Raw genomic sequence first — 57302 nt, forward strand, 5'->3', positions numbered from 1 at the left:
TACGACAGCGCCGGCACGCCGATCGGCACCGGCCGCTTGCTGCCGGACGGCCACATCGGCCGCATGGCCGTGCGCCACGGCGCGCGCGGCCCCGGCACCGGCGGCGCCGCGCGTTTGTCGCGCGCCGCCGCCCCCAGCAGGAAGTGCTCGAACAGCAGCGGGATATCCTCGCGCCGTTCGCGCAGCGGGGGCAGGTTCAGCACGATCAGGTTCAGGCGGTAGTACAGATCGCTGCGGAATTTCTGCTGGTCCGACCACTCCTTCAGATCGACCTTGGCGGCGGCGATCACGCGCACGTCCACCGGCACCGGGCTGTTGGAGCCGAGCCGCTCGACGTAGCGCTCCTGCAGCACGCGCAGCAGCTTGACCTGCAGCGCCATCGGCAGGCTCTCGATCTCGTCGAGGAACAGCGAGCCGCCGTCGGCATGCTCGATCTTGCCGATCTGGCGCTTGCCGGCGCCGGTGAAGGCGCCCGGCTCGTGGCCGAACACTTCGCTCTCGAAGATGGTCTCCGGGATGGCGCCGCAATTCAGGGCAACGAAATGGCGCTTGTGGCGGCGGCTGAACTGGTGCAGGCAGCGCGCCACCATTTCCTTGCCGGTGCCCGTTTCGCCGTAGATCAGCACATCGGCCGGTTCGTCGGCCAGGTCGAGGATCAGGCGGCGCAGGTCGCGCATCGCGGCCGAATCGCCCAGCAGCGTGGCCTCGATGCCGACGCCGTGCTCGATGCGGTGGCGCAGCGCGGCCACCTCCAGCATCAGCCGGCGCGTTTCCACGGCGCGCTGCACCACCTCCGCCAGCTGCTCGGATGAATACGGCTTGGCGATGAAGTCGTAGGCGCCGTCGCGCATGGCGCCGACCGCCATCGTGATGTCGCCGTGGCCGGTCACCAGCACCACCGGCAGTTGGGCGTCGATGGCGCGCGCCGCCGCCATGAATTCCAGCCCGCTCATGCCGGGCAGGCGCACGTCGCTGACCACCACGCCGGCGAAACCGGGCGTGATGCGGGCCAGCGCCGGTTCGGCGGCGTGGAAGGCTTCCACCTCGAACCCGGCCAGGTCCAGCGCCTGCGCGCTGCCGGCGCGCACGGTGGCGTCGTCTTCAATCAATAATACTTTCATGCTGTCTCCTGTGCCGCGAGCGGCAATTCTATGATGAACCGGGCGCCGCCGGCGGCGGTGGTTTCCACGCGCAGCACGCCGCCCGATTCGCGCACGATCTGCTCGGAGATCGCCAGTCCCAGTCCCAGGCCCTTGCCCTGCGCCTTGGTGGTGAAAAACGGTTCGAACAAATGGGCGCGGATGTCTTCCGGTATCCCCGGTCCGGTATCGGCCACCGCGATCAGCGTCCGGGTGAAGGTGGCGTCGACAGTGACGGTCAGCTGGCGCGTCTCGCTGTCGGCCATGGCGTCCAGCGCGTTGTTGAACAGGTTGACCAGCACCTGCTCCAGCCGGTTGCTGTCGCACAGCGCCCGCACGTCCGGGCTCAGCATCGACATGCGGAAATTGACCCGCTCCTGCTCCACCCGCCGCTCGACCAGGAACAGCGCGGCGGTGACGGCGGCGGCCACCGGCGCCGGCGTCGGACTGGCGTCGGCCTTGCGGGCGAACTGGCGCAGCTGGCCAGTCAGCGCGCCCATGCGGCCGACCAGCTGCGAAATGGTCACCAGGTTGGACCTGGCCTCGTCCAGCCGGCCGCGCTCGATCAGCACCTGCGCGTTGTCGGACATGGTGCGCAGCGCCGTCAGCGGCTGGTTCAGCTCATGCGTGATGCCGGCCGACATCTGGCCCAGCACCGCCATCTTGCCGGCCTGTACCAGCTCGCTCTGCGCCTGCCGCAGTTTTTGCTCGGCCTGGCGGCGCACGGCGTTTTCCTCGCTGAGGTTGTGCGTCATTTTCTGCAGGCTGGAGGTGCGCTCGGCCACCATGGTTTCCAGGTGATCGTAGGCACGCTGCAAATCCTCGCGCGCGCGCAGCCGCTGGCGACCGAGGCGGCGCCGCTGCCGCAGATACAGCACCAGCAGCAGCACCAGCGCCTGCACCAGCAAGGCGACCACGAAGGCATTGCGGGCGCTGGCCTGCGCCGGCCCCAGGTCGGACAGGTAGACGAAATGCCAGTTGCGCGGCGCCAGCGAACGGCCTTGGCTCAGCATGCGGGCGGACCCGGACGGCGTCGGCGGAGGCGCGGCCACGATGGCGGCGCCGCCGTCGAGCGGGCGCAGTTCGCGCATGCCCAGCGGCGTCAGCGCGTGCGAAAAATACTGGCGCGAGGTTTCCAGCTCCCGCAGCACCTCCGGCGTCAGCGGCGCCAGCGTGCGGTACTTCCATTCCGGCACCGAGCTGAGAAACACCACGCCATGCGCATCGGCCAGCAGCACCTTGTCGGCGCCCTGCTCCCAGCCCTTTTCCAGCGACTCGATATTGACCTTGACGGTGGCCACGCCCAGCATGCGGCCGTTGTGATAAATCCCGTGGGCGAAAAAATAGCCCGGTTCGCCGCGCGTGGTGCCGACGCCGTAAAAGCCGCCGGGGGCGCGCCGCAGCGCGTCGCGCACGTAGGGCCGGAACGCGACGTTGTCGCCGACAAAGCTGTCCGCCTCGCGCCAGTTGCTGGCCGCCTGCGTCACGCCCTGCAGGTTGACGATGTAGATGGTGGTCGATTTGGACCGGCGGTTGAGCTGCTCAAGGTAGGCGTTGACCTCGGCCCGCAAGGCCTCGTCGCCGGGCTCGCGCAGCAGCGCGATCACGTCCTTGCTGAGCTCCAGCGTGCCGGGCAGGAAATCGTACTTCGACAGCAGGTTCTCCAGGCTGACCGCGTAGCCGTCGAGCCGCTGGGCGCCGGCCACGCGCAGCTTGTCGATGGCCACGTTCTCCATCCAGCGCCACGCCAGCCCTGCCAGCGCCAGGCCGCAGGCCAGCAGCACCGCCCACCGCGCCAGGCGCAGCAGCCGGCGGCCTGGCCGCGACGGCGCGGCGGTGTGCGATGCTGCCATAGTCTTCCTTGCATTCTCTGTCATCCGAAGTTGACATTAAAACACATGACGTACACCCAGGTTCATTCCGGTGGTACCGGAACCGGTGTCGATGGCGGTGCCGACCCGGAAAGCGGCGCCGTTGCGGTTGATGATGTGACCGTAGGCCGCATACAGGTCGGTGCGGCGCGACAGCGGGTGGCTGTAGCCCAGCGCCGCCTGCCGCGCGTGCTGGCGCAGCCCCGAGCCGTCGTGATGATCGATCAGCGAGGCGATCACTTTGTCGCCGCCCAGCGCCGCGGTGAAACCCAGCAGCGTATCGCGGCTGTCGTTGCCCAGCAGGTCGCGGTTGCGCGCGTGCGCCACGTGGCCGGTCACTTCGCCGAAGCGGTAGCGCCCCACCAGCATGGTGTTGCGGCTGTGCGCGGTGGCGCCGCTGTTGTCGCGCCGCTGGTGCGCGATCACCACGCTCAGCTGGCCGTTTTCGTAGCTGCCGCTGGCGCCGAGGTAGCGGTTGCCGGCGCTGTCGCCGGCCGTCTCGCCGAAGCCGTACTGCACGTCGGCCGCGAAGCCGCCGGTGCGCGGCGTGATGTACTCGACCGTGTTGTCGGCCCGCGAATTATTGGCGAACAGGTTTTGCGCATTGCCCGCCATGCCGGTGACGAAGGGGTCGGCCACATTGTTGAGCGCTTTGTAGAACGGCGTGTACTGGCGGCCGATGCTCAGCGCCCCGGCCCGGCCGGTCAGGCACAGCAAGGCCTGGCGGCCGAACAGCAGGCCGCCCTGCCCGGCGGCGCCGGTATCGAGGGCGTAGCCGTTTTCCAGGATGAAGGTCAGCGTCAGGCCGTCGCCCAGGTCTTCCTTGCCCCGGAAGCCGATGCGCGAGCCGGAGGCCACGCCGCTGCTGACCTTCTCCACCGAACCGGCGCTGCCGCCCCGTTCCAGCACCAGGCCGGCGTCGGCCACGCCATACACGGTGACCGACGATTGCGCCTGCGCGCCCAGCGTAACCAGCCCCAGCGCCATGGCGCTCAAGATGTACTTTTGAATCAATTCAATCTCCTCTTTTATATTTTTATTCAAGCCGCGCGCATTTCGGCGACGGTCGATGCCTGAGGCTCCGGGTCCAGCGCGCCTTCCCACTTGGCGACGACGGCGGTGGCGACCGCGTTGCCGACCGCATTGGTGGCCGAGCGGCCCATGTCGAGGAACTGGTCGATGCCCATCAACAGCAGCAGGCCGGCTTCCGGAATATGGAACTGGTTCAGCGTGGCGGCGATCACCACCAGCGACGCGCGCGGCACGCCGGCGATGCCTTTCGAGGTCACCATCAGCAACAGCAGCATGGTGATCTGGGTGCCGAGCGAGAGCTCGATGCCGTAGGCCTGGGTGATGAACAGCACGGCGAAGGTGCAGTACATCATCGAGCCGTCCAGGTTGAAGGAATAGCCCATCGGCAGCACGAAGCTGGAGATCTTGCGCTGCACGCCGAAGCGGTCCAGCGCCAGCAGCAGCTTGGGATAGGCCGCCTCGGAACTGGCGGTGGAAAACGCCAGCAGGAAGGGTTCGCGTATCAGCCCGATCAGGCGGAACACGCGCTTGCCGAGGAACAGGAAGCCGCCCAGCACCAGCAAGGCCCACAGGCACGCCAGGCCGAGGTAGAAGCCGCCCATGAATTTGGCGAAGGTGGCCAGGATGCCGAGGCCGTTGGTGGTGATGACCGAGGCCATCGCCGCGAACACCGCCAGCGGCGCCAGGTTCATGATGGCGCCGGTAATGCGCAGCATCACTTGCGCCAGCTGGTCGATCACGGCGGTCAGTTTGGCGCCCGCCTCGCCCAGCGCGCCCAGCGCGCTGCCGAAGAAGACGGCGAACACCAGCACCTGCAGGATTTCATTGTTGGCCATCGCCTCGATCGGCGACTTCGGCACCATGTGGGCGACAAATTCCTTGAGCGTGAAGGCCGAGGTTTTAAGACCCGTGGCGGCGTCGATCGGCGGCAGCGGCAGGCCCAGATGGGCGCCCAGCTGCATCAGGTTAGACAGCAGCATGCCCAGGGTCAGCGACGCCAGCGAGGCGATCACGAACCAGCCCATGGCCTTGATGCCGACGCGGCCGGCAGCCTTGGCGTCGCCCATGTGGGCGATGCCGACCGCCAGGGTCGAGAACACCAGCAGCGAGATGATCATCTTGATCAGACGCAGGAACACGTCGGTGACGATGGAGATGTGGCTGGCGATGTCGGCGCTGAGCTTCTTGTCGGGGAAGGTTTCGTGGCAGGCGTAGCCGACCAGCACACCTAGGATCATCGCGACCAGGATGTAGAGCGTTAATGGGCGTTTCTTTTTCACTTGGCTTCTCCAGTTTCTTGTTGTCGTGGGCCCCGGCGGCTGCCGCGGGTGCGACATAGATAGCAATGGCTGTGCCAGCCGCTTGCGCACCAAAAATCCGCAGCAAGCTCTTGATTACTAAAGAAATTCTTTGTGGAAATAGCAATGCGGGATCAGCCGCCATCCAGGAATCTGGATGGCCGGCGGGTCGTTTGTATGGAAAGTTGGAAAGTGCCCGGCGGAGCTCAGCAACGCTGGCCGGAGGCGGAAGCGTCGCTGGCCAGGCCGTGGTGGTGGCTCCATTCGAACCAGCCGCCGTCGTAGACGCTGATTTGCGGCCAGTCCATCAGCCAGGCATAGAAGAACGCCATCGACGCGCGCCAGCCGGTGCCGCAGTAGAAGGCGATCGGCCGGCCGGGCACGATGCCGCTGGCGGCCCATTGCGCGGCGATGGCGGCCGCCGGTTTCATGCTGCCGTCGGCCAGCTGGTAGGCGCTCATGCTGTTGACGTCGCCGTCCTCGCCGGCCCGGCCCCAGCGCGCGCCCGGGATGTCGCCCCGCGCCACGATGTAGCTGTAGCCGGAGACCTTGCCGGTGAACTCGGCCTCGGTGCGGATGCTGGCCAGCACGCCGTCTTGCCGGCGCAGCAAGGCCTGCACCTGCGCGGTGTCCACCATGTATTCGGGATGGGCCGGGAACGCGGCGCCGAAATCGGCCGCCGGGACCACGCCGCCCGGCGCGCCCGGCCCCCGCTCGCACGGATGGCCGCCGGCCAGCCACAGCGCGTAGCCGCCGTCCAGCAGGCGCACGTCGGCCACGCCCGCGTATAGCAGCAGGTGGGCGGCGCGGGCGGCGGCGAGGTTGTTGCGGCCGTACAGTATCACCGTGGTGTCGTGGCGCAGGCCGCGCGCCAGCAGCAGCGCCAGCAAGGCGTCGTCCGCCACCTTGTTCCACAGCGGCTGCTGTTCGATGTCGCAGGTGTCGAGGTAGCCGGCGCCGGGAATGTGGCCCTGCTCGAACAGCGCGGCGCCGCCGCAGCCGACTTCGATCAGCCGCCAGCCGGCCGCCGGCGCCCCGTGCACCCGCGCGCCGGACGCCAGCGCCGCCAGCCACGCGGACGTGACCAGCTGGCGCCCACGGATCAGGTCCGGGCGAAAGTCGGCGGCGGCAATATTGTCGGGATGGTCAAGGCTCATGGGCAAACGGCGGACAGGGCACGGTATTTTACGCGATGGCGCGGTGCGGTCCCGCTGTTGCTCCTCGACTACATGGGTTTTATTTCCCAGCAGAAATTTCTCCAAGGTCTATAATGAATGGGTAAGCGGCCCCTTCCCAAGTCTCGAGGCGACCGCGTATCCGGCCCCTACCATCGGCCGGACATAATTGATGCGCGACACGATCGCGCGTACGGGGGAGACATCGTGGGGCCATTTCTCCGCGTGCTGCACAGCTTCAAATTCAAGGTGACCGCCACGGTCACGTTGATGGTGTTGATCGCCGCCACAGGCGTGGGCGGCGTGTCGCTGCTGATTTCCGAGGCCGAGATGCGGCCGGTGCTGGCGGCGCAGGAACTGTCGCTGCTGAACAGTGCCGCCGCCTACATCGACAACGACCTGCAAAACAAGCAGAAGCTGCTCAAGTCGGCCATCGAAACGCGCCGCGGCCACGATCTGAAACTCGACGACATCCAGGAAATGCTGGAAGCGCACAACACGCTGCGCGACGAGTTCTTCAACGTCTCCGCGTTCGACATGGACGGCACCATCATCGCCAACCTGAACGACCGCCGCCGCAAGGGCTCGATCAACGCCTCGACGCGCAAGTACTTCCAGGACACCGTGCGGCTCAGGGAAGGCCTGGTCTCCGAACCGTTCCGCAGCGCCATGACCAACAAGGCGGTGGTGGTCGTCACCCAGCCGCTGGAAAATGAACAGGGCGAGATCATCGCGGTGCTGGTCGGCTCGGTCGACCTGCTGCGGCCATCGTTTTCGGGCCAGATGGACGCCCTCAGCCAGGCCGGCGGCGGCTATCTGTTCATCGTCACCGCCGACGGCGTCGTGGTGCACCATCCGAACAAGGACTTCCTGCTGCGCCAGCAACCGGGCGGCACCGAAGTGCTGATCGACGCGGTGCTGAGCTCGCCCGAGGGCTGGCAGGACGATCTGCTGGACGAAGGCGTGCCGACGCTGCTGGTGCACAAACGCCTGAGCCGCGTCGACTGGACGGTGGCGCTGGCGCGGCCGCTGCGCAGCGTGTTTGCGCCGCTGCTCAGCATCCGCCTGCGGGCGCTGGCCGCCATTTCAATGATCACGCTGTGCGCGGCGTTCTTCGGCTGGGTCATCATCAAGGGGCTGCTGCGGCCGCTCGGCACGCTGCGCCTGCATGTCGAGCGGATCGACAGCGATCCCACCGACGTGGTCGCGCTGGAGACCGACCGGCTGGACGAGTTCGGCCTGCTGAGCCGCGCCTTCCAGAACCTGACGCGGCGCCGCGAGCAGGTGGAAAAGGACTTGCAGCTGCTGGCCACCACCGACGCCCTGACCGGTGTGCACAACCGGCGCATGTTCGACGCCTTCCTGCCGACCGCGCTGGCGCGGGGCGACCGCGCCGGCCAGCCGGTGGGCCTGGCCATGCTGGACATCGACAAGTTCAAGCTGATCAACGACACCCACGGCCATGCCGCCGGCGACGCCGTGCTGATCGAGTTCGCGCGCCGCCTGTCGGGGGCCGTGCGCGCCACCGATACCGTGGCGCGGCTGGCCGGCGATGAATTCGTCGTGGTGTTCGAGCAGCTGTCGTCGCCGTCGGAGATCAACGTGCTGGGCCAGCGCATCATCAGCGCGATGGCCGAGCCGTTCGATATCGGCGGGCTGAAGCTGTCGGTGACCGCCAGCGTCGGCATCGCCGTCACCAGCGCGCCCCACACCCAGCCGGACGAGGTGCTGAAGTCGGCCGACGAGGCGCTGTACGGCGTCAAGGCGGCCGGCCGCAACGGCTACGCCGTCAACATGGTCGGCGCCGAGCGGGTGCTGCGCGTGCGGACCGCCGGCAAGGTCGGCTGAACCCGGCCTTCGGTACTTCAGTCGTGGAAGGCGTCGACGACGCTGCGCTTGCCCAGCATGAAGGCGTCGGCCACGTGGCGCAGCGGCGACACATCGACGTCCGAGCGCCCTGCCCGGACCAGTTCGGCGAAGCGGTGGTACAGCGATGGATATTCCGCCTCCTTGTCCAGCGGCTGCTCGACGCCGCCGATCCACAGGCGCGCACCGCCGTCACTGAGCTTGAGCTCACCCGCCGCCGTGCCGACGATGATGTCCCAGCTTTGCTTGCCGGTCTGGCGCCAGTCGAACTCGGCGTGCACCGGCATGCCGGCGGCATCCTGGAAGTGCAGCTGCGCGGCGATGGGCGCGTCGCGGTTTTCCGGGAATTCCAGCGTGGCCCGGTTGAGGAAGATCAGCGATGGCAGGATTTCGGTGACGATGGACAGCGCGTTGATGCCCGGATCGAACACGCCCAGGCCGCCGGCCTGCCAGATCCATTCCTGGTTCGGATGCCAGTGGCGCACGTCTTCCTTCCACACCACGTGCATGCTGGTCGGCGCATGCTGGGCCAGATACGCCTTGGCCGGCTGGACCGCCGGCGCGTAGCGCGAATGCCAGCTGGTGAACAAGGTCAATCCCTTGGATGCCGCCAGCGCCTCGAGGTCGGCCACTTCCGACAGCGTGGCGCCGGGCGGTTTTTCCAGGAACACGTGCTTGCCGGCCGACAGCGCCGCATGCGCGGCCTGATAACGGTACTGCGGCGGCATGCACAGCGACACCGCTTCGATATCGGGCACGGCGGCCAGCATGTCTTCGATCGAGCGGAAGCCCGGCAGGCCCTCGACCGTGTTGTTGCGGCTGGCCGAGGCGATCAGCTGGAAATCGGCATTGGCGGCGACGGCCGGCAGGTGCTGGTCGTGGACGATCTTGCCGACGCCGACGATCGCGAGCTTGATAGCTGAATTAGTAGCTGACATCATGGTTCTTTCATAAGCTGAGGGGTAGCATGGCCGCCATGCTACGGCGCCGCTTGCAGCTTAACCAATGATTTTTATGCAGGCAAATATACTAATTTGACATGGAAGCAAGGTGGGAGGCGAAGTTGCAGGGTTTATGGCGGCTGTCCAGCTGTTCGGCCAGGATGCCGTCCCAGGCCAGCGCGCAGGCGCCGGTCGATCCCGGCAGGCAGAAGATCAGCTTGCCGTTGGCGAAGCCGGCCAGTGTCCTGGCCTGCATGGCGGACGTGCCGACGTCGGCATACGACAGCTGCCGCATCAGTTCGCCGAAGCCGGGCACTTCGCGGTCCAGCAGCGGCAGCACCGCTTCCGGCACCACGTTGTTGGCGGCGTAGCCGGTGCCGCCGTTCATCAGCACCACCTGCACCTCGCTGTCGGCGATGCAGTCGCTCAACACGCGCCGGAGCTGGTAGAGGTTGTCGGTGACGATGGCGCGCCGCAGCAGCCGGTGGCCGGCGGCCTGCAGGCGTTGCGCCAGCAGGTCGCCGGACGTGTCGTCGGCGGCGGTGCGGCTGCCGCTGACGGTGAACACGACGCAGCGCAGGGAAATGCGGTCGGCCATGGCGCGATCTAGGTCAGCGTCGAAGCCGGAGCCGCCGCCGCTTCCAGCTGCGCCAGACGGACGCGCAACTGGCGCTCCTCGGCCCAGCGCACGGTTTCGTCGCGGACCACGGCCACGATGGCCGTCACCTTGCGGGCGTCGTCGTACAGCATCGCCACCGTGAACGCGATCGACAAGGTGCGGCCATCCTTGTGCAGCGCCGGCACGCGCAGCACGTCGCTGCCGTAGCGGGTCTGGCCGGTGGCCATGGACTTGTTGTAGCCGTCCCAGTGGCGCCCCCGCTGGCGTTCCGGAATGATCAGGTCGAGCGACTTGCCCAGCGCGTCGTCGCGCGTGAAACCGAACATGCGCACCGCGGCATCGTTCCACACGATGATCGCGCCGGCGGCGTCGCACACCACCACCGCGTCGCCGACGGCCTCGACCAGCTGCTGGTAATCTGTTGTCTGCATGGCTGTCTCCAAAAATGAACGAGGGCGGAACCAGGTCCGCCCTTCTCGGTCTGCTAGTTGCCTATCATACCGCCGACGCGGCGTGCAGCGCGGCGATTTCCTTGGAACTGTAGCCCAGCGTTTCCAGCACTTCGTTGGTGTGCTCGCCCAGCAGCGGCGAGCCGGTGATTTCCACCTTCAGGTCGGAGAACTTGATCGGGCTGCCGACGGTCAGGTACTTGCCGCGTTCCTTGTGGTCGACCTCGGTGATCGTGCCGCTCTCGCGCAGCGACGGGTCGTTGGCCAGCTCCTTCATCGTCATCACCGGCGCGCAAGGAATGTCGAACTTGCGCAGCACGTTGACCGCCTCGAACTTGGTCTTGTCGGCCAGCCAGGCTTCGATGGTGCCGAAGATGTCGAAGATCTTGTCCTGGCGCGCCGCGGCGGTCATGTAGGCGGGATCCTCGATCCACTCCGGCTTGCCGATGGCGCGGCAGATCGGCGCCCAGGCGTGGCCCTGGATGGTGAAGTAGATGTAGGCGTTCTTGTCGGTCTCCCAGCCCTTGCACTTGAGCACCCAGCCCGGCTGGCCGCCACCGCCGGCGTTGCCGCCGCGCGGCACCACGTCGGTGAAGCTGCCGTGCGGGTACTGTGGATATTCTTCCAGGTAGCCGATGCGGTCCAGGCGCTGCTGGTCGCGCAGCTTGACGCGGCACAGGTTCAACACGCTGTCCTGCATCGACACGGCCACCTTCTGGCCCTTGCCGCCGTTGCGGTTGCGGGCGTGCAGCGCGGTCAGGATGCCGATCGCCAGGTGCATGCCGGTGTTGCTGTCGCCCAGCGCGGCGGCGCTGACGGTCGGCGGGCCGTCGTCGAAGCCGGTGGTCGAGGCGGCGCCGCCGGCGCACTGCGCCACGTTTTCATACACCTTCAAGTCTTCGTAGTGGTGGCCGTCGCTGAAGCCCTTGACCGACGCAACGATCATGCCCGGGTTCAGTTCGCGGATGTGTTCCCAGGTGAAGCCCATGCGGTCCAGCGCGCCGGGGCCGAAGTTTTCCACCAGCACGTCGGACTGCTTGATCAAGCGGGTCAGCACTTCCTTGCCTTCCGGGGTCTTGGTGTCCAGGGTCAGCGACTTCTTATTGCTGTTCAACATGGTGAAGTACAGGGCGTCGACGCCGGGAATGTCGCGCAATTGCGAGCGGGTGACGTCACCTGCGCCCGGGCGCTCGACCTTGATCACATCGGCGCCATACCAGGCCAGCAGCTGGGTGCAGGCCGGACCGGCTTGCACGTGGGTGAAATCGATGATCTTGATGCCTTCTAACGGTTTAGTCATGATGTCTAGTCTCCTGGTGTAATTAGACTTACTTCTTGCCTGCAGTGCTGGGATTCAGGTTGGTCAGGCGGCCGCTCTCGGTGCCCGCGGTTTCGTCGATGACGGCGTTGATCAGCGTCGGCTTGCCTGATGCAATCGCTTCCGTCAGCGCCTTGGTCATTTCCTCCGGGTTGGTGACGTGGTAGCCGACGCCGCCGAAGGCCTCGATCATCTTGTCGTAGCGGGCGTTCTTGACGAACACGGTCGGCGCCACATCCTTGCCGCCGGTCGGGTTGACGTCGGTGCCGCGGTAGACGCCGTTGTTGTTGAAGACGATGGTGACCACCGGCAGTTCATAGCGGCAGATGGTTTCCAGCTCCATGCCGGAGAAGCCGAACGCGCTGTCGCCCTCGATCGCCACCACCGGCTTGCCGCTGGTGACGGCGGCGCCGATCGCGTAGCCCATGCCGATGCCCATGATGCCCCAGGTGCCGGAGTCGAAACGCTTGCGCGGCTCGTACATGTCGATGATGCTGCGGGCGAAGTCCAGCGTGTTGGCGCCTTCGTTGACGACGTTGATGTCGGGCCGCGTCTTGAGCACGTCGCGGATGGCCCGCAGCGCGCTGTGGAAGTTCATCGGCGACGGATTCTGGTTCAACAGCGAAGCCATCTTGGTCAGGTTCTTGTCCTTGCGCTCGGCGATGGCGCCGGTCCAGGCCGCGTCAGGCTTGCCGTGGCCGCCGCTGCGGATACCGGTCAGCAGCGCCGACACGCAGGAACCGATGTCGCCGATCAGCGGCGCGGCGATCGCCACGTTGCTGTCGATTTCGGTCGGCGAGATGTCGATCTGGATGAACTGCTTGGGCACGCCCCAGGTCTTGCCCTTGCCGTGCGCCAGCAGCCAGTTCAGGCGGGCGCCGACCAGCACCACCACGTCGGCTTCGGCCAGCACGTAGGAACGGGCGGCCGAGGCCGACTGCTCGTGGGTGTCGGGCAGCAGGCCCTTGGCCATCGACATCGGCAGGTAGGGAATGCCGGACTCTTCAACCAGCGCGCGGATGTCGGCGTCGGCCTGGGCGTAGGCGGCGCCCTTGCCCAGCAGGATCAGCGGCTTTTTCGCGCCCTTCAGCAGGTCCAGCGCGCGCTGCACCGAGTCCGGCGCAGGAATCTGGCGCGGCACCGGATCGACCACCTTGACCAGCGACTTGCGGCCGTGCTCGGCATCGATGACTTGCGCCAGCAGCTGCGCCGGCAAGTCCAGGTAGACGCCGCCGGGACGGCCCGAGACGGCGGCGCGGATCGCGCGCGCCACGCCGATGCCGATGTCCTCGGCCTTGTTGATGCGGTACGAGGCCTTGGCGTACGGCTTGGCGGCGTTCAGCTGGTCCATCTCTTCGTAGTCGCCCTGCTGCAGGTCGACGATTTCACGCTCGCTCGAACCGCTGATCAGTATCATCGGGAAGCAGTTGGTGGTGGCGTTGGCCAGCGCGGTCAGGCCGTTGAGGAAGCCAGGCGCCGACACGGTCAGGCAGATGCCGGGCTTCTGCGTCATGTAGCCGGCGATGGCGGCGGCGTTGCCCGCGTGCTGCTCATGACGGAAGCCGATGAAGCGCATGCCTTCAGCCTGCGCCAGGCGCGCCAGGTCGGTGATCGGAATGCCCACCAGGCCGAAGATGGTGTCGATGTCGTTGTGTTTCAGTGCATCGATTACCAGGTGAAAACCGTCGGTCTGTTCGGATGACTGTGTGTTATTTGTCATGATGAGTGTCTCTTATATTGGTTTAATGAAGGTCCTGCCACGCGACTCCCCGGTTACACGGTCCGGGCTAGTTGTTGGGGCCATCATAGCGAGCGCACTTGTTTTCTCTCATTGACCGCGGTCAATTTTCATCGGAAGATGTCCAACATTTCAAAATAAGTATCGAACAATCTATGACGCTGTTGGCTAGCCATCCTGAACGCAACATCATCCGTGTCCAACTTCGGCAGAACCTGGTCCTGAAGGAGCTGCGCGACAGCGAGATGGCGTCGCTCGAACCCTTCCTCACCATCGTCGACTACCAGAAAGGCGACCTGCTGCTGAACCAGGGCGTGCACGAGATGGAGCAGTACTTCATCCTCGACGGCGTGCTCAAGCGCGTGGTGACCAACCAGGAAGCCAAGGAAATGATCTTGCGCTTTGCGGCCGAGCGCGACATCGAGACCAGCTACGCGGCCTGGCGCCTGAAAACGCCGACGCCGTACAGCATCGTCGGCGTGACCAAGGTGCGCGTGGCCAAGCTGCCGATGCCGCAGTGGGTGGCGTTTTTGGAAAGCCACACGCAGATCAAGCACAATTTCGAGTTCGAGGTGATGCGGCTGATGAGCGAGATCATGGGCCATACCATCACCCTGCATCTGCTCGACGCGCCCGGGCGGGTGCACCGTTTCGTGCGCAAGCACCCGGAATTGTTCGAGCGCTTGCCGAAGAAACAACTGGCGTCGTACCTGAACCTGTCGCCGGAGACGCTCAGCCGTTTGAAAAATCAAGGTAAAATCTGACGGAACGCCAGTGAAAACTTGACCGCGGTCAAGTTTCCCGAAATTAGAAATATCAGGCTAAAGCGCATTTCTCATAGATATTATTCAGAAATTGCATATCTGATATAGGGGCTCGCAATTAGCGGCGGGCGGCCGGCCTGCCTATACTCGTTTCATACCCAACGCGTTGGCACCGATTTTTATCTTAAAGGAAACTACCATGACCACCATTACCAACAAACAAACCATTCCAGGCACCGCACCGGCGGCCCCGTTCAGCCTGATCGGCTTCATCGAGACCCTGCTGGCCGTGCGCCTGCGCGAGCAGCTGGACGCCGACACCAAGGGCGACAAGTCGGACGCCGCCTTCCACTGGGGCATGTAATATTCGATAAAAAGCCGCCTGCCCGCGCGACGCGGACAGGCGGCTTTTTTTCGTTCAAGCCACCTTCAGCAGCCGCACCTGGCCGCTTTCCTCGGCCATGGTGCGCTCCAGCAGCTTGACCAGCGCGTAGACCGAATCGATATGCGGCGTCGGCGTGCCGGTCAGCCTACCCAGCTCCACCACCGAGCCCACCAGCGCGTCGATCTCCGGCCCCCTGCCCGCCTCGATATCCATCAGCATCGAGGTCTTGTGCTGGCCCACCTTTTCCGCGCCGGCGATGCGTTTTTCCAGGGTCACGCGGAAGCTGATGCCCAGCTTGGCCGCGATGGCCTGCGCCTCGCGCATCATGTCGGCCGCCAGCTCGCGCGCCAGCGGGAACTGGCAGATGTCGACCAAGGTCGAGTGCGACAGCGCGCTGATCGGGTTGAAGGTCAGGTTGCCCCACAGCTTGAGCCAGATCTCGGCGCGGATGTCCTCCAGCACCGGCGCCTTGAAGCCGGCGCGCGTCAGGCACTCCGACACCATGTGCACCCGCTCGCTGTTCGAGCCGTCCAGCTCGCCCACCGGGAAGCGCTCGCCCTCGACGTGCCGCACCACGCCCGGCGCCACCAGTTCCGACGCCGGGTAGACCACGCAGCCGATCACCCGTTCCGGCGGGATCAGCGTGCTCAGGTCGCCGTCCGGATCGACGCTGCGCACATGGCGTCCCGCCAGCTCGCCGCCGTGGCGGTGGAAATACCAGTACGGGATGCCGTTCTGCATGGTCACCACGCAGGTGTCCGGGCCGAACAGCTTGTGCAGCTGTCCCGCCACCGCCGCCACCTGGTGCGCCTTCAGCGCCAGGATGACGATGTCCTGCGGCCCGGCGGCCGCATAGTCGTCGGTGGCCTTCACGTTGGTGGCAACCCGCTCCACGCCGTCATGGGCGATCAGCTTGATGCCGTTGCCGCGTATCGCCGCCAGGTTGGCGCCGCGGACCAGGAACGTCACATCCTCCCCCGCCAGCGCCAGCATCGCTCCCACATACCCCCCTATCGCTCCCGCGCCTACTATTGCGATCTTCATGTTGCTGCTCCTTGGTTTTACTCGAAACGGTTGCTGAGCTTGCCAATGCCGTCGATCTCAACCTCGATGATGCTGCCCGGCCGCATCGAACCGACGCCGACCGAGGTGCCGCACAGCAGGATGTCGCCCGGATCCAGCGTCATGTCGCGTGAAATCCGGCTGACCAGCTGGGCCACCGAAAACACCATGTCGTTGATCGGGTAGTCCTGCCGCACTTCGCTGTTGAGGAAGGTGCGCACCACCAGCATGGCCGGGTCCAGCCCGGTGGCGATCACCGGGCCGAACGGGCAGAAGGTATCGAAGCCCTTGGCCCGCACCCACTGCGGGAAGGTCGGATCGCGCTTGATGATGTCGTTGACGGTCACATCATTGGCACAGGTATAGCCAAATACGTATTGCATCGCGTCTTCTTCGGCGACGTTGAAGCAGGTCTGGCCGATGACGATGGCCAGCTCGCCTTCGAACGCCACCTTGGCGTCGCACAGCGGCTGGCGGATCGTGCCACCGGGCGCCAGGTAGGAATTCGGGGTCTTCAGCAGGTACAGCGGCTCGGGCGGCGGTTCCAGCCCCAGCTTTTGGCCCAGCGCGTGGAAGTTGTTCCACATCGCCAGCACCTTGCCCGGCACCACGGGCGTCAGCAGCGTCACATCGTCGATGTGCAGGCAGTACGGGGTCATGGTCGGATAGTCGAACATGTCGCCCTGGTAGACCCGGATCTTGTTGCCTTCCAGGGTACCGAAGCGCACCGTGTCAAGGTGCTGGAAACGCAGCCAGCGTTGTATCATTTTGGATTCTCCTTGGAGCGCTACGGGAGCGCGGCGACAGGCCGCGCGAGGGAGGGACGGCGGGCGGCGAGGTTCGCGGCGCGCCTTCCGGCACCGGACCGGCGTGGGCGGATGGCCCGGCCGGTCGGTGTTATGGCAGCCGGGTCAGCTTGCCTGCTTGCTGGCCAGCGGAACGCCGTCCATGTTGCGGCCGTGATAGCCGGTCGTGACCACCTTGTTCTCGTCGTCGTGGATGGCGTTGGCGTTTTCGATGAAGCGCTTGCGGGCCGGTGCCAGGATGAACTTGGCGGCGCAGGCGGCCAGTATCGTGATGCTGGCCGCGGCGATGAACACCCGGTCCCAGTTGCCGCCGGCCGACAGCACCGAGGCCAGCGGCACCAGCAGCGAAGCCGTGCCCTTGGCGGTGTACAGCGTACCGGCGTTGCCTGCGGCGAACTTGACGCCGTAGGTGTCGGCGCAGATGGCCGGGAAGATCGAGAAGATCTCGCCCCAGAACAGGAACAACAGCGCGGCGAACACCATGAAGGCGACCGGATCGTGGCCGAACTTCATCAGCCCGAGGATCGACAGGCCTTCACCCAGGAACACCACGAACATGGTGTTCTCGCGGCCCAGGCGGTCGGAGATGAAGCCGCACAGCGGACGGGTGAAGCCGTTGCACAGGTTGTCGATCGACAGCGTCATCGTCAGCAGCGGCAGCGTGATGCCGAACAGCGTGATCGGCAACTTGGCCAGCCCGTAGTCCTTGGCGATCGGGCCGATCTGCGCGGTGGCCATCAGGCCGCCGGCGGCGACGGCGACGAACATCGCATAGATCAGCCAGAACAGCGGCTGGCGTATCATCTTGCCGGTCGGGTAGTCGACCTTGGTGGTGACGATGCGCGGCGCCACCTGCACGCCACGCGGCGCCTTCGGCCGCACCATGAACATCGCCAGGATCAGGATCAGCACGCCCTGCAGGATGCCGAAGAACATGAACGCATGCTGGTAGCCCGAGTCCTGGATCATGTTACCGATGGGGATGACGGTGACCGCGGCGCCGGCGCCGAAGCCGGCGGCCGTCAAGCCGGCGGCCAAGCCGCGCTTGTCCGGGAACCACTTGAGCGCGTTGCCGACGCAGGTGCCGTAGACGCAGCCGGCGCCGATGCCGGCGATGACTGCCGCGATATACAGCTCGGTCAGCGTGGTGGCGCGGGAATCGATGATCCAGCCGGCCGCCGCGAACACGGCGCCGATGGCGACCACCGGACGCGGACCGAACTTGTCGACCAGCCAGCCTTCGACCGGCACCAGCCAGGTTTCAACCAGGATAAAAATGGAAAACGATAATTGAATGGCCGACAGGCCCCAGTGGTTCTGGGCCTCCATCGGCGTGACGAACAAAGTCCATGCGTACTGCAGGTTGGCGACCAACCCCATGCAAATGATGCCGAATACCAGCTGGACCCAGCGGTTGCTGGTTTTCCTGCTGTAGGCATCATGGTCAGTCAGATGCACTTGACTTGGATGGCTCATGACTTGTCTCCTTCTGGATCGCTGTGCGAATCTCTTGGTGTTATTGAATTACGTTATACAGGCTGGCCAGCATTGCCGCCAGACATGTTCCCTTTTTACCGAATCGTGGAAGCTCAACTCTGTCGGCCCCGCCTGTTTCGCTTCAAGGCCGCCGGAGAATGAGCCGATTGTGGAAGATGCGTCCCGCGAAATCCTTGACCGCGGTTAAGAATCAGAAACTTGTATTTATTTCAAATTGGCAACTGACTTTTGATTGGCTTTGGAATGACTTCGGGCCGGACTCAAAAGCCGATGTCGCCGTGCTGGAACACCGCCCAGTTGGTCATTGCGGCGGACGGGTCGGCGCCGGCGCCGGTGCTTTTTTCCAGGCAGCGCGCCATCGTCACCTGGATCGCGTTGACCAGGAAGTCGGCGTCGTACACGCGCAGCATGTGCGGGTGGCGGCTCTCCAGGTAGCGGCGCAGGTGCGCGCGCTGGCTCTCCACGCACATCTGGCAATCGTAGTCGGCGCTGTCCCAATGCCAGCGCAGGCCCAGTTCGTAAAAGGCCGCGTTGTAGGCCTGGCGCTGCGCGTCGGCCAGGTCGGTGATATCGGCTTGCAAATAGCTCAGTGTGCTCATGTCTGCTCCTCCGTGTTTTTGAATTTGTCTGTTGACCAATGCATCGTAGGGCGTAACAATGATTAGGTATAGTTAAAGCTTTTTGGCATTTCCATTCACGATCCTGTATACATAGGCAGAACCATGAAACACGCGACGCTGCGCCAGTTGAAAGTGTTTGAAGCGGTGGCGCGCCACCTGAGTTTTTCGCGCGCGGCGGCCGAGCTGCACCTGACGCAGCCGGCGGTGTCGACCCAGATCAAGACGCTGGAAGGCCATGCCGGCCTGGTGCTGTTCGAACAACTGGGCAAGAAGGTGTACCTGACGCCGGGCGGCGCCGAGCTGCTGTACCACAGCCGCGCCATCATCCAGCAGTTCCAGGAGGCGGAGGACGCGCTGACGCAGTTCCGCGGCATCGCCGGCGGCAGGCTGAACGTGGCCGTCATCAGCGCCGGCGACTATTTCTTCCCGCGCCTGATGGTGGAGTTCGCGCGGCGCCATCCGGGCGTCAAGCTGAACCTGACGGTGCACAACCGCGCCGAACTGCTGGAGCAGCTGGTCAGCAACCAGACCGACCTGGCGGTGATGGTGCGCCCGCCGCAGCAGGCCGACGCCGCGCACGCGGCCTTCGCGCCCCACCCGTACGTGATCGTGGCGCCGACCCAGCACCCGCTGGCGGGCCAGCGCCGCATCGCCATCGAGCGCATCGTCAGCGAGCCGTTCGTGGTGCGCGAGCGCGGCTCGGATACGTGGAATTCAATGGAGGACGGCTTCGGCGCGCACCTGGAGCGGCTGAACGTGGCGATGGAGATCCGCAGCACGGAGACCATCAAGCAGGCCGTCATCGCCGGCATGGGCGTGGCCTTCCTGTCGGCGCACACCATCAGCCAGGAGCTGAAGGCCGGCAGCCTGGTGGTGCTGGAGGTCGAGGGTTTTCCGGTGATGCTGAACTGGTACGTGGTGCACCGCAAGAACAAGCGCCTGCCGCCGGTCGCGCTGGCGTTCAAGCAGTTCCTGCTCAGCGACGGCGCGGCGCTGATCGAGCAGTACCTGGCGCCGGCCTAGCCCATCAGGGCGCGCACGTGGGCGGCGGCGCCGCCGGCCAGCCCGCCGACGCTGTAGCCGCCTTCGAGGATGGAGACGATGCGGCCCTGCGCGGTGTCGGCGGCGATCGCCATCAGCTCTTGCGTGATCCAGTGGAAGTCGGCGTCCACCAGCTGCAGGCCGGCCAGCGGATCGTCGCGGTGGGCGTCGAAGCCGGCCGAGATCACCAGCAACTGCGGCGCCCAGGCGCGCAGCGCCGGCAGCATGTCGAGCCGCACGCGGTCGCGGAACATGGCCGAATTGCAGCCCGGCGGCAGCGGCACGTTGAGGATGTTGTTGCGGCTGCCGGTCTCGCTGCGCAGGCCGGTGCCCGGATACAGCGGCGACTGGTGGCACGACGCGTAGAACAGTCCCGGCAGCGGCGCGAACGCCGCCTGCGTGCCGTTGCCGTGGTGGACATCGAAATCTATCACCGCCACCCGCTCCAGCTGGTAGCTGCGGCTGGCGTGGGCGGCGGCGATGGCGGCCTGGTTGAAGATGCAGAAGCCCATCGCCCGGTCCGGCTCGGCATGGTGGCCGCACGGCCGGGTCGCGCAGAACACGTTGGCCGCCTCGCCCAGCATGACGTCGTCGATGCCGGCGCAGGCCGCGCCGATGCAGCGCATGACCGCCTGCCAGGAGCCGGGCGACAGCATGGTGTCGCCGCCGTCCAGCGGCACCGTGCCCCGCAGCGGCACCGCCTCGGAGACGGCGTCGTAATAATCGGCGTCGTGTATCAGTTCGGTCTGGGCGCGGGTGCCCAGCGGCGCCTCCTGCCAGTCCAGCGCGGCGAACTCGGGCGTCTTGAGCGCCTCCAGCACCACCGCCAGCCGCTGCGGCGATTCCGGGTGGCCCTCGCCCGGCTGGTGGTCGTAGCAATCGACGTGGGTGTAGATGCGGGTGTGCGGTTTCATGGATGGTCGCCCTGGTCGGGCAGGAACAGGTTGTCCGAGCCGGTGTCGCGGATGATGTCTAGCGCCTGGCCGCCGCCGGTGATGAAATAGCCCGGCTCGTTGGCCACGCCGAGCGCGTCGCGCAGCGCGATCTGCAGCGCGATGCCGTGCGGCTTGAGCAGCCCGGCGGCGTAGCGCAGATTGTCCACCAGGGTCAGCCGCGCCAGTTCCGGCGTGACGTCCGCCGGCTGCAGCCCGGCCAGGCAGCGCAGCTGGCGCACGCCCAGCGGCCGGGCGTAGCGGATCGCCTCTTCGACGCCGTAGCGGAACTCGCCGGTGCGCGAAGGATGGCAGGCGATGCCGCGCTCGCCGCCGCCCCAGTCGCCGGCCGGCAGGCAGTAGCGCACCAGCTGCAGGCCGTGGCTGCACAGCCGGTGCGCGATCTGCTCGACCGGATACGAGTACGGGAACAGGAATTCCACGCCCTCGAAGCCGGCCTGCGCGGCCGCTTCGAACCGGTCCAGGAAACCCAGCTCGCCGAACAGGATGTTCAGGTTGGCCGCGTGACCGGGCATGGCGCGCAGCTGCCTAGATGACACGTTCTTCACGCAGCGCGGCGATCTGCTGGGCGTTGTAGCCGAGTTCACGCAAGACCTCTTCGGTGTGCTCGCCCAGCAGCGGCGAGCGGGTGACCTCGGTGGCGCTGTCGGACAGCTTGATCGGATTGCCCACCGTCAGGTACTTGCCGCGCTCCGGATGATCGACCTCGACGATGGTGCCGCTGGCGCGCAGCGACGGTTCCTCGGCGATTTCCTTCATCGACAGGATGGGGCCGCAGGGAATGTCGAACTTGTTGAGGATGTCCATCACCTCGAACTTGGTGTGCTCGCGCGTCCACTCCTCGACCGTGGCGAAGATAGCCATCAGCCGCGGCAGGCGCGCGCGCGCGGTGGCGTAGTCGGGGTCGGTGATCCAGCCTTCGCGCCCGATCACCTGGCAGATCGCCGGCCACACCGGCGCCTGGGCGATGAAGTAGATGTAGGCGTTGGGATCGGTCTCCCAGCCCTTGCACTTGAGGATCCAGCCCGGCTGGCCGCCGCCGGAAGCGTTGCCGGCGCGCGGCACCGAGTCGCCGAAGGTGCCGTTGGCGAACTGCGGATATTCCTCCATCGTGCCGGTGCGTTCCAGCCGCTGCTGGTCGCGCAGCTTGACGCGACACAGGTTCAGCACCGCGTCCTGCATGGCGGTGTCGACCTTCTGCCCGCGGCCGCTGGCGTTGCGCTGGTACAGCGCGGTGACGATGCCGAGCGCCAGGTGCAGGCCGCTGCCGCTGTCGCCGATCTGCGCGCCGCTGACCACCGGCGGGCCGTCGTCGAAACCGGTGGTGGCCGCCGCGCCGCCGGCGCACTGGGCGACGTTCTCGTAGACCTTGCAATTCTGGTAGGGGCCGGGACCGAAGCCCTTGACCGAGGCCACGATCATGCGCGGGTTCAGTTCCTGGATGCGTTCCCAGCTGAAGCCCATGCGGTCCAGCGCGCCCGGGGCGAAGTTCTCGACCAGCACGTCGCAGTCCTTGATCAGGGTCTCCAGCACCTGCTTGCCCATGGCCTTCTTGGTGTCGAGCGTGATCGAGCGCTTGTTGTGGTTCAGCATGGTGAAATACAGGCTGTCGACGCCGGGAATGTCGCGCAGCTGGCCGCGCGTGGCGTCGCCCTCCCCGGCCCGTTCCACCTTGATCACGTCGGCGCCGAACCAGGCGAGTAATTGGGTGCAGGTCGGCCCCGACTGCACATGGGTGAAGTCCAGGACGCGCACCCCGTCTAATGCTTTGCTCATGTTACTGTCTCCAAACATTTATAATTTTTTCGTTAGTATGCGCCGCGCGGGCGCACACTTGGCTAACTTAATTTTGCTGCGGCGCGGGATGGAGCGAATACGGGAATGCGCCAGATTTGAACCCATCATAGGCAAGGCATGTGTAAATGCTCATTGACCGCGGTCAAGATTCGCCAGATGGCCGCAACGCCGTCCGTCTTGCGGAAAATTGACTGCGGTCATGGTGATTTTTCCGGGCCCGCGCCTACCATCGGCTATCCACAAAAACACAAGAGGAAGCCATGCGTGCCATCGAAATCACCCACCCGGGAGAACCCGAAGTCCTGCAACTGTGCGAGCGCCAGCGCCCGTCGCTGCTGCCGGGACAGGTGCTGATCAAAGTCCACGCGGCCGGCATCAACCGGCCCGACCTGCTGCAGCGCGCCGGCAAATATCCGGTGCCGCCCGGCGCCTCCGATTTGCCGGGCCTGGAAGTGGCGGGCGAGATCGTCGCCGGCCATGTCGGCGACAGCGGCTTTCATATCGGCGACATGGTCTGCGCGCTGGTCCAGGGCGGCGGCTATGCGCAGTACTGCCCGGCGCAGATCGAGCTGTGTTTGCCGATCCCCAGGGGCTTGTCCCTGCTGGAGGCGGCGTCGCTGCCGGAGACCTTCTTCACCGTGTGGAGCAATGTGTTCGACCGCGCCGCGCTGGCGCCGGCCGAGACCTTGCTGGTGCAAGGCGGCACCTCGGGCATCGGCGTGACGGCGATCCAATTGGCCAAGGCCATGGGCCACCGCGTGTTCGCCACCGCCGGCTCGGATGAAAAATGCCGCGCCTGCGTCGAGCTGGGCGCCGACCGGGCGATCAATTACCGGACCGAGGATTTCGTCGAAGTGGTCAAGGCGGCCACCGGCGGCAGGGGCGCCGACGTGATCCTGGACATGGTGGGCGGCTCCTATGTGCCGCGCGAGATCAACTGCCTGGCCGACGACGGGCGGCTGGTGTTCATCGCGCTGCTGGGCGGGTCGCGCGCCGAGGTGCCGCTCGGGCAGATCCTGCTGCGGCGATTGAGCGTGACCGGTTCCACGCTGCGTCCGCGCCCGGTCGCTTTCAAGGCCGCCATCGCCCGCCAGCTGCGCGCGCGGGCGTGGCCGCTGATCGAGGACGGCTTGATCAAGCCGGTGATCTACCGCACCTACCCGCTGGAGCAGGCCGCCGAAGCGCACGCGCTGATGGAAACCAGCGCGCACATCGGCAAGGTGATGCTGCAGGTGATCAAGGAGTAACCTCCACGATCATTTGCCGGCCTCCTCCGCCAGGCGCAGATTGAGCTTGTCGCGCGATTGCTTGACGTAGGCCTTGCAACCTTCGCCACCGTCCAGCAAGGGGTGCGGCTTGCCGCTTTTGAGTTTGTCCCACATGCCCGTGAAGTCCGGATGTCCGGAAACGACGATGTCGCACGACACTTGCTCCAGCGCGGCGTAGCTTTGTTCATATTGCTTCTGCACGAGCGGGTGACCATTGAATTTGTAACCGTCGCTGGCCACCGGGTTGATGCTGTCGGCAAACACGATGCTGGCACAGCTGCCCTGCTCGCAGGAGCGCCACGTCCAGCTGGTGCCGCCCGCCGTATGGCCCGGCGTGTACAGCGCCGTCATGGCCAGCGGCCCAAGTTTAACCACTTCGCCGTCGCGCACCGTGCGCACCTTGCTCACCTTCGGATATGGGGTGTTCCCTTCGAACTGGGGATCGTCCTCGTCCATGCTGCCCCGCTTCAGCGCGGCCGCCGTTGAAGGACTGGCCACCACCGCCGCTCCCGTCAGGCGTTGCAGTTCGGCGATGCCGCCGGCGTGATCCCAGTGATCATGCGAGCTCAGTATCAGTTTGACATCCCGCAGCCGGAAGCCCAGCTTGCGGATGCCGGCGGCGATCAGCGGCGCCGAATCGGGAAACCCGCCGTCGATCAGGATATGGCCCTGCGGCGACGTCTCCAGCACGGAGCTGAGGCCGGCCATGCCGACGTAATAGCTGTTGCCGCAGATCTGAAATGGGTCGACCGGTTTGTTTCAGTCGTCGAAAGTGTCCGACACCGACAATCTGCTGAGCGGGCGCCGCCGCGCGCAAGCGGGTGCTGGCGGCCAAGACCAGCAGCACGCCCGAGCAGATCAACCAGGCCATCATCGAAATGGACGACGTGACGCAGCAGAACACGCAGACGCCTAGCCCTCCGCGTGCGCCGTCAGCCTGAGCGGCGGCGGCGTCAGGCGCTTGATGTTGGCCTGGATCGACGCCAGCACGGCAGGGTCCAGGCCTTCGCCCTGATGCTCGGCGACATGCGCCAGCAGCTTGTGGCGCATCAGCGGCGCCCAGAAGCGCTGCAGATGGTTGGCGATCTCGGTGCTGGCCTCCTCCTTGTCCGGATAGGACGCGAAGAAGGAGCCGATCTGGTTGGCCATGGTGACCAGGTGATGTATGTTCATAGTCGTCTCTCCTTATGCCGGCTGGGCAGTCGCGGCATCCTTGAGCGCCATCTGCTCTTCGTGGAAGCGCGCAAATTCCTGCTGCCAGTCGGACTGCTGCTGCACCGGCATCACCTGCACCGCCGTGACCTTGTATTCCGGGCAGTTGGTGGCCCAGTCCGAATTCTCGGTGGTGATCACGTTGGCGCCCGATTCCGGGAAGTGGAAGGTGGTGTAGACCACGCCCGGCTGCATGCGCTCCGTCACCAGCGCGCGCAGCACGGTCTCGCCGGCGCGACTCTGGATGCCGACCCACTGGTCGTCCTTGATGCCCCGTTCCTCGGCGTCGTGCGGATGGATCTCCAGCCGGTCCTCGGCATGCCACTTGACGTTCTCGGTGCGGCGCGTCTGCGCGCCGACGTTGTACTGCGACAGGATGCGGCCGGTGGTCAGGATCAGCGGATACATGCGCGTGACCTTTTCGTCGGTCGGCACGTACTGCGTGATGATGAAGCGCCCCTTGCCGCGCACGAAATGGTCGATGTGCATGGTCGGCGTGCCTTCCGGCGCGGCGTCGTTGCACGGCCACTGGATGCTGCCCAGCTTTTCCAGCTTGGCGTAGCTGACGCCGCTGAAGGTCGGCGTCAGGCGCGCGATTTCGTCCATGATCTCCGACGGGTGCTTGTAGTTCATCGGATAGCCCAGGCGGTTCGACAGCTGCACCGTCACTTCCCAGTCGGCGTAGCCGGCCTTCGGCGCCATCACCTTGCGTACGCGCGAGATGCGGCGCTCGGCGTTGGTGAAGGTGCCGTCCTTTTCCAGGAACGAGGAACCCGGCAGCAGCACGTGGGCGTACTTGGCGGTCTCGTTGAGGAAGATGTCCTGCACCACGATGCACTCCATCGCCTCCATCGCCGAGATCACGTGCTGGGTGTTCGGGTCCGACTGCACGATGTCCTCGCCCTGGCAATACAGGCCCTTGAAGCTGCCGTCCAGCGCCGCTTCGAACATGTTCGGGATGCGCAGGCCGGGTTCGGCCTGCAGCTCGACGCCCCATGCGGCCTCGAACTGCATGCGCACGGTGGTGTCGGAGACGTGGCGGTAGCCCGGCAGCTCGTGCGGGAAGGAGCCGATGTCGCACGAACCCTGCACGTTGTTCTGGCCGCGCAGCGGATTGACGCCGACGCCTTCGCGGCCGACGTTACCGGTGGCCATGGCCAGGTTGGCGATGCCCATCACGGTGGTCGAACCTTGCGCATGCTCGGTCACGCCCAGGCCGTAGAAGATGGCGCCGTTGCCGCCGGTGGCGAACAGCCGCGCGGCGCCGCGCACCTGCTCGGCCGGCACGCCGGTCACCGATTCCATCGCTTCCGGCGAATTCGATTCCTGCGCCACGAAGTCGCGCCACTGGTTGAACGCGCGGTCGTCGCAGCGCTCGGCGATGAACTGCTCGGCCAGCAGGCCCTCGGTGACGATCACGTGGGCCAGCGAACTGACCATCGCGACGTTGGTGCCGGGACGCAGCTGCAGGTGATACTGCGAACGGATGTGCGGCGACTTGACCAGGTCGATGCGGCGCGGATCGATGACGATCAGCTTCGCGCCCTGGCGGATGCGGCGCTTCATGCGCGAGGCGAACACCGGGTGGCCGTCGGTCGGATTGGCGCCGATCACCATGATGACGTCGGACTTGGCCACCGAGGCGAAGGTCTGCGTGCCGGCCGATTCGCCCAGCGTCTGTTTCAGGCCGTAGCCGGTCGGCGAGTGGCACACGCGGGCGCAGGTGTCGACGTTGTTGTTGCCGAACGCCGCGCGCACCAGCTTCTGTACCAGGTAGCCTTCCTCGTTGGTGCAGCGCGAGGAGACGATGCCGCCGATCGAATCCTGGCCATACTTGGCCTGGATGCGCTTGAATTCGGACGCCGCGTAGTCGAGCGCCTCGTCCCACGACACTTCCTTCCACGGGTCGGTGATCTTCGAACGTATCATCGGTTTCAGGATGCGGTCCTTGTGGGTCGCATAGCCCCAGGCGAAGCGGCCCTTGACGCAGGCGTGGCCTTCGTTGGCCTTGCCGTTTTTGGTCGGCACCATGCGCACCACCTCGCTGCCCTTCATCTCGGCATCGAGCGAGCAACCGACGCCGCAATAGGCGCAAGTAGTGGTGACCTTGTGTTCGGCCTGGCCCATCCAGATCACCGATTTTTCCTGCAGGGTGGCGGTCGGGCAGGCCTCGACGCAGGCGCCGCAGGACACGCATTCCGATTCCATGAACGACTCGCTCTGCCCTGCCGAGACGCGCGACTCGAAGCCGCGGCCGGAAATGGTCAGCGCGAACGTGCCCTGGGTTTCCTCGCAGGCGCGCACGCAGCGGTTGCAGACGATGCACTTGGACGAGTCGAAGGTGAAGTAGGGATTCGATTCGTCCTTCTTCAGCTTCAGGTGGTTGGCGCCTTCGTAACCGTAGCGCACTTCGCGCAGGCCGGTCACGCCGGCCATGTCCTGCAGTTCGCAATTGCCGTTGGCCGGGCAGGTCAGGCAGTCCAGCGGGTGGTCGGAGATGTACAGTTCCATCACACCCTTGCGCAGTTCCTGCAGCTTGGACGTCTGCGTGCGCACCACCATGCCCTCCTCCACCGGCGTGGTGCAGGAGGCCGGATAGCCGCGACGGCCCTCGATCTCGACCAGGCACAGACGGCAGGAGCCGAACGGTTCCAGGCTGTCGGTGGCGCACAGCTTGGGGATGTTGGTGCCGCTTTCGGCGGCCGCGCGCATCACCGAGGTGCCGGCGGCGACCGTCACGCGCTCACCGTCGATGGTCAGCGTGACGAACTCCATGTTCGGGTTCAGCGGCGGCGGGGTGCCCAGGTCGCGGGCGATGATGGTTTCGATCATATTGTTCTCCTAGGCGGCGCGCTGGTCGTCAGCGACCTGGCCGAAATCTTGCGGGAAGTGGTTCAGGGCCGACAGCACGGGGTACGGCGTCATGCCGCCCATCGCGCACAGCGAGCCATGCAGCATGGTGTCGCACAGTTCGCGCAGCAGGATGACCTGGCGCGGACGTTCGCCGTCGACGTTGGCGGTGATCTTGTCGATCACTTCGACGCCACGGGTGGAGCCGATGCGGCACGGCGTGCATTTGCCGCACGATTCGACCGCGCAGAATTCCATCGCGTAGCGCGCCAGCTTGCTCATGTCGGCGCTGTCGTCGTGCACGACGATGCCGCCGTGGCCCAGCACCGCCCACAGCGAGGCAAAGGCCTCGTAGTCGAGCGGCGTGTCCCATTGCGATTCGGGCAGATAGGCGCCCAGCGGACCGCCGACCTGCACCGCCTTGATCGGCCGGCCGGAGGCGCTGCCGCCGCCGTATTCGTACAGGATATCGCGCAGTGTGACGCCGAAGGCCAGTTCGATCAGACCGCCCTGCTTGATGTTACCGGCCAGCTGCACTGGCAAGGTGCCGCGCGAACGGCCCATGCCGTAGTTCTGGTAATAGGCCGCGCCCTTGTCGAGGATCAGCGGCACGGCCGCCAGCGACAGCACGTTGTTGATCACGGTCGGCAGGCCGAACAGGCCGGACAGCGCGGGCAGCGGCGGCTTGGCGCGCACCACGCCGCGCTTGCCCTCGATGGATTCGAGCAGCGCGGTTTCCTCGCCGCAGATGTAGGCGCCGGCGCCCTTGCGCACTTCCAGGTCGAAGCCGCGTCCCGAGCCAAGAATGTTCGCGCCCAGGAAGCCGGCCTTGACGGCGCTGGCGATGGCGTGGTTCAGATTGGCGATCGCGTGCGGATATTCGCTGCGCACGTAGATGTAGCCTTTGTTGGCGCCCACCGCCAGGCCGGCGATGGTCATGCCTTCGATCAGCATGAAGGGATCGCCTTCCATCACGATGCGGTCGGCGAAGGTGCCGGAATCGCCTTCGTCGGCATTGCAGACGATGTACTTCTGGCTGCCGGCCGCCTTCAGCACGGTGTTCCACTTGATCCCGGTCGGGAAGGCGGCGCCGCCACGGCCGCGCAGGCCGGACGCCGTCACGGCGGCGACGATGGCGGACGGCTCCATCGCCAGCGCGTTGCGCAAGCCTTTGTAGCCGTCATGCGCTTCGTAGTCGGCCAGCGACAGCGGATCGGTGACGCCGGCGCGGGCGAAGGTCAGGCGGCTTTGCTTGGCCAAATAAGGAATCTGTTCGACCAGGCCCAGTGCCAGCGGATGGCTGCTTTGGCCGAGATGGAAGCCGGCGTCGAATAGCGCGACCACATCGGCTGCGTCGACCGGGCCGTAGCCGATGCGGCCGGCCGCAGTGTCGACTTCCACCAGCGGCTCCAGCCACAGCAGGCCGCGCGTGCCGTTGCGCACGATGTCGAGCTCGACGCCGCGCCGCGCCGCTTCGGCGGCGATTGCGGCCACCACGTCGTCGGCGCCCAGCGCCAGCGCGGTCGAGTCGCCTGGAATGTAGATGCGGATGCTCATGCTGCCTCCTTGACCTTGGCCAGCAGGGCATCGAAGCGGGCCGGCGTGACGCGCGCGTGCAAGGCTTCGTTGATCATCAGCGACGGCGCGGTGGCGCACTGCCCCAGGCAGTAGACCGGCTCCAGCGCGAATTGGCCGTCATGGCTGTGCGCGTGCAGCTTGCAGCCCAGCGCCTGCTCGGCATGCGCCAGCAGCGCGTCGCCGCCCATGCTCTGGCACGCCTCGGCGCGGCAGATCTGCACCACCTGCCGCGCCGGCGGCGAAGTGCGGAAATAATGGTAGAAGGTGATCACGCCATGCACTTCGGCGCGCGACAGGTTGAACGCCGACGCGATGTCGACCACCCTGTCGGGCGGGATATAGCCGATCGCATCCTGGATCGCGTGCAAAACCGGCAGCAGCTGGTCTTGCGCGCCGCTGCTGGCGGCGAGGATGGCGTTTGCCTGGGCGACCTCGTCGGCCTGGGGTGTACGCTGCTGCATGGTGCTCTCCGTTCTTTTTAATGTTTGCCGTCCGCCGATATATGTTCTGCATAACATATATCTCGGTTAATATTCATGCATGACGCTAGGCTAGCACTGTAAAAACAACGGCGCAATATGAAGGATTTTGCATAATGTTCAAAGTCGAGATACAGCCGGACTGGATCCTGCGGCAGCCCGATGGCCGCACGGTGGCGCTGCCGGTGCTGCTTAATTTACTGGCGTCGGTGCGCAGCCTGGGCAGCATCAGCCAGGCCGCGACGGCGTGCGGCATTTCCTACCGCCATGCGTGGGGGCTGCTGCGCGAGTTCAACGAGCAGTTCGGCGCCGAACTGGTGGTCAAGTCGCGCGGACAAGGCACGGTGCTGTCCCCGCTGGCGGACAAGCTGATCTGGGCCGACAAACGCATCAGCGCCCGCCTGACGCCGCTGCTGGACAGCCTGGCCTCGGAACTGCAGCAGGAGCTGGCCAGCCTGCTGGCCGAGCGTCCGCCGACATTGCGCCTGACCGCGTCGCACGGCTTTGCGGTGGCGGCACTGGTCAAGCAGCTGGAGCAGCAAGGCGTGATGGTCGACCTGCAATACCGCAGCAGCACGGAGGCGGTGGCGGCGCTGGCGCGCGGCGAATGCGACCTGGCCGGCTTCCACCTGCCGGTCGGCGAACTGGAGACGGCGGCGGCGGCCAAATATCTGCCTTGGCTCGATCCCGGGCGCCACATGCTGATCCACCTGGCCTACCGCATGCAGGGCATCTTTGCCGCCCGCGGCAATCCCAAGGACATCCGTGCGCTGGACGACCTGGCCCGGCCGGACATCCGCTTCGTCAATCGCCAGCGCGGCTCCGGCACCCGGCTGCTGCTGGAGCTGCTGCTGGCTGGCAAAGGGATCAGGCCGGAGGCCATCCACGGCTTCGACAGCGCCGAGTTCACGCACGCCGCCGTGGCCGCCTACGTGGCCAGCAACATGGCCGACGCCAGCTTCGGCGTGGAAACCGCCGCGCGCCGCTTCGACCTCGATTTCGTGCCGGTGATACGCGAGCGCTACTTCTTCGCCTGCGCGCGCGAGGCGCCGGCCGAACCGCTGATGGCGGCGGCGCTGGCGGTGATGGAGAGCGCCGAGTTCAAGAGCACGCTGGCCGGCCTGCCCGGCTATGACGGCGCGCTGAGCGGCCAGCGGCTGGAGTTGCAGTCGCTGTTTTGAGAGCAACGAATCCGCAAGAAAGCAGGGTGATCAAGAGAAAAAGCGGGGATCGTAAATCCAGCGCTTAATTGTTGTCGCGGTAATGGATGTCGCGTCCGGATGCTGCGGATTAATCAGCGCATTGTATTCATCGGGCACGCTCACCGACGGCACCAGCAGCAACGCCGAACGATTCAACGCCGCCCAGGCGTCGCCCGTCATCCGGCTTGTCATGCCGGACGGAACGGCGTCCCAGCCGCCAGGCAGCGGGTCGAGCACGATGCGCGCACCCCACACGGCGTCGGGAACATCAATCCGCACCAGGAAGCGATTGAATGGCAGGCCGCCACTGCGTATGTGCAGGACCGTTTCAATCGTCGCCAGGGCAATGCTTGTAGCGCTGTAGACGAGCGGCGTGCCGATGCTATTCCAACGCCCACCCGTCATCTTGGCGCCGGCGCCGCTGAGGTCGTTGGCAGCATAGGTTGGCGCCTCGACGGCAATACGCCACAAGGGCACCGTCATGCATAGGCCCCGCTCTGGCTCATGGACAGCAATTCAGACACCAGCCTTTGGCCCTCGAAAGTGTCCATGTAGCTCGCCGGCGTTGCTCCACCAAGCGCCGGCAGTGGCTTGGTCAGCCAGTCCGCGACCCAACGTGCCGCGTCAAAACCGGTCGGATCGCCGGACTCCTCCACCATCGTTTTCACTTTGCCGATCAAGGACGCGACGCCCAGGACGCGCTCGGACTCGTCTTTCGATAATGCTGTCTCGTCCCTTTCCTTGCGGCTGATAGTCGCGCGGGACAGGCCCAGGCTGCCGAGCAGCAGCTCTTTACTCATCCCCATCGTCGACGAAAGCTCACCGATCATCGAGGCTGGAATGCCCTTCCGTATCGCGGCAATGCGCGCATGCGGATCAATTCGATACAGGTTGGTGTCAATCGCTGGCGTGTTTTTTGCCAGCGCCTTACGGACTGGAACTCGTTTTTCAAGCGCCTTGGGATTTGACATGACTACCTCCTTTGAGACGGTAGTATAAATCAAATGAGACAAAAAATCGCCTCACCCAAGTTCACGGCAAAAACTTGATCCGCCCGTCCAAGCACGTACTGGTCCTGCAGCAATTCAACTATCCAGGTGTACTTGGCTTCGCGCGAGGCGATCCGTGAGACGGGGAAAATCAAAGTGTTGTCGGCAAGAAGCCGGTCGACAGCCATGGGATAAGGGCCACCAGCAGCAACGCCAGCAACAGCGCGCCGAGGTAGGGCCAGACGCGCGGCAAGGCCCGTTCCGGACTAACCTCGCCAATCGCGCATGCGGCATAAAAACCGACGCCGAAAGGCGGCGCGAACAAGCCCAGTCCCATGGCGAACACGGCCAGTATTGCATAATGTACCTCGTGAATGCCGAAGTGGCGCGCCATCGGGAAAAACAGCGGCGCGAACAGGACGATGGCGGGTATGCCCTCGAGAAAACTCCCCAGCAGCACGAACATCACGACCGACACCAGCATGAAACCGGCGGCGCCGCCGGGCACGCCCGCCATCAGCGCGGCGAGTTGCTCCGAAAAGCCGGATTGCGTCAACGCCCAGGCCATGGCCGTCGCACAGCCGATGATCATCAGGATGGCGCCGGAGAGCGATGCCGTTCCCACCAGCATGGGGTACAGCCGCCGCCAGGAAAACTGGCGATAATATGCCTGCCCCAGCACGGCGGAATACGCGATGCCGATGGTGGCGACCTCGGTCGCCGTGGCCACCCCGTTGACCACCGCCGCGCGGATCACGAACGGCAGGACCAGCGCGGGCAACGCGTGCCAGAACGCGGCGCGCGTCTGCGCGGGCGTCGCCCTGGCGCCGCCACCTGGCACTTTTCGTTGCCTGTTCCACACGACCGCCGCGAGCGCCAACGCCCCCAGCGCCGCCGGCAACAAACCGGCTGTAAAGAGCGAGGCGATCGACACGCCTGTGACGGCGCCCATGGTGATCAAGACCAGGCTGGGCGGCACCGTCTCCGACATGGCGCCGGTCGAACTGAGCAAGGCGATCATTTCCCCCTCGTCGACACCGCGCCGCTTCATTTCCGGAAACAGGGCCGGCGCCACCGCCGCCATGTCGGCCGCCTTCGAGCCGGAAATACCCGACACCAGATACATGGCGCCGATCAAGACATACGACAGTCCACCCCGGTGGTGCCCCACCAGGGTGCTGAGCAGCCGTATCATGGCCGCCGCCATCCCGGTTGCCTCGACCAGCCCCCCCAGCAACACGAACAGGGGCACGGAGAGCAGTATCAAGCTGGACATGCCGGCGTCGATGCGGCCGACCGCGATTATCAGCGGCGCCTCCGTGACAGCCGCCAGATACGCCAGCGTCGACAGGCCGAACGCGACCATGATGGGGATACCCAGCAAGGCTAGCGCCGTGACGCCCCCCAGGAAGAACAGGAGCAGGTTCAGATTTCCCCATGCGATCAGATGGTCGCGGCCGAAATAAATGAGTCCGGCCAATATGCCCATCAGCGTCGCCGCCTTCAGCACATCGGCCAAGCGGGCGCGTTCCATCAAGCGCACCAGCGCCAGCGCCAGCATCAAGCTCACCCCGACCGCGATAGCGGCAACCCGGAAGCCGTTGCTGATTTCCAGAGCGGGCGTCGTGATGGCCCGCTCTTCGACCACATACCGCCAGGCGGGCACCACCAGCAACAGCACAAACACGAACACGGTCACGTCGCCGAAGGTGTGCAGGAAGGCCCGCCGCGATGGCCGCATGCTGCCCAGCACCGTCGTCAGGCACATGTGCTGTCCCTTGCGCAAGGCGATGACCGCGCCCAGCATGGCCAGCCAGAGAAACAACAATGAGCTGAGTTCATCGGTCCAGCTCAGCGGTTCATGCAGCAAATAACGGCAAATGACATTGAGCATCAGCAGCAGCACCTCTGCCACCAGCAGGATCGCCGCCGGCACCTCGGTGCACCAGGCGATCAGACGTTCCACCCGAAGCCCCAGCCGGGAAAGCCGAGCCGAATCCGATGTGCCGGCGGGGCACGCGCTGTCCGGGGGCGCGGACACCGTCATGCCAGCTTCCCGGCGTATTTCTCCAGCAGCGACCAAGCCACTTCACCGTATTTGCCGCGCCACTCGGCATAGAACCCGGCCTTGCGCAGTGCGGTCTGGAATGCGTGGGGGTCGGGCCGGTTAAATGCCAAGCCGTGCGCCGTCAGTTCGGTCTCGAGGTTGGCATTCAGCGCCGCCACGTCCCGCCGCTGCGCCAGCGCCGCGGCATTGACATGCCTGGCCACGATTTCCCGCACGTCCGCCGGCAAGCGGGCCCAGCTTCCTCCGTTCGACAGGAACCAGAATCCGCTCCATATGTGCGAACTAAGGGAACAATATTTCTGGACCTCGTTGAAGCGGCTGGCCTTGATAATCGCCAGCGGATTTTCCTGTCCCTCGACCACCTTCGTCTGCAACGCCGAGTAGACTTCATTGAAATTAATGCTGGTCGGCGCCGCGCCCAGCGCCTTGAACATCGACGTCCACAGCGTGCTGGTCAATACCCGGATCTTGAAGCCCTTCAAGTCCGCCGGCACCTTGATCGCCCTGGACGAACTGGTGATCTGCCGAAAGCCGTTGTCCCAGATCCGCTCCATCACGACCAGGCCGGTTTTCGCGATGGCGCCTCGGATATGGCCCCCCAGCTCACCGTCCATGGCCGCCCAAACCTGGGCATAGCTTTTCAATGCAAAGCCCACGCTGTCGATGGCCGCCACGGGTACCAGCGTCGACAGGATGGCGCCGGGAACCGGAAAGAAATCGATTCCCCCGGCACGTATCTGGGACAGCATGTCGGTGTCGCCCCCCATCTGTCCGTTGGTGAACATCTTCAATTCCACGCGCCCCTTGGTTTCGCGCATGATCGATGCGGCAGCCTCGCGGACGCGCACATTGAGAGGATGCGTGTCCGCAAGGCTGCTGGCGTATTTCAATATGAAATGCGGCGCCGCCGCGGCAGGCAACAAGCCGACGATGGCGATGGCACCCGAGGTGCCGACGGTATTCTGCAAAAATGTCCGACGCGACTGTTTTGATCTCATGATGCGGCAGAATGGCAATGGTTATCACAGTATCGATTTTCCACAGTACACCCCCGTGAACTTACTGTCTAACAATTATTGATGGCAGCAAGACGCTGTGGCATTCCGCCGCCGCCAATCGCCCCGTGCGGCCGTCCAGAACGTCCCCGGATAGGCTCCCCCGTCGAGCAGCAGGTTTTGCCCCGTCATATAGCCGGCCTGTACGCTGCATAGAAAGGCGCAGAATGCGCCGAACTCCTCCGGCGTGCCAAAGCGCTGGGCCGGATTCTGCAGGCTCCACGTGATTGATTGAACACCTCTCCCTGCCTTCCAGCCGCATGCAATCTCAATCCCAGACTGGCGACAGCCCGTCCGGACTGACTTCGCGGCCATTGCGCTCCAGTCCGGCGATCTGCGCCATATCCCCCTCGCTGAGGCACAATTGTTGGGCCTGCAGATTGCCGGCGAGGTTAGCCCGCCTGGTCGACGAAGGGATGACCGAGTACCCCAGTTGCAAGGCCCAGGCCAGAACGACCTGGGCTGGCGTGGCGGCGTGCTGCCTGGCGATCTCACCGATCACTTCGTCTTGCAGCACCTTGCCGTAGCCCAGCGTCATATACGAGCTCACATGGACACCCTGCTCGCGCAGGAACGCCACCAGCTTGCGATTTTGCAGATACGGACTCAGCTCGATCTGATTGGTCGCGATTTGCCCCGCCCCCACCACGGCGATCGCCTGCCTTGTCGCTTCAATATTGAAGTTGGACACGCCGATCTGGCGTGTCCATCCCTGCGCCTTGGCCTCGGCCAATGCGCCCATATACTCTTCGAGCGCCACTCCATTGCCAGGCGCCGGCCAGTGAATCAGCGTCAGGTCGACGTCGTCGAGCGCCAGTTTGGACAGGCTCTCCTTCAAGCTCGGTATCAACTTGTCGTGCGCATAATTTTCAACCCAAATCTTTGTGGTGACGAACAGTTCCTTGCGTGCCACACCCGATTACGCGACCGCTTGACCGATCGCGGCTTCGTTGCCATAGATCTGCGCGGTGTCGACCGCGCGGTAGCCCAGTTCCAGCGCATTACGCACCGAGTCGATAACAGTCTGGCCTTGCAGCCGGAAGGTGCCGACACCAAAAGCGGGAATACTCATGTAAAGCTCCTTTGAAATAGAAGTCAGATCGCCATGCTGTCGACCACACCGCCATCGACACGCAGCGCCGCGCCGGTTGTGGCGGAAGCTTGCGTGGAAGAGATATAGACGACCAGATTGGCCACCTCGTCGACCAGGGCCGCGCGCTGGATGATGGAGGTGGGCCGGGCCTGCCTGACGAAAGCGTCGGCTTCGTCGCGGGCGCTGCGCCCCGTCCGCGCGCTGGCATCCTTCAGCATGTCTTCCAGGCCCTCCGTGAAGGTCGGACCTGGCAACACCGCGTTGACCGTCACGCCGCTGCCCGCCATCCGCTTGGCCAAGCCATGGGAGACTGCCAGGTTGGCGCTTTTCGTCACGCCGTAGTTGATCATGTTGGCCGGAATGGCAATGCCCGACTCCGAAGACACAAAGACCACCCGCCCCCACTTGCCCTGCGCCATACCGGGCAGGTAATGCCGCGCCAGGCGCACGCCCGAGATGACGTTGACGTCATAAAATTGCATCCATTCGCCGTCCGGCACATCGAAGAAGTCGATCTCTTTGAAGATGCCAAGGTTATTGATCAGGATGTCTGCGGCAGGCTCCGCATTGAACAGGACCTGGGCGCCCGCCGCGCAACTCAGGTCGGCGGCGACACCGCGCAGGCGCGCGGCCGGAAACGTGCTTTTGATCGACCCCATCGCCTCATCAACCGCCTCCTGTCGACGCCCCACCACAACCACCGTCGCGCCGGCCTGGGCCAGCCCTCTTGCAATGGCAAGGCCTATGCCGCCGGTTGAACCGCTCACCACGGCAAGCTTGCCAGTCAAATCGATATTCATCGGGATTCCTAAAAAAGTGGGATGGGTGGCGCCGCATCGCGCCACAGCAGCGCCAAAGTATAGGTCGGCGACTTAATGCCGTCCAAGACATAATTGGCTCAACTTAAGTCGCCAAAGGTCTAATCCCAGGTATTCGCCAGCGGAATTATTTTTGCGCCGTCGAGGAAGACGGCACGTCGGACGCGCTGCGGGGAAGCCCTCTGCAACAGCGGCGCGCCGACTGGGCGTGGCGAGGCGGCAGGCTGTCGGCGCCTTAACCGGTCTGCCCAATTTGCAACTGGCCGGCATTCTCCCGGTCTCCGACTATGTCCCGTATCAAGCCGACGATCGCCCGTCCCGCCGACGTAAAAGGCCGCTGCGCGCTGGTAGCCAGGAAAAGCGTCCGGCTGAGGTTGGGCTCAACGATCAAACAGGTCTGCAAGCGCTGCAGCCTGATTTCGGCCAGCACCGCTTGCTGCGTCAGAATCGTATATCCGAGGCCGCTCGCAACGATCTCCTTCATCGCGGTCAGGGAGTTGACCTCCAGCGCGATGTTGAGCGCGACCCCCTGCTTCTTGGCCAATTCCGCCAGCATCATGCGCAGGCCGTCGGGAAGGCCGGGCAAGACCAGCGGCACGTTGGCCAGGTCGGCAAAACGGATGTGCTGTTGCGAGGTCAGGCGGTCGCCGACCGGGCCGATCAGGTATAAATCGTTGGTGGTCAGCGTTTCATCCAGGCGCAGGCCATGCCCGCCGTAGCGCGAAAAGATCGCCACATCCACCTGACCGTTGGCCAGCCAGTCTTCAATCTTTCCGGAGAAACCTTCCATCAGTTGCAACTCTATCTCAGGATAATCGCGCCGCACCCGTGCATACAAGGTGCCGACCAGGAATTGCGTGACCGAGGCCTGCATCGCCAGGCGCACCACGCCGCTGGGTACACTGGCGCGCATCCGGATATCGTTTTTCAGCTGCTCCGCCGCCGCCAATACGGCCTCGACACTGGGCAAGATCGCGAGGCCGAACTCCGTGAGCAAGACGCCGCGGCCGGTGCGATAAAAGAGCTTGGCGCCGAATTCCTTCTCGAGCGTGGCGATCTGCTTGCTCAGTGCGGACTGCGCGATGCCACGGGCCGCACTGACTTTACTCAGGCTTCCCGTGTCGACCAATTCCGCCAGCAACTGCAACTGCTTGATTTCCATCGATGCCCATCCACTATTACCCCATCCCGCCTCTGGCGCATTGAGGGCCAGGCGGGAGGATGGAGGACGCTCCGAAAATAAGGTCATGAGCGTCAACTATATCAGCTTGCACATCATTTATAGGCCCCGACCCAGACGCCGAGGTCCTCGAAGCGTTCCACGTAGGCCACCTTCGACTGCATGTCCTTGGTGACGGGATTGAGAAACTTAAATTCCACCCAGCCGCTGCCCGCTCCCCGCGCGAGCGCCAGACACTCCTTGATCGGATACTTGCCATCCGGGTCCCTGTATTCCATCAAGTTCTTGCCGATGATTTTCTTGTTCGCCCCGTGCGCCAGATTGAGGCCGTCGAAATCGAACACGGACACGTACAGCTCCCGGTCCACGAACTCCCCTTGCGGGTCGTTGAACACCGCGAACGCCTTTTCCCTGCCGTTCTTCTTGATGAGGGCGACCGCCTTCTTCACCATCGCAACCGCGTCCTCCTTGCTGGCGTGGGTCTCGGCGATCGCAGTCCCCGCCAGCAGGAACGATGACAAAAAAATCCCCGCAGCCAGTATCAATGAGCGTTTGTTCATTTCAGTACTCCCCATGTAGTTGTCGCTTCTGCTTAAGCGCTCCGTCAGAACGCGTGATTGATCCCCGTATTGAACTGCTTGTCGACGCCCCCCGGCGTCCCCGGCGTGGCGATACTGGCCGCGCCCTGGTTGGCGATGCGCGCGTACGAGGCATACAAGGTCGTGCGCTTGGAAAGCGCATAGCTGTAGCCGAGCGCGCCCTGATGGGTATCGGCATGGGCGACGACATGGTTCTTATGCCGGACATAGGACACCATGACCGTGCTGGCGCCGAACGGCAACGCGGCCCCCAGTAACAAGTCATGGTTGTCGAGCGCGCCGAGTTTGGCGTCGTTGCGGTTGAATTGGTACAAGGCAGACAGTGTCCCCCAGCCCAGCCTATACGAAGCGCCCAGGCCGGTATTCCTGGTCGTGACCATGCTTGCGCCGGCAAGCGGAACATTGTTGGCGCTGTTATGTATCAGGCTGGTGCTGAATGGACCGGCCGCATAGCCGACGGAGAGTGCCAGCACCCGGCCTTGGGCATTGCTTCCGGGCACTTCCCCAAAGCCAAACGCCGCCTCGGCATTGAAGCCGCCGAGATTGGCCGGCGTCGCATACACCAGCGCGTTGCTCAGGCGCTTGCCCGCACCGAGCGATATCACGCGGCTATAAGCGCCCTCCAGGCCATTGAGAAAAGGGTCGTACTTGACGCCGCCGTTGAACAAGGGATTGTATTGGCGGCCGAGTTTGACAACACCGGCGCTGCCTTGCAGGCCGACAAACGCCTGGCGGCCAAAGCCGTTACCGCTCGCGTCCAAGGCCCCGGTGTCGCCGCCGAAGCCCATTTCTGCCGTAAACAACGCGGCCAGTCCGTTGCCCAGGTCCTCGCGTCCTTTGAAGCCGAGACGAGTGCCGTTCAGGCTGGCAAAGCCGCCGTCGATCGCGCTGACGGCGCCGGCGGGATTGCCGCCGCTATCGTGCGTGTAATACGTGTCGAGCACGCCATACACCGTGACCGACGATTGTGCCGCCACGGCGCCCGACAGCGTCCCCAGTACCGCCAGTGCAAGTAATTTCCTGTTCATGCGAGTCTCCCTTGTTTATTGTTGTGTTGCCATATGCATGGCATTTTTTTTATTGCCCGCCAACGCACGCCGAGACGACGTGCCGGCGTCCTCAGGCCTTGGCGTGCTTCAGCAGATCCAGCGCGACATCGACGATCATGTCTTCCTGCCCGCCGACCATGCGCCGACGACCGAGCTCGACCAGGATGTCCACGGTTTTCAGTCCGTATTTATGCGCCGCCAATTCCGAGTGGCGCAGGAAGCTCGAATACACTCCCGCGTAGCCGAGCGCCAGGGTTTCGCGATCGACGCGCACCGGGCGGTCCTGCAGGGGCCGCACGATGTCGTCGGCGGCGTCCATCAATCGGAACAGGTCGCAGCCATGGTTCCAGCCGAGGCGCTCGGCGGCGGCGATGAACACCTCCAGCGGTGCATTGCCGGCGCCGGCGCCCATGCCGGCCAGACTGGCATCGATCCGGTCACAGCCCTCCTCGACGGCGACTATCGAGTTGGCGACGCCAAGACTCAGGTTGTGGTGCGCATGGATGCCTGTTTCGGTTTCGGCGTTGAGCACGTCCTTGAAGGCGCGGAAGCGGTCGCGCACATCGTTCATGCTCAAGGAACCGCCGGAGTCGACCACGTAGACGCAGGAGGCGCCATAGCTTTCCAGCAGCTTCGCCTGGACGGCAAGCTGTTGCGGCGACGTCATGTGGCTCATCATCAGGAAGCCGACGGCGTCCATGCCCAGCGCGCGGGCATACTCGACATGTTGTTTGGCGATATCTGCTTCGGTGCAGTGCGTGGCCACGCGCACCACGCGCGCGCCCGCGTCGTACGCGCCGCGCAGATCGTGGACGGTGCCGATGCCCGGCAGAAGCAAGGTGGCGATCCTGGCACGCTTGACCACCGAAGCCGCCGCCTCGATCCATTCCAGATCGGTGTGGGCGCCGAAGCCATAATTAAAGCTGGACCCCTGCAGGCCGTCGCCATGGGCCACTTCGATCGAATCGACATTGGCCTCGTCCAGCGCCTGCGCGATTTGCTTCACTTGCTCGACGCTGTACTGGTGGCGAACCGCATGGCTGCCGTCGCGCAGGGTGACATCCGAGATATAGAGTTTCCTGTTCATGATCCGATTTCCTTTCTTAGATGGCGACACTGGCGCGCTGGCGTTGTGCGCCGATGCGCTCGGCCTGCCGCTCCGCGATGCGCAGGGCGGCGCTGGTCATGATGTCGAGATTGCCGGCGTAGGCGGGCAAGTAATGCGCGGCCCCTTCCACTTCGACGAAGATGGTGGTCTTGAGGCCGCTGACCAGGCCGACGCCCGGCATCCGCAACTGCTCGACCCGGTCGAACTGCACCTGCTGCTTGAGCCGATAGCCGGGCACATACTCCTGCACGTCGGCGGCCATGCGCTTGACCGAGTCGGCGATGGCATCCTGGTCGGCAAGCGCGCTCAGGGTATAGATGGTGTCGCGCATCATCAGCGGCGGTTCGGCCGGATTCAGGACGATGATCGCCTTGCCCTTGAGCGCCCCGCCCACCACCTCGATCGCCCGCGATGTGGTCTCGGTGAACTCGTCGATATTGGCCCGTGTGCCCGGACCGGCCGACTTGCTGGCGATGCTGGCCACGATTTCGCCGTACTGCACCGGCACCACCCGCGAAACGGCGGCCACCATGGGGATGGTGGCCTGCCCGCCGCAGGTCACCATATTCACGTTGAGCAGGTCCAGACTGGACTCGCCGTTGACGACAGGAATGCAATACGGACCGATCGCCGCTGGGGTCAGGTCGATCAAACGTATGTCGGGACGCAACTCGCGCAGGAACGCGTCGTTCTTGACGTGGGTCGCGGCGCTGGTGGCGTCAAACACGATGTCGATGTCGGCGAACACCGGCAACTGCGCCAGGCCGCGCACCCCTTCATGGGTGATCGCCACGCCGAGCCGCGCCGCGCGGGCCAGGCCATCGGACGCCGGATCGATGCCCACCATCGCGGCCAGTTCGATGTGCCGCCCGTGCCGCATGATCTTGATCATGAGGTCGGTGCCGATATTTCCGCTGCCAATGATCGCAGCCTTCAATTTAGTTGTAGACATGGGAAACCTCTATGCGCCGGTCGAGGCCGGCAAATGTGGATGGTGGAATGCGCGGTGCCCCAGGGTCAGCGCGCAAAGATGGTCCGGACCTGGCCCAGGCCGCCGATGGTGGTGTCGATGATGTCGCCCGGGGCGACCGTCACCATCGGCCCCAGCGCCCCGCTCATGATCACGTCGCCTTCCTTCAGCGGACGCCCCACCTCGGCCATCTTGCGCGCCAGCCACAGCGCGGCGTTGAGCGGGTGCCCCAGGCAGGCGGCGCCGGCGCCGACCGACACCAACGCGCCCCGCCGCTCCATCAACATGCCGCACAGCCGCAGGTCGACCTGGGACAGCTTGCGCGGCTCCGTCCCCAGCGCGTACAGGCCGGAGGAGGCGCTGTCGGCGACGGTGTCGAGCAGCGAGATGTCCCAGTCCCGGATGCGGCTGCCGACAATCTCGACCGCCGGCAACACGTAGTCGACCGCCGACAACAGCAGCGAGAACGGCATGTCCGGCTGGCTCAGGTCACGCTTGAGAACGATGGCCACCTCGGCCTCGACCTTGGGCTGCAGCACCCGACCCAGCGACACTTCCTCGCCGGGCGCCAGTTCCATGTCCGCAAACAGCATGCCGAAGTCCGGCGCGTCCACGCCCAGTTGCTGCTGCACCGATTTCGACGTCAGGCCGATCTTGCGGCCCACCAGGCGCCGCCCCTGCGCCAGCGCGTGCCTGGTGTTTATCTCCTGCACCAGATAGGCCGCTTCGACGCCGCCCGCCGATAATTGTTCGCGCACGGGGGCGATGGCGACGCCGCTGCTGTGCGCCTGGCGCAGGCGCAGGGCGACGTCGTCGAGTATGTTCGTTTGGATGTCCATATTGTTTCCGTCAAAGGGGGATGCCTTGGCCTAGGCCGGGACGCGCAAGGCGTCGACGTTGGCGAACACCGACTTCCAGGGCCGGGTATCGATGTCGACGAAGATGCCCGCGACAAAAAAGGGATCGGCCTCGATCCAGTCCCGCACCTGCCGCTCGTGCTCCGCTTCGAACACCAACATGGCGCCGCTGTCGTCGCTGAAGGGACCGGCAAGCAACAACTTGCGCTCTTCAAACAAGGTGGCCAGATAAGCGCGGTGCTGCGCGCGCGATGCGGTGATGAGCGCCGGCGCGGCGGCATAGTTGATATAACTGGTGAATTTCATGATGTTCCTCATAGTTAAGAATGCAAGCGTCCCTCGGAACCGAATCCGTCCTTTTTCATGCGGGAATGAATGGCAGCGCCGCGGCGCTGCGGCGGCGGGTTATTTCGTCAGGAATCCGATCGAGATCCATGGGACCAAGGCCACCAGAATGGTGCCAACGAGCAAAGCGACGATATACCCCATGATCGGCCGCAAGCCCCGGCTCGGACTGATGCGGCTGATGGCGCAAGCCGCGTAGTAGCCGACACCGAACGGCGGCGCGAACAGGCCGATGCCCATGGCCAGCACGACCACCATGGCGTAGTGCACGTCGTGCACGCCGAGCTGCTTGGCGATCGGGAACAGCAAGGGGCCGAACAGCACGATGGCGGGTATGCCTTCCAGCACGCTGCCGAGCACGATGAAGGCCACGATGGAGACACCGAGGAAGCCGAGCGTGCCGCCTGGCAAATGCATCATCGTCGTCGCCAGTTGGCGCGAAAAGCCCGACTGCGTCAGCGACCAGGCCATGCCCGTGGCCGCGCCGATGATCAGCAGGATGGCGCCGGACAAGGCCGCCGTGTCGACCAGGCCGCGCGCCGCCCTGCGCCAGTCGAAGCGCCGGTAGACGAACAGTCCGATCAGCAGCGAATAGGCGATCCCGATGGTCGACACCTCGGTGGCGGTGGCTATGCCCTCGATGACGGCGGCGCGGATGACAAAGGGCAGCGCCAGCGCGGGCGAGGCGACCACCAGCAACTTGCCCACCTCGCGCCACAGGATGCGCCCGTCGGCGGCGATGGCCTCGGCGCGGCAGCGCCACCACACGACCAACCCCAGCAACACCGCCAGCACCAGCCCCGGCAGCAAACCGCCGGTGAACAGGTCGGCGATCGATATCCCGGTCACCGAGCCGATCGTGATCAACACCAGGCTGGGCGGAATGGTCTCGGTCTGCGCGCCCGAGGCCGCCAACAGCGCCAGCATCTCGCCGTCGTCGGCGCCACGTTCGCGCATTTCCGGAAACAGGACCGGCGCCACGGCGGCCATGTCGGCGGCCTTCGACCCCGAGATGCCCGAGACCAGGTACATCGCTCCGATCAGTACGTACGACAGGCCGCCGCGCACATGGCCCAGCAGGCTGGCCAGGAATTGCACCATGGCCTTGGCCATCGACGTCATCTCGATCAGCAAGCCCAGGAAGACGAACAGCGGCACCGCCAACAGGATCTGATGGGTCATCCCCTCGTCCATGCGTCCGACGATAACGATGGTCGGCGTCGACGTGGTCAGGGCCAGATAGCCGAAGGTGGCCAGGCCGAACGCGAAGGCGATCGGCACCCCGCCGAACACCAGCGAACCGACTATGCCGACGAAAAAGATCAGCAGGTTGAGGTTGCCAAGTTGCTTGAGCAAAGGCTGGCAGACCCAGAGGCCGCCGGCGATCGCGCCGACGACGGCAAAGGCCGCCAGCAGACAGCGCCAGTCGCGCAGATGGCCCAGCAAGCCCACCACGGAGACGGCGATCAGCAACGTCACCCCCGCCGGCAAGGCCGAGGCGCGCCAGACGTTGGAGATATCCAGCGCCGGCAGCGTGATCATCATCTCCTCGACCGCGAAGTCATAGGCCGGCACGGCGATCATCAGCAAATACGCCAGCGCGGCCACGATGGCGAACAGGTCGAGGAACTTGCGCAGCGCGGGCGAGGCGATGTCGACCAGCGCCGTCATGCGCATGTGGCTGCCACGCCGCAAGGCCACCACGGCGCCCAGCATGGCCAGCCAGATGAACAGCACAGAGGCCAGTTCGTCCGACCAGATCAGCGGCTGATGAAACACGTAGCGGCTGACGACGGCGGCCAGCAGGATGAAAATCTCCGCCAGCACCAGCAAGGCGGCTGGCACTTCGGTGACGAAGCCGAGCCCCCTGTCGGCCCTGGCGACCCATTTGGCGAAGCCGATGGCGGGCAAATGGCCGTCATAGTTCACAGTGGCCAGTGTCGACGTGTTCACAGCGGCCTCCGCGTCGGGAGTATCGTTCGGTGCATGGCCGGACCTCATCGTGGCGTGTGGGACCGCGGCCATCATTGATGGCCGGGCAGGCCAAGGACGTTGGCGCCGATGGCGGGATCGACGAAGCGCTCAAAGCGCTCCGAATGCACGATGATCGTGATTTCCGACGAGCCGGTGCCCACGGTCAGGTCCAGCAGGTGGCCGCCGCTGCCGGCAAAGCTGGCGTCGGTGACCAGGCCGTGGGCATGGATCGACGGCTTGTCGCCCTTCCAGGCGATGGTGCCGGTCAGGCTGGCCACTTCCACGTTGCGGAAGGTCTTGGGATCGAAGGCCTTGCGGCTGAAATCGTAGAAGCCGAAGGTGGCCTCGCGCATGAAGCCGATGCCCATGAAGCTGGCGGTGGGGATTTTTTCCTCGATCGCCAGGCGCTCCAGGTTGGCGATCACATTGTCGCCGTTGCGCAGCACCATCAGGTAGCCGGTGGACGTCTTGACGTACTTGCCCTTCAAGTCCTGCGCCACGGCCGCGTTGCAGCCGCATAGCGCCGCCAGCGCCGCCAATGTTGCCAGCAGGCTGGAAATGATTTTTTGGTGTTTGCTTGTGCTCATGCTGTGTCTCCAGTTTTGTTATGTGTCCGGACGCGCCGCTCAGACCAGGGCGCCCGAATATTTTTCCAGCTTCGCCCACGCCTCGTTGCCGAATTTTTTCTGCCACTCGCTGTAGAAGCCGACGTTTTTCAATACCTGGCGGAACGGCGCGAGATCGGGGCGGTTGAACGTCACCCCTTTCACCTTGAGTTCCTCCGCCAGGCGCACGTTGAGCGCGGCGATGGCCTGGCGCTGACGCAGGGCATGCGCGTCAAAAATGCCGGACGCCAATTTACGCAAGTCCTCGGGCAAGGCATTCCACGAACGCAGGTTCGACACCAGCCAGAACCCGTCCCAGACGTGCGAGGTCAGCGAACAGTACTTCTGCACCTCGTAGAGTTTCTGCGTCTCGAGGATGGTCAGCGGATTTTCCTGGCCGTCCACGATCTTTGTCTGCAGCGCCGTGTACACCTCGCTCATATTGAGCCCCGCCGGCGAAGCGCCGAAGGCTTTGAACAAGGAGGTCAATGCCGGGCTGAGCGGCACGCGGACCTTGAATCCGGCCAGATCCTGCGGCGTCTTGATCTGCCGGTTGCTGCTGGTCACATGGCGGAAACCGTGGTCCCAGATCTTCGTCTGCGGGAACAGGTTCACCTTGGCGAAGGCCGCGCGAATATGCGCGCCCAGGTCGCCGTCCATGGCGCTCCAGACGGCCTCGTAATGGGGGAACGCGAAGCCGACCCCGCTGATCGACGCCGCCGGCACCAGCGTGCCCCAGATCAGGCCCGCCGTGCTGACAAAGTCGATCGCTCCCGAACGGACTTGCGAGATCATGTCCGTATCGCTGCCCAACTGACTGTTCGGAAACACCTCGATCGACAGGCGTCCTTGCGATTCGCGCAGGATGGCTGCGCACGCCGCCTGCAAACCCATCGTGGTCGGATGGCTGGCCGCGAGCGCGATGCCGCACTTGTAGGAAAACTCGGGCGGTGCCGTCCGTGCCGACGCCAGGCGCGGCAACAGGCCCGACACCGCGCCGGCGGCCGCCACCAGGCCAGCCATCTTCTTCAGGCTTTGCCGGCGCGCCTGCCCGGCAAAATCCCCCATCGTATCCCCGCTGCCGCCTGCGCCTGGCTGCGGGGCGACGGCTACGCCTGTCTCGTTTGTCATGTTCTTGTCTCCGGAAGTTAAACTTCGTTTGTTTTTTTATATGGCCGCGCTGGCGCGGCCTGATGCTGCCCGTGCCGCGGCTACGTCGACTGACGGGCCAGGAAAGCAGAAAATTCCCTCGCCCCGTCCCAGTTCTGCACCAGGGTCAACTTACGCCGCAGGAACAAGCCCGAGGCCACCCGCTCGGCAAATGCTTCGAAGGTCTTGGTCGGATCGTCGATCTCGAAGATGAAATAGACCTTCGCCTCCTCGTTGGACAGCCACGGCCCGGCCAGCAGCTTCAGGTCGTCCGGCAGATTGTGCGGTTTGACTCCGTTGCGCAGCTTGTCGAGAAAGTCGACCACGCCGCGCATGACCGGCGGGCTCATGTCCTTCAGCCACACCTCATTGAAAAAAATTGGCATTTCAGTATCCCTCTAAAATTGACCCGATACACTCGAGCCGGGTTGCAGGCGCTGCGGGCGTCGACCGGCTCAGGGCGCGTTCACGCGATCGGCGTAGTCTTTCACGCTGTTCCAGTTGGACAGCAAGGTCAGCTTCCTGCGGGCGAACAAGCCGCTCACCATGCGCTCGGCATACGCGTCGAACATGGTCGAGGGATCGTTGATCTCAAAAATAAACATCACCTTGGCCTCCTCGGCGGAGAGCCACGGGCCGGCAAGCATGCGCAAGTCGTCAGGCAGGTTGTCCGGCTTGGATCCCACGCTGAGGTTGCCAAAAAAAGTCACGGCCTCGTCCATCAATGCTGGAGTCAAGTCGCCGAGCCACACCTCATTCAAGAAAATCGGCATCACAGTTCCCTTTGGGTCGTATCGAAAAATAGCAGTACAGTGCGCAAGGAAAATGGCCCGTGACCGCTGTATTAGCTGATTCGAATTGTCCGAACCAGTGCAACGAGTGTAGGAGGCGATCATGCCGCAAGGAAGCCTCAAAGGGAGATATCAGCTATTCCACGTCGGGGAACTGTCCGCGTGCCGATACGATGACGTCTTCGATGAGTTTCTTGCCGTGGGAGGAGATGGCGACAAATGCTGACAATAGCGGGCCGATGTCTTCTAGGTCCGTGTCAGATAGGCCCGCACGGCCGTCCCGGATCGCGCGACCGTGTTGGTCAGCGCGACCCACAACTCTGGGAGGCCGGGAGAGCTACAACTACAACAACTCAAATCCTGGTCGAATACAGCGCGTGATGCGTCAGGATGAACAGCGTGCGGCGGTCCGCACCGCCGAAGATCAGCTGCAGCGGACGCGCGGGCACGTCGATCCGACCGCTCTGCTTGCCGTCTGAGCCATAGATGAAGACCTGGCCGTTGGCCACGTACACCTTGCCGTCCGGCCCCACCGCCACGCTTTCGCCGCCGCGATCGGCAACTTGCTTGAGGTCGGTGATCGCGCCGCCCTCACCCACCAGGCCGCTGAACGTGAGGTTGCGCGAGCTGTTGGCGAACACCACGCGCTGGCCAGGCTGCGCGTAGACGAAGCCGTGGGTGTCGAGTGTGTCCGACCAGCGGTAGCCGAGGTGGTCAAGCGAACCATGGCGGGTGACCCGGAACGCCGGCAGCACCAGGCTGCCGTCGGGCGACACGTATTCGCGCGTCTTCGGCACCGCCGCGTCGCGGGCAAACATCTCGGCCAGCGTGGTGAACTCGTAGGTGTCGAGGTTCAGCTGGTCCTGGAATTCGCCGTTGGACCAGTAGTTGACCGGCAGCGCGATGCGGGCGCTGGCACTGGTGTTGGCGTGGACAGCGCGCGGCGTCGGCTTGATGAACGAGACCGGCGCGCCGGGCACGCCCGGCTTGAGCGCGTACACGCTGCCCTCCTTGCCGCTGGAGGACAGCACCATCAGGTTGTCGCTGCCGTCCACCGCCAGGTTGACCGGATCGAGCACGAAGTCGCTCACCGTCTTCAGCCCTTCGCCCTGGGCGTAGCTGAAGATGCGCTGGAAGTGGCGGTCGATGAAGTACAGCCTGCCCTTCGAATCCACGGCGGCGCCGGCGATCGAGTAGAAGCCGTCTTCCAGCTTGTCCACTTTGGCCGCCGACGGCGCGGCGGGCGCGGTGCTCTGCTTGCCGCTGTAGTCGAGCACCGAGAACATGCGTTCGCGTACTTCGAGCCGGTTGGTCACATCCGTGATCGCGTTTTCGTACGGGTACTTGGAAGCGCGCACATCGGCGACGCAACCCTGCTCGTCGCAGGTGGGGAAGCCGCTCTCGCCGTTGACGGCGAGGTTGCGGAAGCGGATGTCGCTCGAATTGGTCAGCTTGACGGCGGTCGGCGCCGGCTTCATCGAACGGGTCACGCGGTAGGCGTGATAGTTGGCCAGCAGGATGTGCTTCGAGTTGCGGATGTCGAGCGACACCGAGTCGGCGCCGTCGCGCACCTCCTCCTCGGTCTGCGGCGCGTAGAACGACCAGTTCTCGACGCCGTCCAGCACTATCTCGTTGCGGATGTGGTGTTCGGCCGAGAGCTCGTACACGCGGCCCGGCGTTTTGGTGTTGGTCACATGGAAAGCGGCCTGCGCATGGCCGGCCGGCGACCAGACGCCGGTGAAAGTGCCGCCGCCGCCGTCCGTCACCCAGATGCTCGGGTACTGGCGATCCCACCAGGCCGAGGTGTCGAACCGGTCGTTCTTCTTGTACGGATCGGTCGGCGAGCCATAGCCCCACTGGATGCGGATGTCGTCCACCAGCGAGTGCTCGCCGGCGCGCCACAGCAGCGCCACCGCGCGCGGATTGACTTCGCCGGTGGCCAGGCCGAGCCCGGTCACGACGGCGTCGCCGCCGCGCGCGCTCTCGAGCAGCGCCTTGGGCGTGTCGGCTCCCTGATACAGCGGCGAACCGTTCGGCAGCACCAGCCGGGTCAGGCCCGGATGCAGCGCGATCAGCACCGTGTCCGGCTTGAGGCGGATGGTGTCGTTGACCGCGTAAAAGCCCAGCGGCAGGTAGACCACGCGGCGGCTGTCGATCGCCTTCTGGATCGCGGCCGTGTCGTCGGTGACGCCGTCGCCCTTGGCGCCGAAGCTGCGCACGCTGGCCCAGTCGGCGGTCGGCGGCAGCGCGCGCAGCACCCGGGCGGTGTCGCTGTTCGTCGCACTGCCGGCCGGCAGCGCCGTGGTGCGGTAGTTGGTGTCGAACTGGCCGGGCTCGCCCAGGCCCGGCAGCTTCAGGCCGTGGTTGAATTCGGCGACCTGGTAGTTGCGCCCCGTCCCTTCGAGCTGCTTGCCGCTGTCGCGGAAGCGCGCGAAGACCGGCACCTTGCGCGCGCTGACGCGCTCGAAGCCGACCTGGGTATAGACATTGTTCTCGTTGCTGATGACGAGGGCCGCCTTGGACACGTTCTCGAAGCGCACGTCATGGCCCCACAGCCAGTCGCCATAGCCGCGGTCGATCTCGATGCCGACCGGCGTGTTGCGGATCTCGGTGTTGGCCAGCGTCAGGCCGGCTTCGTGTTCGCGGATGGCGGCGTCGCGCTGGCCGTCGAAGGTCGAGTCCAGCAAGGTGAACTGCCAGGCCGGCGAGGTCTTCTCGGCCAGGATGCCGTAGCGGCCGCCGAAGAAGCGCAGGTTGTAGGCGATATTGCCGACCTGGTAGACGCCGGCCAGGCCCGAGCCCATGTGGAAGTCGATGTGCGACAGGTTCGAGTGCTGGGCCGTATGCATGCGCACGCCGCTGGCTGCGGGATTGCCGTCGCCGACCTCGAAGTCGACGTTGGACAGCACCGAATAAAAGGTCGAGGAGTTGGCGTCGCGCACGGCCTTCCCCGGCTCGGTGCTGAACGGCACCGCGCTTGGCACCGGCATCGCCACCGCGCCGATATTGTAGGTGTCGGTGCCGGTGAAGATCACCATGTTGGCCACGCCCTTCTGGAAGCCCGGCGTGTTCGCGCCCAGCACCAGCACGGGCCGGGTCTTGCCGACGCCGTAGACGCGCACCGCGATCGGTATCAGGATGCTGCGGCTGATGCGGTAGCGGCCCGGCGGCAGGAACACCACGCCGCCCGCGCCCTTGTTCGCGGCGGCGTCGATCGCCTGCTGCAGGGCGTCGCTGTCGTCGGCGATGCCGTCGCCCTTGGCGCGCACCACCACGGCGCGCGGGTCGTCCGGCATGCTCTGGTAGGCGGAAATGGAAGCCGGCGCCGCCGCAGCGTGGGCCGCATGGACGGCCAGCATCAGCGCCGATACTAAAATGAATCGGTGTTTCAAATGAGTCTCCTTGATTGTTCTAAACGAACAGCGACAACAGCAGGACGAAAACAATGCCGAAGCTGCCGACCAGCGTTTCCATCATCGTCCATGAGCGGAAGGTGTCCTTCAGCGACAGGCCGAAATACTCCTTGAACATCCAGAAGGCGGAATCGTTCACGTGGCTGAACATCAGGCTGCCGGCGCCGACGGCCAGCACCATCAGGTTGGGATTGACGCCCGACGATTCCACCAGCGGCCCGACCACGCCGGCAGCGGTCACGCCGGCGACGGTGGCAGAACCGAGGCACACGCGGATCAGCGTCGCCACCGCCCAGCCCAGCAGCAGCGGCGGCACCGGCAGGCTGGCCAGCTGGGCGCCGAGCTGGGCGCTGACGCCGGACTCGGTCATCACCTGCTTCAGCCCGCCCGCGCCGGCGATGATCAGCAGGATAGGCGCGATCTCGCGCAGCGCTTCCTGGGCCGAGCCCATCACCTGCGGCAGCGTCTGGCCACGGCCGAGACCGAGCGTGTAGATGGCCACCGCGTACGACGCCAGCATCACCACCGTGGGGTTGGAGAAGAACGCCAGCGGCTGGGTCAGTTCGGGACGCAGCAAGGTGGTCAGGGTCAGCGCGCCCAGCAACGCCACCGGCAGCAGCGCCGTGAAGAAGCTGGCGAAGGTGCCCGGCAGTTCGTGATCGGGCTTCGGCTCGGCGTTGAAAATCGCGGCCGGCTGGGCGCGGATGTTCTTCAGCGTCATGGCGAAGACCGGACCGGCGATGATCAGCGTCGGAATCGCCACCAGCAAGCCGTACAGCAGCGTCTTACCCATGTCCGCGTGCACCGCCGCCACCAGCGCGGTGGGCGACGGGTGCGGCGGCAGGAAGCCGTGGGCGATCGACAGGCCGGCCAGCAAGGGCATGCCGAGCGCCACCGCCGGCCGGCCCGACTGGAACACCAGCGAGAAGATCAGCGGGACCATCAGCACGAAGCCGACGTTGTAGTACAGCGGCATGCCGACCACGAAGCCGGTGACGGTCATGGCGACCGGCATCCGGTGCGGACCCAGCGTGTCGATCAGGCTGACGGCGATGCGCCGGGCGGCGCCGCTGTCGGCGATCAGCTTGCCGAACACGGCCCCAAGGCAGATGACCACCACCAGCGAACCGAGCAAATCGCCGATGCCCTTCTCGATGGCGCCGGGAATCTTCGCCAGCGGCATGCCCAGCATCAGGGCGGCGACCATGGCTGCCACCACGAACGCCAGGAGCGGTTGAACCTTGCCCCAGGCGATCATGATGGTCAGCAGGCCGACCGCCAGCAGTACGGAAAATAAACTCCACACGGCTGGCGCCCCCTTAGAAGTTCATGCGGACACCGACGCGGTAGGTACGGCCGACCGAGTCATAGACCGCAGGATTGAGGCCAAGGCTCAGATTGGTCTGCGGCACCATCACCGGCGCGCGGTCCGCCAGGTTGTCGACCTTGAAGTAGCCCGTCACCTGTTTCGAGAAGCTGTAGTTGCCGCCAAGGTCGACATAGACCGCGCCCGGCATGTGGTTGTCGAAGATGGTCGGATGCGCCGCGGTCGGCAGCGGGCAATTGGTCCGGCACTCGATGTATTCATTGTTGAATACGCCGGCGCCTATCCAGCGCTCGCTCAGGGTCAGGCCAAGCTTGCCGGCCATCAGCCCATCCCACGACTGCGACACCAGCCCTTTCCACTTCGGCGTGGGGCCGGTCATCGCGCCCGCGCCTTCGATCGGCGTCGTGCCCGGCACGCCCGGATCGGAGATCGAGTGGATCATCCGCGACGCCAGGCCGCGCAGCGTGACGGTGCCGGGCAGGCCGAAGTCGCCCATGTTCTTGCGGTAAGCCATCTCGAAGTCGACGCCGCGCGTATGCAGCGAGGCGAAGTTGAAGCTCTGCGCCAGCACATAGTTGGTGCCCGCCGGCCCGTTGATCGAGACCGCCGAGCAGACCGCCTGGTTGCCGCCGTAGCACAGGTCGACCTCCTGCTGCGGATTCAGCGAGCTGATCACGTTCTGCACCTTGATGTCGTAGTAGTCGACCGAGAAGTTGAAGTTGCGCGCCCAGCTTGGCTGGCTCAGCACCAGGCCGAAGGAATTGTTGCGCGCGTCTTCGGTCTTGAGCGCCGGGTTGCCGACGTTGCGCTGCTGGATCTGGACCGACGAACCCTGGCTGTTGTTGACCGCCTGGTTGGTGACCGTCATCGCGGCGTACAGCTCGGACAGGTTGGGCGCGCGCACGTCCTTCGAGCTGACCGCGCGCAGGCGCAGGCCGTCGACCGGGGTCTGCCAGGTGGCGCCCAGCTTCCAGGCGCGGGCCTTGCCGGCCGTGCTGTATTTCTCCTCGCGGTCGGCGATGTTCAGGTTGGCTTCGCCCAGGGTGGCCGACTTCAGGAACGGGATGTTGAATTCGACATAGGCTTCCTTGACGTTGAACGCGCCCTTGCCGTTGTGGTAGTTCCCCGCGAACCAGTTGTCGCCGGTGACGGACAAGGTCGGATCGGCCGGATAGTTGGGGCTGTAAGGCGACTCGACCGCCACGCCGGCGCCGTAAGGGTCGCCGAACACCGAGTAATCCTCGCGCCGCCATTCGGCGCCGAACGCCACCGAGATCGGGCCGGCCCAACCCTGTGCCAGCTCGCCATTGATGTTAGCGCTAACAACATTTTGCGTCGAATCCGTGTGCTGCATTGGGCCGTTGACCGGTGCGATGTAATTCCATCCCGCCATGTTGATCGGGACATTGCCGAAGATGTTGATCGGCTGGCAGCCGGCGGCGCGGGCGGTGACGCTGCGGCAGACGATCTGGCCGGTGGCCGGGTCCTTGACCGCGTCGATGGCGAAGTTGTAGTGCGGATTGAGCGTGATGTCCTTCACCTGGATCACGGTCTTGTTCTCGCCGTGCTCGGCGTACGCGTCGTACGACCATTCCTTGCCGAACATCGTAAACTTGCCGTCGGCGCCGACCACCACGCGGCGCTGGGTGCGCGTCGGATGCACGTTGATGTTGGACGGGAACTCGGCGTTCGCGGTGCCGACCGACATGGCGCCGGTGGGGTAGCCGGAAGCGCAACCGGCGGCGACCGAAGCCGGCAGGTAGGCGTTGTCGCAGCGGATGGACAGGTTGCCCTGCTTGGCCGCCCCTGGATTCGGCGAGAACACGGAGGTGACCTGCGCCCAGTTGCCGGTGACGTAGATTTCATTGTCCGCATCGAGGTCCCACGACACGCGGCTGTAGGCGACTTCGCGCTTGAAGTTCATCGCCAGGTTGGTGCCGGCGCCGACGCTGCCGTCACGGTCGCCGCCGATGCAGAAGTTGCCGACGCAATCGGTGCCGTACTGGAACGCGTAGGGCGTGCCGCCGGGGCCGAACGCCGTGCCTTTCAGCGGGCCGTTGGTGATCAGGCCGTATTTGGCGTACTGGATGTGCTGGGCGTTGATGATGCTCTTGAAGCGCGGCGCGCCGGCGGCCTGCATATCCTTGGTCGATTCCTGCAGGGCGGGATTGTTGTACCAGTCGCGGCCGCCCGCGCCCACCTGGCCGAAGCCTGGCGAATCGATGCCGTTTTGCTTGGTGAATTCGCCGCTGACGGTCACGTGCAGGCGGTCGTCCATGAAGCCCTTGCCCCAGGCGGCCTGCAGCGTGCCGCTCTTGTCGTCGTGGTACTGGGTCTCGCCGCCGGCCACGTTGGCCTTGAAGCCGTTGAATTTCTTGTCGGTGATGAAGTTGACCACGCCGCCGATCGCATCCGAACCGTAGGACGCCGAGGCGCCGCCGGTGACCACGTCGACGCGCTTGACCAGCAGTTGCGGGAATTGGCTGACGTCGGTCACGCCGGTGACGTTGGCGCCGACCACGCGCTGGCCGTCGAGCAGGGTCAGGGTGCGCAGCGTGCCCAGGCCGCGCAGGCTCAGCGAGCTCAGGCCCTGGATGCCGCTGGAGGTGCTGAAGGTGTTCGTGGTGCGGCCGGTGCTGCCCTGCAGCGCCGGCAGTTCGATCAGCGATTCGAAAATATTCGGTTTGGCCGCCTTGTCGAGGTCGGCGGACGACAGGCTCGTGGTGGGCGTCGGCTGCGAGAAGCCGCGCGCGGCGATGCGCGAACCGGACACGACGACGGTTTTCACCTCCTCGGGCTCCGGCGCGGCCGGGGTGGCGCCGGCCGGTTTAACCGCGTCGGCCGGTACTTGCTGGGCGTGGCCGGGCATCGACAGGATGCCGCAGGCGCTAGCCACTGCAAGGTTGATCATGGTGCGCTGAAATGGTGTTTTCATGGTTATCTCCTCTTATTTTAATGAGCGGCTTCGTCCTGTGTGAGCCGGTGCGACTGTGCTTCTGAACTGCTTTTTTTGTGTGAATTCCCTCCGCAAAAATGTTAGCGTTACCAAATCATCTCACCGAATTGCGTTTTTAAGGTTGCCGTTTAGCCACAGGTGGCTATTTTGATCGAGAATTAGGGTGCCGCCGCGCTGCTAGCGCTAACAGTTTTAATTGAGATTGTCACCGACATCCGCTAGCGCTTGGGCTGGAGGTAGCCGTGCATGCCCAGCCAGCGCACGTAGCCATCGAACCATCCGGTGCTGGTGGTGGTCTTGGGATACATGCCGAAACCGTGGCCGCCTTGCTCGAACAGGTGGAACTCCACCGGGCGCTTGGCGCCGCGCCAGCTGTCGATCAGGCCATAGCCGCCGTTACCGAAAAACGGATCGTCCGCCGCCAGCGCGACAAACAACGGCGGCGCGTCCGCCGGCACGGTCACCGCCGACAGCGGACCGTAGATGTTGCCGATGAAGGCCGGCTTGGCATCCTGTCCGTACAGCGCGGTCGACATGGTCAGCATGGCGCCGGCCGAGAAGCCAAGCATGCCGACGCGGTCGGCGTCGATATGCCACTCCTTGGCGCGGGCGCGGACCAGGGCAAAGGCGGCGCGGGCGTCGGCGACCTGCGGCGCATAGGCGGTGGCCGGGTCCTGCGGCACGGGCGGCCGCTTGGCCGTTGCGGAGAACATTTCCGCCATCGAGCGTTCGAAGCCGGCCATGTCCTGCGGGGTCTGGTTCAGACGGTATTTCAGCACGAAGGCCGCCACGCCCTTCCCGGCCAGCGCCTGGGCGACCTGCCATCCTTCGTTTTCCATCGACAGCGTGCGGAAACCGCCGCCCGGCGCAACGATCACCGCGGCGCCGGTGGCCTTGGCGGCGGACGGCAGGAACGGCGTCAGCGTGGCGACCGTGACGTTGCGGGCGAACACGCTGTTGTATTGACGGTGCCAGGCTTCCGGCGCGGTCGCGCCGGGCAGCGTTCCCGTGTCCAGCGTGATCGCGGCGGGCTGCGCCGGCGTGGCGATCGGCGTCATCTTGTCGTTCTGCGCCAGTGCGGATCCGGCGCCCATGTGCATCAGCGACAGCGCAAGCGCTGCAAGGCCAAATTTCTTCATCGTGTCTCCTGGGTGCCCGATTTTAGGGGCGTGTTTTTATGTTAGTCATCATGGTAACGGATCCAAAAATGGTTGCGGTAACATTTTTTGGTCACCCATGAAAATGTACTGCTTAAATTTCTACCAAGCCAATAACTTTTTTTATGACTTCGATATTGAAACCGATATCGGAACCAACTCAGCTCGAAGACACTTAAACACGGTGATCGTAGACAAATTGCCGAACCCGGGGTGATTTTCGCCTGCACCCCAGATATCGTCCGGAACATCGATACGCACCAGGATGTCAGCCTCTTAAAACAGGTGATTGATACCGGCCGAAATGCCGCGCTGGCGCGTCTGTTTTGTCGAGGGAATCAGGGCGCCTTCATAACGGTTCAGATCCACTTCCGCGTACAGGTTGGTGCGCTGGGAGAAGGTGTAAGTGGCCCCCAGCAGCAGCAAATCGCGCCTGCCGGTGCTGGCCAAGCTGGCGAAATTCGAACGGTAGGCAGCCAGCGTGGCTTCCACCGCCGGTGTGAACGCATAGCTCACGCCCGCCCAAGTGGTCTTGTTGCGATAGTCGCCAGCCGCCGCAGTCGATTGGCGCTCGCGCGACTGCGCCACCTTGAAAGTTGCCGCCTGCAGCTTGAATCCGCCGCCGGCGAGGAACGCCTTGTTGGTCAAACCGGCCACCGTTTCCTTCTGCGTGTAAGCGCCGGCCAGCAGCAGCGTCGAACCGGTGTAGCTCGCACCGACCGCCCGTGCCGATCCCTTGCTGGCGTCGCCCGCGACCTCGCCCAGCGCGTACTCGGCGCGCGCCGTCACCGGGCCGAAGGTACCGGCGTATTGAACGTCGTTATTGAAGCGCGTTCCGG

The 57302-nt window shown here is 64.9% G+C and carries 49 protein-coding genes and 3 pseudogenes (1 of these 52 running past the window's edge); 6 read left to right on the top strand and 46 right to left on the bottom strand.

Features of this window, described 5'->3' with window-relative positions; all coding sequences use genetic code 11:
• The 5 genes from ACCD07_RS25205 to ACCD07_RS25225 form a co-directional block, all read right to left on the bottom strand.
• Positions 1–1121: sigma-54-dependent transcriptional regulator (locus ACCD07_RS25205; protein ID WP_413448910.1), on the bottom strand; the 1121-nt coding region annotated here is incomplete at its 3' end.
• Positions 1118–2992, bottom strand: a complete 1875-nt coding sequence (locus ACCD07_RS25210) for a sensor histidine kinase (protein ID WP_413448911.1) — start codon at positions 2990–2992, stop codon at positions 1118–1120. The genes ACCD07_RS25210 and ACCD07_RS25205, both read right to left, overlap by 4 nt.
• Positions 2993–3028: 36 nt before the next feature.
• Positions 3029–4024 (bottom strand): porin, encoded by a 996-nt coding sequence (locus ACCD07_RS25215; protein WP_413448912.1) that lies wholly within the window; start codon positions 4022–4024, stop codon positions 3029–3031.
• A 26-nt stretch (positions 4025–4050) separates the two neighbouring features.
• Complete coding sequence (locus tag ACCD07_RS25220) at positions 4051–5322, bottom strand: dicarboxylate/amino acid:cation symporter (protein WP_413448913.1); 1272 nt, start codon at positions 5320–5322, stop codon at positions 4051–4053.
• A 224-nt stretch (positions 5323–5546) separates the two neighbouring features.
• Positions 5547–6497 carry a sulfurtransferase gene (locus ACCD07_RS25225; RefSeq protein WP_413448914.1) on the bottom strand — a complete coding sequence of 317 codons (951 nt, stop codon included), beginning with the start codon at positions 6495–6497 and terminating at the stop codon, positions 5547–5549.
• Positions 6498–6722: 225 nt separating this feature from the next.
• Here ACCD07_RS25225 and ACCD07_RS25230 point away from each other — a divergent pair, with 225 nt between their 5' ends.
• Positions 6723–8363, top strand: a complete 1641-nt coding sequence (locus ACCD07_RS25230) for a diguanylate cyclase domain-containing protein (protein WP_413448915.1) — start codon at positions 6723–6725, stop codon at positions 8361–8363.
• A 17-nt stretch (positions 8364–8380) separates the two neighbouring features.
• Here ACCD07_RS25230 and ACCD07_RS25235 read toward each other — a convergent pair whose 3' ends face one another.
• The 5 genes from ACCD07_RS25235 to oxc all read right to left on the bottom strand — a co-directional run bounded on the left by ACCD07_RS25235 (position 8381) and on the right by oxc (position 13428).
• Complete coding sequence (locus ACCD07_RS25235; RefSeq protein WP_413448947.1) at positions 8381–9319, bottom strand: Gfo/Idh/MocA family protein; 939 nt, start codon at positions 9317–9319, stop codon at positions 8381–8383.
• 91 nt (positions 9320–9410) lie between these two features.
• Positions 9411–9920 (bottom strand): molybdenum cofactor biosynthesis protein B, encoded by a 510-nt coding sequence (gene moaB, locus ACCD07_RS25240; protein WP_413448916.1) that lies wholly within the window; start codon positions 9918–9920, stop codon positions 9411–9413.
• Between the two features lie 8 nt (positions 9921–9928).
• Positions 9929–10372, bottom strand: coding sequence for a PAS domain-containing protein (locus ACCD07_RS25245; protein WP_176654001.1), 444 nt, complete (start codon positions 10370–10372; stop codon positions 9929–9931).
• A gap of 64 nt (positions 10373–10436) precedes the next feature.
• Positions 10437–11690: a formyl-CoA transferase gene (gene frc / locus ACCD07_RS25250; RefSeq protein WP_176654000.1), complete on the bottom strand. Its 1254-nt coding sequence runs from the start codon at positions 11688–11690 to the stop codon at positions 10437–10439.
• Between the two features lie 28 nt (positions 11691–11718).
• Positions 11719–13428 carry an oxalyl-CoA decarboxylase gene (gene oxc / locus ACCD07_RS25255; RefSeq protein WP_413448917.1) on the bottom strand — a complete coding sequence of 570 codons (1710 nt, stop codon included), beginning with the start codon at positions 13426–13428 and terminating at the stop codon, positions 11719–11721.
• A 173-nt stretch (positions 13429–13601) separates the two neighbouring features.
• Between oxc and ACCD07_RS25260 the strand changes: the two genes are divergently transcribed.
• A complete protein-coding gene (locus tag ACCD07_RS25260) occupies positions 13602–14210 on the top strand; it encodes a Crp/Fnr family transcriptional regulator (protein WP_176653998.1) in 609 nt (202 codons plus the stop codon).
• Positions 14211–14409: 199 nt separating this feature from the next.
• Positions 14410–14574, top strand: coding sequence for a hypothetical protein (locus ACCD07_RS25265; RefSeq protein WP_176653997.1), 165 nt, complete (start codon positions 14410–14412; stop codon positions 14572–14574).
• Between the two features lie 54 nt (positions 14575–14628).
• Here the strand turns inward: ACCD07_RS25265 and ACCD07_RS25270 are convergent, their stop codons facing one another.
• The 4 genes from ACCD07_RS25270 to ACCD07_RS25285 form a co-directional block, all read right to left on the bottom strand.
• Positions 14629–15639: a 2-dehydropantoate 2-reductase gene (locus ACCD07_RS25270; RefSeq protein ID WP_176653996.1), complete on the bottom strand. Its 1011-nt coding sequence runs from the start codon at positions 15637–15639 to the stop codon at positions 14629–14631.
• A 17-nt stretch (positions 15640–15656) separates the two neighbouring features.
• Positions 15657–16424, bottom strand: coding sequence for a fumarylacetoacetate hydrolase family protein (locus tag ACCD07_RS25275; RefSeq protein ID WP_176653995.1), 768 nt, complete (start codon positions 16422–16424; stop codon positions 15657–15659).
• A gap of 144 nt (positions 16425–16568) precedes the next feature.
• Entirely contained in the window at positions 16569–17939 is a 1371-nt protein-coding gene (gene oxlT, locus ACCD07_RS25280; protein ID WP_176653994.1) for an oxalate/formate MFS antiporter, read from the bottom strand.
• 281 nt (positions 17940–18220) lie between these two features.
• Positions 18221–18559, bottom strand: coding sequence for a hypothetical protein (locus ACCD07_RS25285; RefSeq protein WP_176653993.1), 339 nt, complete (start codon positions 18557–18559; stop codon positions 18221–18223).
• Between the two features lie 123 nt (positions 18560–18682).
• Between ACCD07_RS25285 and ACCD07_RS25290 the strand changes: the two genes are divergently transcribed.
• Complete coding sequence (locus ACCD07_RS25290; protein WP_413448918.1) at positions 18683–19603, top strand: LysR family transcriptional regulator; 921 nt, start codon at positions 18683–18685, stop codon at positions 19601–19603.
• On the opposite strand, the gene ACCD07_RS25295 is transcribed toward ACCD07_RS25290, so the two are convergent.
• The 3 genes from ACCD07_RS25295 to frc (ACCD07_RS25305) are packed head-to-tail and all read right to left on the bottom strand — an operon-like array spanning position 19600 to position 22350.
• Complete coding sequence (locus ACCD07_RS25295; RefSeq protein WP_413448919.1) at positions 19600–20535, bottom strand: histone deacetylase family protein; 936 nt, start codon at positions 20533–20535, stop codon at positions 19600–19602. The two genes, ACCD07_RS25290 and ACCD07_RS25295, sit on opposite strands and share 4 nt — an antisense overlap.
• Positions 20532–21113 (bottom strand): TIM barrel protein, encoded by a 582-nt coding sequence (locus tag ACCD07_RS25300; protein WP_353402550.1) that lies wholly within the window; start codon positions 21111–21113, stop codon positions 20532–20534. The genes ACCD07_RS25295 and ACCD07_RS25300 overlap by 4 nt, the downstream gene beginning before the upstream one ends.
• On the bottom strand, positions 21103–22350 hold the full coding sequence (frc, locus tag ACCD07_RS25305) for a formyl-CoA transferase (protein WP_176653990.1): 1248 nt from the start codon (positions 22348–22350) through the stop codon (positions 21103–21105). Before frc (ACCD07_RS25305) ends, ACCD07_RS25300 begins: the two co-directional genes overlap by 11 nt.
• 281 nt (positions 22351–22631) lie before the next feature.
• On the opposite strand from frc (ACCD07_RS25305), the gene ACCD07_RS25310 reads away from it, so the two are divergent.
• Entirely contained in the window at positions 22632–23618 is a 987-nt protein-coding gene (locus ACCD07_RS25310; RefSeq protein WP_413448920.1) for an NAD(P)H-quinone oxidoreductase, read from the top strand.
• Between the two features lie 9 nt (positions 23619–23627).
• Here ACCD07_RS25310 and bla read toward each other — a convergent pair.
• The 5 genes and pseudogenes from bla to ACCD07_RS25335 all read right to left on the bottom strand — a co-directional run.
• Positions 23628–24386, bottom strand: a pseudogene (gene bla / locus ACCD07_RS25315) (subclass B3 metallo-beta-lactamase); the annotation flags it as partial.
• A 165-nt stretch (positions 24387–24551) separates the two neighbouring features.
• Positions 24552–24812: a formate dehydrogenase subunit delta gene (locus tag ACCD07_RS25320; RefSeq protein ID WP_176653987.1), complete on the bottom strand. Its 261-nt coding sequence runs from the start codon at positions 24810–24812 to the stop codon at positions 24552–24554.
• Positions 24813–24824: 12 nt separating this feature from the next.
• Positions 24825–27683, bottom strand: a complete 2859-nt coding sequence (fdhF, locus tag ACCD07_RS25325) for a formate dehydrogenase subunit alpha (protein WP_413448921.1) — start codon at positions 27681–27683, stop codon at positions 24825–24827.
• Positions 27684–27692: 9 nt separating this feature from the next.
• Positions 27693–29258, bottom strand: a complete 1566-nt coding sequence (locus ACCD07_RS25330; RefSeq protein ID WP_413448922.1) for a formate dehydrogenase beta subunit — start codon at positions 29256–29258, stop codon at positions 27693–27695.
• On the bottom strand, positions 29255–29740 hold the full coding sequence (locus ACCD07_RS25335; RefSeq protein WP_176653984.1) for a formate dehydrogenase subunit gamma: 486 nt from the start codon (positions 29738–29740) through the stop codon (positions 29255–29257). The genes ACCD07_RS25330 and ACCD07_RS25335 overlap by 4 nt, the downstream gene beginning before the upstream one ends.
• A gap of 134 nt (positions 29741–29874) precedes the next feature.
• Between ACCD07_RS25335 and ACCD07_RS25340 the strand changes: the two genes are divergently transcribed.
• Positions 29875–30939, top strand: coding sequence for a substrate-binding domain-containing protein (locus ACCD07_RS25340; RefSeq protein ID WP_413448923.1), 1065 nt, complete (start codon positions 29875–29877; stop codon positions 30937–30939).
• 30 nt (positions 30940–30969) lie between these two features.
• Here the strand turns inward: ACCD07_RS25340 and ACCD07_RS25345 are convergent, their stop codons facing one another.
• The 24 genes and pseudogenes from ACCD07_RS25345 to ACCD07_RS25460 all read right to left on the bottom strand — a co-directional run.
• Positions 30970–31443, bottom strand: coding sequence for an RES family NAD+ phosphorylase (locus tag ACCD07_RS25345; protein WP_413448924.1), 474 nt, complete (start codon positions 31441–31443; stop codon positions 30970–30972).
• Complete coding sequence (locus tag ACCD07_RS25350) at positions 31440–31931, bottom strand: antitoxin Xre-like helix-turn-helix domain-containing protein (RefSeq protein WP_413448925.1); 492 nt, start codon at positions 31929–31931, stop codon at positions 31440–31442. Before ACCD07_RS25350 ends, ACCD07_RS25345 begins: the two co-directional genes overlap by 4 nt.
• 169 nt (positions 31932–32100) lie before the next feature.
• A complete protein-coding gene (locus ACCD07_RS25355) occupies positions 32101–33996 on the bottom strand; it encodes a TRAP transporter large permease subunit (protein WP_413448926.1) in 1896 nt (631 codons plus the stop codon).
• Positions 33993–35015 carry a TRAP transporter substrate-binding protein gene (locus ACCD07_RS25360; RefSeq protein WP_413448927.1) on the bottom strand — a complete coding sequence of 341 codons (1023 nt, stop codon included), beginning with the start codon at positions 35013–35015 and terminating at the stop codon, positions 33993–33995. Before ACCD07_RS25360 ends, ACCD07_RS25355 begins: the two co-directional genes overlap by 4 nt.
• Before the next feature lie 138 nt (positions 35016–35153).
• Positions 35154–35282 (bottom strand): annotated as a pseudogene (locus tag ACCD07_RS25365) (SDR family oxidoreductase); the annotation flags it as partial.
• Between the two features lie 58 nt (positions 35283–35340).
• Positions 35341–36144, bottom strand: a pseudogene (dkgB, locus tag ACCD07_RS25370) (2,5-didehydrogluconate reductase DkgB).
• Between the two features lie 23 nt (positions 36145–36167).
• Positions 36168–36965 carry an SDR family NAD(P)-dependent oxidoreductase gene (locus ACCD07_RS25375; RefSeq protein ID WP_413448928.1) on the bottom strand — a complete coding sequence of 266 codons (798 nt, stop codon included), beginning with the start codon at positions 36963–36965 and terminating at the stop codon, positions 36168–36170.
• Positions 36966–37218: 253 nt separating this feature from the next.
• On the bottom strand, positions 37219–38145 hold the full coding sequence (locus ACCD07_RS25380) for a LysR family transcriptional regulator (RefSeq protein WP_413448929.1): 927 nt from the start codon (positions 38143–38145) through the stop codon (positions 37219–37221).
• Positions 38146–38258: 113 nt separating this feature from the next.
• A complete protein-coding gene (locus ACCD07_RS25385; RefSeq protein WP_413448930.1) occupies positions 38259–38723 on the bottom strand; it encodes a cache domain-containing protein in 465 nt (154 codons plus the stop codon).
• Positions 38724–38767: 44 nt separating this feature from the next.
• On the bottom strand, positions 38768–39790 hold the full coding sequence (locus ACCD07_RS25390; protein ID WP_413448931.1) for a porin: 1023 nt from the start codon (positions 39788–39790) through the stop codon (positions 38768–38770).
• Between the two features lie 91 nt (positions 39791–39881).
• Entirely contained in the window at positions 39882–40898 is a 1017-nt protein-coding gene (gene dmpG / locus ACCD07_RS25395; protein ID WP_413448932.1) for a 4-hydroxy-2-oxovalerate aldolase, read from the bottom strand.
• Between the two features lie 16 nt (positions 40899–40914).
• The gene (locus ACCD07_RS25400) at positions 40915–41871 is read right to left on the bottom strand and encodes an acetaldehyde dehydrogenase (acetylating) (protein ID WP_413448933.1); all 957 of its coding nucleotides are present in this window, start codon (positions 41869–41871) and stop codon (positions 40915–40917) included.
• Between the two features lie 65 nt (positions 41872–41936).
• On the bottom strand, positions 41937–42728 hold the full coding sequence (gene mhpD, locus ACCD07_RS25405) for a 2-keto-4-pentenoate hydratase (RefSeq protein WP_413448934.1): 792 nt from the start codon (positions 42726–42728) through the stop codon (positions 41937–41939).
• Positions 42729–42758: 30 nt separating this feature from the next.
• Positions 42759–43052: a YciI family protein gene (locus ACCD07_RS25410; RefSeq protein ID WP_413448935.1), complete on the bottom strand. Its 294-nt coding sequence runs from the start codon at positions 43050–43052 to the stop codon at positions 42759–42761.
• Between the two features lie 99 nt (positions 43053–43151).
• A complete protein-coding gene (locus tag ACCD07_RS25415; RefSeq protein ID WP_413448948.1) occupies positions 43152–45092 on the bottom strand; it encodes a TRAP transporter large permease subunit in 1941 nt (646 codons plus the stop codon).
• 23 nt (positions 45093–45115) lie between these two features.
• A complete protein-coding gene (locus ACCD07_RS25420) occupies positions 45116–45652 on the bottom strand; it encodes a PPC domain-containing DNA-binding protein (RefSeq protein ID WP_413448936.1) in 537 nt (178 codons plus the stop codon).
• Between the two features lie 39 nt (positions 45653–45691).
• Positions 45692–46738, bottom strand: coding sequence for a TRAP transporter substrate-binding protein (locus tag ACCD07_RS25425; protein WP_413448949.1), 1047 nt, complete (start codon positions 46736–46738; stop codon positions 45692–45694).
• Between the two features lie 143 nt (positions 46739–46881).
• On the bottom strand, positions 46882–47205 hold the full coding sequence (locus tag ACCD07_RS25430; protein WP_413448937.1) for a hypothetical protein: 324 nt from the start codon (positions 47203–47205) through the stop codon (positions 46882–46884).
• 69 nt (positions 47206–47274) lie between these two features.
• Positions 47275–47592 carry a hypothetical protein gene (locus ACCD07_RS25435; RefSeq protein WP_413448938.1) on the bottom strand — a complete coding sequence of 106 codons (318 nt, stop codon included), beginning with the start codon at positions 47590–47592 and terminating at the stop codon, positions 47275–47277.
• A 371-nt stretch (positions 47593–47963) separates the two neighbouring features.
• Entirely contained in the window at positions 47964–51002 is a 3039-nt protein-coding gene (locus ACCD07_RS25440; RefSeq protein WP_413448939.1) for a glycosyl hydrolase family 28-related protein, read from the bottom strand.
• 19 nt (positions 51003–51021) lie between these two features.
• Complete coding sequence (locus ACCD07_RS25445) at positions 51022–52329, bottom strand: gluconate:H+ symporter (RefSeq protein WP_176653982.1); 1308 nt, start codon at positions 52327–52329, stop codon at positions 51022–51024.
• A gap of 13 nt (positions 52330–52342) precedes the next feature.
• Positions 52343–55285 (bottom strand): TonB-dependent receptor domain-containing protein, encoded by a 2943-nt coding sequence (locus ACCD07_RS25450; RefSeq protein ID WP_413448940.1) that lies wholly within the window; start codon positions 55283–55285, stop codon positions 52343–52345.
• A 239-nt stretch (positions 55286–55524) separates the two neighbouring features.
• Entirely contained in the window at positions 55525–56445 is a 921-nt protein-coding gene (locus tag ACCD07_RS25455) for an alpha/beta hydrolase (protein WP_413448941.1), read from the bottom strand.
• A gap of 294 nt (positions 56446–56739) precedes the next feature.
• Positions 56740–57302 carry the 3' portion of a porin gene (locus ACCD07_RS25460; protein WP_413448942.1) on the bottom strand. It continues 490 nt past the right edge of the window, so 563 of the gene's 1053 nt are visible here — the last part of the coding sequence; its start codon lies beyond the right edge, outside the window — the gene reads right to left on this strand; the stop codon is at positions 56740–56742.

This window comes from Duganella sp. Dugasp56 (assembly GCF_047304105.1).
Taxonomy (GTDB): Bacteria; Pseudomonadota; Gammaproteobacteria; order Burkholderiales; family Burkholderiaceae_D; genus Rugamonas; species Rugamonas hordei.

What these genes read in the sequence shown, in the direction of transcription:
- ACCD07_RS25210 (WP_413448911.1), bottom strand. Translation starts at nt 2,992, where the DNA reads ATGGCAGCATCGCACACCGCCGCGCCGTCGCGGCCAGGCCGCCGGCTG.
- ACCD07_RS25225 (WP_413448914.1), bottom strand. Translation starts at nt 6,497, where the DNA reads ATGAGCCTTGACCATCCCGACAATATTGCCGCCGCCGACTTTCGCCCG.
- ACCD07_RS25235 (WP_413448947.1), bottom strand. Translation starts at nt 9,319, where the DNA reads ATGTCAGCTACTAATTCAGCTATCAAGCTCGCGATCGTCGGCGTCGGC.
- moaB (WP_413448916.1), bottom strand. Translation starts at nt 9,920, where the DNA reads ATGGCCGACCGCATTTCCCTGCGCTGCGTCGTGTTCACCGTCAGCGGC.
- ACCD07_RS25245 (WP_176654001.1), bottom strand. Translation starts at nt 10,372, where the DNA reads ATGCAGACAACAGATTACCAGCAGCTGGTCGAGGCCGTCGGCGACGCG.
- frc (WP_176654000.1), bottom strand. Translation starts at nt 11,690, where the DNA reads ATGACTAAACCGTTAGAAGGCATCAAGATCATCGATTTCACCCACGTG.
- oxc (WP_413448917.1), bottom strand. Translation starts at nt 13,428, where the DNA reads ATGACAAATAACACACAGTCATCCGAACAGACCGACGGTTTTCACCTG.
- ACCD07_RS25260 (WP_176653998.1), top strand. Translation starts at nt 13,602, where the DNA reads ATGACGCTGTTGGCTAGCCATCCTGAACGCAACATCATCCGTGTCCAA.
- ACCD07_RS25265 (WP_176653997.1), top strand. Translation starts at nt 14,410, where the DNA reads ATGACCACCATTACCAACAAACAAACCATTCCAGGCACCGCACCGGCG.
- ACCD07_RS25270 (WP_176653996.1), bottom strand. Translation starts at nt 15,639, where the DNA reads ATGAAGATCGCAATAGTAGGCGCGGGAGCGATAGGGGGGTATGTGGGA.
- ACCD07_RS25275 (WP_176653995.1), bottom strand. Translation starts at nt 16,424, where the DNA reads ATGATACAACGCTGGCTGCGTTTCCAGCACCTTGACACGGTGCGCTTC.
- oxlT (WP_176653994.1), bottom strand. Translation starts at nt 17,939, where the DNA reads ATGAGCCATCCAAGTCAAGTGCATCTGACTGACCATGATGCCTACAGC.
- ACCD07_RS25285 (WP_176653993.1), bottom strand. Translation starts at nt 18,559, where the DNA reads ATGAGCACACTGAGCTATTTGCAAGCCGATATCACCGACCTGGCCGAC.
- ACCD07_RS25290 (WP_413448918.1), top strand. Translation starts at nt 18,683, where the DNA reads ATGAAACACGCGACGCTGCGCCAGTTGAAAGTGTTTGAAGCGGTGGCG.
- ACCD07_RS25295 (WP_413448919.1), bottom strand. Translation starts at nt 20,535, where the DNA reads ATGAAACCGCACACCCGCATCTACACCCACGTCGATTGCTACGACCAC.
- frc (WP_176653990.1), bottom strand. Translation starts at nt 22,350, where the DNA reads ATGAGCAAAGCATTAGACGGGGTGCGCGTCCTGGACTTCACCCATGTG.
- ACCD07_RS25310 (WP_413448920.1), top strand. Translation starts at nt 22,632, where the DNA reads ATGCGTGCCATCGAAATCACCCACCCGGGAGAACCCGAAGTCCTGCAA.
- ACCD07_RS25320 (WP_176653987.1), bottom strand. Translation starts at nt 24,812, where the DNA reads ATGAACATACATCACCTGGTCACCATGGCCAACCAGATCGGCTCCTTC.
- fdhF (WP_413448921.1), bottom strand. Translation starts at nt 27,683, where the DNA reads ATGATCGAAACCATCATCGCCCGCGACCTGGGCACCCCGCCGCCGCTG.
- ACCD07_RS25330 (WP_413448922.1), bottom strand. Translation starts at nt 29,258, where the DNA reads ATGAGCATCCGCATCTACATTCCAGGCGACTCGACCGCGCTGGCGCTG.
- ACCD07_RS25335 (WP_176653984.1), bottom strand. Translation starts at nt 29,740, where the DNA reads ATGCAGCAGCGTACACCCCAGGCCGACGAGGTCGCCCAGGCAAACGCC.
- ACCD07_RS25340 (WP_413448923.1), top strand. Translation starts at nt 29,875, where the DNA reads ATGTTCAAAGTCGAGATACAGCCGGACTGGATCCTGCGGCAGCCCGAT.
- ACCD07_RS25345 (WP_413448924.1), bottom strand. Translation starts at nt 31,443, where the DNA reads ATGACGGTGCCCTTGTGGCGTATTGCCGTCGAGGCGCCAACCTATGCT.
- ACCD07_RS25350 (WP_413448925.1), bottom strand. Translation starts at nt 31,931, where the DNA reads ATGTCAAATCCCAAGGCGCTTGAAAAACGAGTTCCAGTCCGTAAGGCG.
- ACCD07_RS25355 (WP_413448926.1), bottom strand. Translation starts at nt 33,996, where the DNA reads ATGACGGTGTCCGCGCCCCCGGACAGCGCGTGCCCCGCCGGCACATCG.
- ACCD07_RS25360 (WP_413448927.1), bottom strand. Translation starts at nt 35,015, where the DNA reads ATGAGATCAAAACAGTCGCGTCGGACATTTTTGCAGAATACCGTCGGC.
- ACCD07_RS25375 (WP_413448928.1), bottom strand. Translation starts at nt 36,965, where the DNA reads ATGAATATCGATTTGACTGGCAAGCTTGCCGTGGTGAGCGGTTCAACC.
- ACCD07_RS25380 (WP_413448929.1), bottom strand. Translation starts at nt 38,145, where the DNA reads ATGGAAATCAAGCAGTTGCAGTTGCTGGCGGAATTGGTCGACACGGGA.
- ACCD07_RS25385 (WP_413448930.1), bottom strand. Translation starts at nt 38,723, where the DNA reads ATGAACAAACGCTCATTGATACTGGCTGCGGGGATTTTTTTGTCATCG.
- ACCD07_RS25390 (WP_413448931.1), bottom strand. Translation starts at nt 39,790, where the DNA reads ATGAACAGGAAATTACTTGCACTGGCGGTACTGGGGACGCTGTCGGGC.
- dmpG (WP_413448932.1), bottom strand. Translation starts at nt 40,898, where the DNA reads ATGAACAGGAAACTCTATATCTCGGATGTCACCCTGCGCGACGGCAGC.
- ACCD07_RS25400 (WP_413448933.1), bottom strand. Translation starts at nt 41,871, where the DNA reads ATGTCTACAACTAAATTGAAGGCTGCGATCATTGGCAGCGGAAATATC.
- mhpD (WP_413448934.1), bottom strand. Translation starts at nt 42,728, where the DNA reads ATGGACATCCAAACGAACATACTCGACGACGTCGCCCTGCGCCTGCGC.
- ACCD07_RS25410 (WP_413448935.1), bottom strand. Translation starts at nt 43,052, where the DNA reads ATGAAATTCACCAGTTATATCAACTATGCCGCCGCGCCGGCGCTCATC.
- ACCD07_RS25415 (WP_413448948.1), bottom strand. Translation starts at nt 45,092, where the DNA reads ATGAGGTCCGGCCATGCACCGAACGATACTCCCGACGCGGAGGCCGCT.
- ACCD07_RS25420 (WP_413448936.1), bottom strand. Translation starts at nt 45,652, where the DNA reads ATGAGCACAAGCAAACACCAAAAAATCATTTCCAGCCTGCTGGCAACA.
- ACCD07_RS25425 (WP_413448949.1), bottom strand. Translation starts at nt 46,738, where the DNA reads ATGGGGGATTTTGCCGGGCAGGCGCGCCGGCAAAGCCTGAAGAAGATG.
- ACCD07_RS25430 (WP_413448937.1), bottom strand. Translation starts at nt 47,205, where the DNA reads ATGCCAATTTTTTTCAATGAGGTGTGGCTGAAGGACATGAGCCCGCCG.
- ACCD07_RS25435 (WP_413448938.1), bottom strand. Translation starts at nt 47,592, where the DNA reads ATGCCGATTTTCTTGAATGAGGTGTGGCTCGGCGACTTGACTCCAGCA.
- ACCD07_RS25450 (WP_413448940.1), bottom strand. Translation starts at nt 55,285, where the DNA reads ATGAAAACACCATTTCAGCGCACCATGATCAACCTTGCAGTGGCTAGC.
- ACCD07_RS25455 (WP_413448941.1), bottom strand. Translation starts at nt 56,445, where the DNA reads ATGAAGAAATTTGGCCTTGCAGCGCTTGCGCTGTCGCTGATGCACATG.